The following is a 48323-nucleotide window of genomic DNA, read 5'->3' on the forward strand; positions in this document are numbered from 1 at the left end:
CGAATTTGCGGCGGCCAAGGCCGGGGTACGCGCTTTAGCGCAAGGCATGGCGCGAGAATTCGGCCCGCACGGTATTCATGTGGTGCACGCCATTATCGATGGTGTCATCGATGGCGAACGTGCCCGCAGCCAGTTTGCCAAGTTTGTGGAAGCCAAGGGCCAGGAAGGTTTAGTGCAAGCCTCCGCCATTGCCGAAACTTATTGGCAACTGCACCGGCAACATCCCAGCGCCTGGACCCATGAAATTGATCTGCGCCCCTTCAAGGAGGCTTTTTGATGACCACACCTGCTCCCGACTGGCGACTTGAAGGCCGCTATTTTGAAACCTGTAACTGCGAAACGGCCTGTCCCTGTATCTGGCTGCAACCGCCCAGCGAGGGCGAATGCAAACTGCTGGTGGCCTGGCATATCGAAAAAGGCCACTTAAACGACGTGCAGCTACACGACTTGAACGTCGTCCTGGCTTGCCATGCGCCTGACAACATGATCAAAGGCGGCTGGAGCGCCGGCCTATATATCGATGACCGGGCCGACCAGGCTCAAACCGCGGCCATACAGCAGATTTTTACCGGTCAGGCAGGCGGACACTTAAGCGTGTTGATAGGTTTGGTCGGCGAAGTGTGGGGCATCAAGCAGGTGGCGATAAGCTACCAGGAAGACGGCGATAGCCGCCGCATGGTGATACCCGGCATAGCCGAGGCGGAAATTCAAAACATACAAGGTATAACGGGCGGAGAGGCCATGATCCGCAATCCGCCTTTGTGCGTGGTCACCAGCCATCCGTCCGTGGTCGCCAAATCCAAACAGTTCAATTATCAGGATTACGGCCAGGACTGGGAGTTTTCCGAACGCAACGGTTACCATTCGGCGTTTACTTACCAACCTTAAAACATGCCTATCAAACTAGCGCTGCCGCTCGGCGGCGCCATTGCCGCCGCCTGGGGTTTCTTAATTTATCAAGCCTGGCAGATGACACATCTGGCCATGGCGGAAATGTGGATGCCGCCCAGCCGCTTATCGCAATGGTTGATGGGTGATTTTGCCTGGGTGTTCTGCATGTGGGCCGTCATGATGGCCGCCATGATGTTGCCGTCGATTTTGCCCATGCTCAGTGCCTTTAGCCGCTATTGCCAACGCGACACCAGCACCAGCCCTTGGCTCGGCTTGTGGTTCAGCGGCGGCTATTTAGCGGTCTGGATAGCTTTCAGTGTGATGTTAACCGCTTTGCAATGGCTGTTTCATGGCTTGCAATGGTTGTCGCCGATGATGGAAAACCGCCAGCCTTATCTGGCCGCGGCGATTTTATTGATGGCCGGGCTTTACCAATTTACCCCTTACAAAAATGCCTGTCTTCATCATTGCCGCACCCCACTGGGTTTTCTGTTGCATGCCTGGCGGCCCGGCGTACTTGGCGCATTCCGCATGGGTGTTCAACATGGCGCCACTTGCCTGGGCTGCTGTTGGGCACAAATGCTGATCATGTTTGCGGTGGGGGTGATGAACCTGACCGGCATGCTGCTGATTACCCTGCTGGTGTTTCTGGAAAAATGGCCGCCTATCGACAGCAAAAAACTCAGCATGCTCAGCGGCACATTGTTTTTGGTTTGGGGTGGTGTTTGGCTATTCTAATCCGCACGCGGGCTAAGCGCGGGACTATGGTTTCTTGCTAGCGCTAGCCCACTCCAAAGGTCTCTGATTCCCCAAGCAAATTCGACAATACCGAGAAATGTAAGTATCCAAGACCATAGCCCATATTCAGCACGAATAAAGATAGACGGTAAGCGTAACCATTCGGTAAGTACTGGAATTAACAGCGCAACATAGGCCCCGCCCACCATGCTCAAAACCAAATGAGTCATCCGCTCCATAGGACGAAAAACTCTTGTTTTATCTTCAACCACGAAATCCCAAGCGGTAACACCAATCTCAATAACAATTACGCCGAATAAGACCCAAGCCCAAATTCCATGCCACGTGAACCACGCTAATCCCAGAAATATCAGAGCATAGAATAATACTCGTAGCCCATGAATTTTTTGTTCTCGCCGCGTTTTACTTTGTTGCAAGCCACTCTTTCCATTCATGATTCCACAACACATCGATTCCTCCAAGCAAACCTTGAAATATCAATATGTAAATAACTATGTCCATTGGTTATCCTTAGTTATTTGCAACATTTCAAATGAATTTGTTAAACCTCATTGCTGCCCGGGGTTCTGTGAGGAAACGATATTTCCAACACCACGCAACCCACATCCGTGTTAAAAGGCCCATGCAATTCGCCTGGAGGCCGGCTGGCGTAATGGCCCGTTTCCAGCCAAACATCAAAAGCGTGGTCGTAAAGCCGGCCGCTGACAATGAATACTTCTTCGGGATACGGATGAGATTTGGCGTCGAATGCCGAGGTATCGGCAAGCGGCAAAAAGCGGGTCAATCTGGTGTATTCGCCAGTGCGATCATCGATACTCAGCGTCAGTTCCTCAACCATGCCTTCCAATCCTTGCACGGGCGACCAACGTTGGCCGTTTTCCGGATGTAAAGGGTTCCAGTATATTGCTGTTGATTTTGCCATGAGCCACAATTGAAAAATTCAGAAAAAAGCCATTATTACCCCGGCCATTAAATGCCGTTCGCCCCGAGTCTATCGAAGGGCCCACTCCATCCGGATTCGGCAAGCACCAGCCGAACGGAACACCTGCCATAACGAGGGCTGACTTAACAACCTGACGTCTCAGCCGACCAATTGCAACAACTGGAACAAGTAAGCCATATCTCGCGGCCAACTCGCTAGCCGGCACCACAATTTATTCATCATTCCAGCTCGGGCTGGAATCAAGCCTACGAAAGCAGCCTCGCGTTATCCATCCACGGGGGTTAACAATTCGGCGTCCGGGCCGGCACGGCATAAATAATACAGAGCGCTGCCGCGGCCGCAATAACATGCTTCATCGCATGCCCGCTCATGGCCCCCAATGCTGAAAAAATCTGGCTGTCGAAATGTTCGAGAAGCTTAGCCGCAACGTACAGCCCAAAAGCCGTAAGCAATAGCCGATTACTCAAATAACGCTCGGGAAACATAAACAGGATGAAGGGCATCAGCAGAACAGGCAGAAACTGCACCAGCAAATAAGGCCGCAGGTCGCCGCGGCCCAACGATTCCGTCCATGCCCAATAAAAAGCGGCGACAACGCCCCCGTAACCAACCACCACAACGCATAGCGTTTTTGGTTTGGCATGACCCGCTCGCCCAGCAGCAACGAAAATATCGCCATGAAAGCAACCGTCATCGGCAACCTGTCCCACAATAGCGTATCGTTTGTCGGATTGGCATGGTAATAGGCGGAGCCAATCCCAACCAGCAAAACACCCAGACACATGAGCCTATAACCCTCGGCACTTTCCCGTTGTGTAAGTCGCGCATAGCGAGACAAACCGAGACAGCCAGCCACCAAAAACGGCAGATTCGAAACCACGTTCCAGAAATTGCTAAACCCGCATAGCGGCCTTGCATCGGCAAAATGGTGATAGTTAGGATCCTGCGTAATCGGCTCGATAAATAACAACGACACCACGGCTACCAACGAAATCGAACCGAGTATGCCGATGCGTTTTTCCTGAGATAACATTCTGCCTCCAATCGCGCCGATCGATCGCTTAAATCGGTTTCATGCCATTCGGGGATGGAAATCGAATAGCGTCATTTGCACTGTTAGGGCCCACTTAAAATCCTTCTGTATGCGAAATGCCGCCTTCCTGCCAAAATCTAGGACCCACAACCTGATATCCGGTTGGAATCATATCGTAGTCGCCTAATATTCTAGGCAATAATTCAGGTAAAACCGACCATACCAGCACCACCAGAACTACACCCGCAAACAGCCGATGTATCAAATCGCTTAAGGGCCTTCTTGGCGACGGAACAACATTTTGCTGGTAAAAACCCAGCATCAACCCCAATACCACCGCCATCATCACCTGACTAAGCGGCATCACGATCACGCCGTCCACCAAGGAATAAAACCCCGAAGCTACCACGGTAAAAAACAGTACCACCGCTAACACTTGTTCCGACTCGGGCGCAGCCTTTAAGGTATTTGCATTAAAGCGTTTCAGCCACTGAAATAGGCCGTACCCCAGAAAGAATAAAATCAAACCGGTGGCCGGCAAGCCCCATTCGCAGGCCAATTGCACAAGGCTGTTATGCGGGTGCGCCGCCATGTTGTTGGGATACCAAGCATAGTGCATCGGCCCCACGCCCAGCAACGGATGCGATTCGATCATATGCCAGGCATGTGTCCATAGGTAAATTCGATCATGGGTTTGCGCCCTTAGAACTGTTTCGGTAACACTACCACCACCGGCATTCAGTTTCGGCAACCAAATAAACAGCAGTTGATAAGCCAAAAAACCGCAGCCAAAACACTTGAGCTGCAGTAACAAGAAAGGCCTTGCCAGCCGCCGATACCCCGCCAAGTGATGACCATACTCAGCAGCCAAGCCAGCAACACCCACCATGCGAATAAAAGGCCCAACGCCCAAGGCTTGTAATTGTTTTTAACGGAATCGGACTCCAATAACGGCAAACAAACCAAAGCAATAGTGGAGTCCATCAGTTGTTATGGTGGGCTTAATAACATTCAGCTTCCCCATTTAAGCGACTAACGATGGCCGGTGCGGTCTCGATCACCATGACTAATCCCAGGTCTTCCAACGCGAGCCACAGAAAACGCATGATATGCAGATAGAAATTGGCCATGTTTTCCATCGCGTCGTCACTCAAGCCACCATTCTAGATACCAACCAGTAACATCGTTAAACAGCAAGCCGGGATACACAGGGCATCCTGTCACATCGGATGCGGGCGCTTTTGTTGTCGAATGGCCTGTTCGGTGAGGGACCAATCAACTGATCGATCTGATTCAGAAAATGTCCTATAAGCGTACGGCGATTGACATAAAAACCTGAAAATCTCATCGACACCACCATGACAAATTCCATTCGACTTATTGAAATATTTTAATTTTACTAAAAAACGATCAAAATCATCAGACTTTACCGCGCAGACGCCTTCATATGTAAGGACTTTTAAAAAAACAAAAAAACCGCCCTAGGTTTCCCAGAAGGCGGTTTTTTATGTTTGTTCGAGACTCGTAAATCTATATCACGTATTTCAACTTACGAATTATACTTTAGGTTGAAATTTTGCCGGAAGGGTTGAAGCAGCGTTCACCGCCCAAGTAGCACTACCAGCATTAAACGTACCATCTATTAGAAGCGTGGTTCCCGCCAAAGGCGCTGGAACATTGGCGCCGGCAGCAGCAAAAGTAATCGTAATCCGAGCAGTTTGCGGATTTGCACCAGCAGCACTTGTTCCTGCCACGGTAACACTTGCGACCACGTTACCAGTTATCGTAGTATCTAATGCTACTCCAAGTGCATCTGCACCTGCTTGGTTTGCATTAGTTGCGGCGCTGATATCTCCCGTTGCTGCAGCCTCTGTAATAGCAGTTTTTACTGCTGACGATAAACCTACACCTTCAGAAACCTTAGCCCTAATAGTATAATCCTGATAAGCCGGAATCGCCACCGCCGCCAAGATACCGATGATCGCCACAACGATCATTAATTCGATCAAGGTAAAACCTTGTTGTGATTTTTGAATTTGCATATTCATAGTGAGTTTCCTCTGGTTGGTTGATGTATTGGTTAAAGACGAATCTACTAATGCAGCTGCCGTGCCAATCAAAACAAACCAAACAAAAAAAATAATATCTACAATAATTTCAATACCTTATAAATACAAAAACGACCAATGCACGTATTGTGAGCGTTTATCGAACTTTTAAGCTCTGCAAATTCACCCCTATAAACAACACTGTTTTGACCGCTACTGACAAAATTTGTCACCCGATAAATCTATCAATACCCTTTGCCACCATCCGCAACCATCAAGACGCGGTTATAATCATCAGCCATCAAATCATTAACCTTGTTTTGTCTATCATGCACCTGCCCCCCATCATCGTTTACGGCATCAAAAACTGCGACAGCGTCAAAAAAACTAAAACTTGGCTGGATAGCCGGAGTTTGCATTATCAATTCCATGACTATCGTATCGACGGCCTGGACCCGGCCTTGTTGCAACAGTTTGCCGACAAGCTCGGTATCGAAGCGATTCTGAATCAACGCAGCACCAGTTGGCGACAACTGGACGACTCGCATAAACGCGATTTAACCCCGGAAAAAGCCCTGCAACTCATGTTAGCTAACCCCACGCTGATCAAGCGCCCGATCATTGCCGTCGACGGCCAACTATTCGTCGGCTTTAACTCTGAACAATTGTCCGCGGCCCTATGAGCGAAACTCTTAACTTACTAAAAACCCTGATTCAGCGCGAGTCGGTCACCCCCAACGATGCCGGCTGCCAGGATATATTGGCTCAACGATTATCCTCATTGGGTTTCACGGATGAGCGCATGGATTTTGCCGACACCCAAAACCTTTGGCTACGGAGCGGGAAAAATCCGCCCTTGTTCGTATTCCTAGGCCATACCGACGTGGTGCCAACCGGGCCTTTGAGTGCATGGAATTCGCCGCCGTTCGAACCCACGATTCGCGATGGTAAACTTTATGGACGCGGCGCGGCCGACATGAAAGGCGGCATTGCGGCGTTTATCACCGCAGTTGAGCGTTTTATCGCTGACCATCCGCAACATAATGGCTCCATAGCTATTATGATGACCAGCGACGAGGAAGGCATTGCTACAAATGGTGTAGTTAAAGTCGTGGAGGTGTTGGAGCAACGCCGGGAAAAAATCGACTGGTGTTTGGTGGGCGAGCCGTCCAGCAGCCAACGCACGGGCGATGTAATCCGGGTGGGCCGGCGCGGTTCCCTGAACGGTAAACTGACCGTACACGGCATACAAGGCCATGTCGCTTATCCGGAACTGGCGGAGAATCCTATTCACAGCTTTGCTCCGGCTTTAATGGCATTAACCGCGGAAGTCTGGGACAACGGCAACGACTTCTTCCCGCCCACCCGCCTGCAGGTATCCAATATCAATAGCGGTACCGGCGCGGAAAACATCATCCCCGGCCAATTGGACGCACAATTTAATCTGCGTTTCTGTACCGAACTGGATGAAGCCACCATCAAAGCCCGCACCCAGGCCATTTTGGATAAATTCGGTTTTAAATACGATCTGCAATGGCGCTTGTCGGGCAACCCGTTTTTGACCTCGCAAGGCGAATTGATAGCAGCCACCCACGCCGCGATTAAATCCGTATGCGGCTACGAAACGCTGGACGACACCGGCGGCGGCACCTCGGACGGCCGCTTCATTGCCCCCACCGGCGCGCAGGTGATAGAAATGGGTCCGGTCAATGCCAGCATCCATAAAGTCAACGAGCATATCGATTTGGACGACTTGGAAACCTTGAGCCGGATTTACGAGCAAATTTTAGCGAATTTGTTGGCTTGATATTTTGCGAAATGCATACACCAAGTAGGCCGGAATAAGCGGTAGCGTTTCCGGCAAATGTGCCGCACCCGGAAACGCCTATCGGCTTATTCCGGCCTACCCAATGCCACCCAGTTAAATCAAACCGTGCTCGGCAAACGAATAAGGCTGGCCGTCGCCGACGATAAAGTGGTCCAACACTCGAATATCGAATAAAGCCAAGGCTTGTTTGAGTTTATCGGTAATTTGCCGGTCGGCCTGACTGGGTTCGTTAATACCGGAAGGATGATTATGGGCAAAGATTACCGCGGCGGCATGGTGGAACAAAGCCCGCTTCGCCACTTCCCGGGGGTAAACGCTGGCCCCGTCGATAGTGCCGCGAAACAACTCTTCCCACTGAATCACCCGATGCTGGTTATCCAAAAACAAACAGGCAAACACCTCGTAACTATAGCCACGCAGCTGCGCACTTAAATAAGCGCGGGTAATATCCGGACTGGTCAAGGCATTCCCGCGTTGTAAGCTTTCGGCGAAATGGCGCCTAGCCATTTCCATCACAGCCTGCAACTGCGCATATTTAGCATCGCCTAAACCATGGCTTTGACAAAAACGCTCATGTTCAGCGGCCAATAAGGCTTGCAGCGAGCCGTATTCGCTTAATAACTCGCGGGCCATATCCACTGCGGATTTACCCTGCGTGCCTACCCGTAGAAAAATGGCCAATAGCTCGGCATCGGTTAACGCTGAAGCACCGCGTTGCAGTAATTTTTCCCGTGGACGTTCATCGGCCGGCCAATCCTTGATGCTCATACGGCATCTCCTGGTGTTAAAAGCATTTTAAGCATAGAAGAATCGGGCTAAGTTTGCCATAATTCCCCTTATTCACGATTAAGAGATGCCATCATCAATAACCGAATTTTATTAGGCGTTTGCGGCGGTATTGCCGCATATAAATCCGCTGAACTGGTGCGCCTGCTGCGCAAACAAAATTGTCAGGTGCGGGTGGTCATGACTGCGTCCGCGCAACAATTTGTAACCCCCTTGACCTTTCAGGCCTTGAGCGGCAACCCGGTCCATACCGAACTTTTCGACGCTTCTCAGGAACAAGCCATGGGCCATATTCATCTGGCCCGTTGGGCGGATTTATTCTTGATAGCCCCCGCCAGCGCCAACACCTTGGCAAAAATGGCCCACGGTTTAGCCGACGATTTACTCTCGACACTTTATTTGGCCAGTGATTGCCCGGTGTCGGTAGCACCCGCCATGAATCAGGCCATGTGGCACAAAAAGGTCACTCAGATGAATATTCAGTCCTTAAAGCAGCACGGCGTAACCGTGATCGGCCCGGACAGCGGCGCCCAGGCCTGCGGCGAGCAAGGCTTCGGCCGCATGAAGGAACCGGGACATATTTGCGCGGAACTTTTTAGCCACGTCCGCCCTAAAACCATGCGGGGTATCAAATTATTGATTAGCGCTGGTCCAACCCGCGAACCGCTGGATCCGGTGCGTTATATCACCAACCGCAGCTCCGGCAAAATGGGTTATGCCATCGCGGTAGCCGCGCAACAAGCCGGGGCGGAAGTTACCCTGGTCAGCGGCCCGGTCAACATTGCGGCACCGGACAATATCCAGGTAATCAGGGTTGAAACCGCTCAACAAATGCTTGATGCGGTCATGAATCAAGCCCATCGGTGCGATATCTACATTGGTGCGGCGGCAGTGGCCGATTATCGCCCTGTCCGGATTCAAGACCACAAAATCAAAAAACAACAAGCGGACAATGTCATCGAGCTAACCCAAAACCCGGACATTATCGCCAACGTGGCCAGCTTGCCCAAAAAGCCCTTTGTAGTGGGCTTTGCCGCCGAAACCGATGATTTGGCAAACTATGCCAGCCAGAAGCTACATAGTAAAAATCTGGACATGATTGCCGCCAACTGGGTAGGACAAAGCGAAGGCGGTTTCGATAGCGACCACAATGCCTTGCAAGTATTTTGGCCGGGCGGCAGCCAACATTTTGCCATGACGGACAAACCCTTTCTGGCGCATCAGTTAATCAAACTTATCACCGAGAAATTTAATGAAAAAAATCCAGCTCAAAATTCTTGATCCTCGCCTCGGCCATGACATAGCGTTACCCAGCTATGCCACGCACGGTTCAGCGGGGCTGGATTTGCGAGCCTGTGTCGAGCAAGCCATAACCCTGCAACCCGGAGAATCGCTATTGATCCCTACAGGCATGGCCATTCACATCGAGGATCCGCATCTCGCCGCCGTTTTACTGCCCCGCTCGGGACTGGGACACAAACATGGTATTGTGCTGGGAAATCTTGTGGGCCTGATCGACTCGGATTATCAAGGCCAAATATTTGTATCCTGCTGGAATCGCGGCAACACCGCATTTACCATCGAAGTAGGCGAACGAATTGCACAAATGGTATTTGTGCCCGTGGTGCAAGCCGAATTTGAATGCGTGGCCGAATTCGATCAATCTCAGCGCGGTAGCGGCGGTTTTGGCCACAGCGGCCGCCATTAAGCCATAACGGAGAAACGGGCATGGGACGTATTTTCAGCATTATTGCTGCGATTTCGGCATTAATGGTGCTAATTGCGGGAGTCGGCACAAACTGGTTTTCAGCCGCTGACGCCAGAACTACCAAAAAGGCAGCCGCCACGCTGATTGCCAACAATCTGGCCGTCAATCTCGGCATGCAGCTGAACACCCTGCAGGCAACAGTGGATGGTTTGGCCCAAACCCCTGACGTAATAGCCGCTTTAAGCTCGGGCAATCCGGATGCAATTCGGGCGACAGAGGCAAATCTGCAAACCGTGGTACCTTACACCCTACGGCTACGCTTAATTCCGCCCAATATTAACGATTTGGATCAATCGCAAATGCCGCATATGGGATACGGCGATCTGGAAATGGTGCGGGCCACCTTAACCAGTAAGCCGCAACCGGTCATACAAGGCGATGCCGAGCACCGCCACCTGGCGATTACCAGCGCCGTCCGGAGCGGCCAGCAGGTCGCGGGCGTGATTTTGGCCAGCTTAAAGCCCGATTTATTGCAACAACTGGTTACTAAAATACCGTTCGACAACGGCCTGATCGAGTTAAAACAAGATCAACTGGTGTTAGCAACTATCGGCCAAACCGCCAATCGGGATGACGAGCCTATTTCCATCCCCATCAGTAATAGCCGTTGGCAACTAAACACCTGGGCAAATTTTGAAACCAGTTTGGCTGATATCGGCATTCTCACCGGTCTAATCGGTATTCCTGCCTTGCTGGCATGTTTGGCGTTTTTTATTGGCTACCGTAAATTCAGCGAATTTTTCCGCCACGATCAAAGCGGCATTTTAAACGCCGCCAAGGATATGCTGCAGGGCAAAACCATGGGCAGTTATCCAATGCAGCTTGATGAAATGCAACCCATTATTGCCGCCATGGTGCAATTTAAGCGTGTCATGGATCAGCAAGATTCACCGTTACTTGAAGATGATGAAAATAAGCCTTACGACTTTTTTGACGAATCTTTTGATATCGATTTTCTGGAAGAAACCAAGCCTGCCACGCCCGATGCCGTACAAACCGTACCCATCAGCACATCAGCGATACCCGTGGCGATGCCGGATATGGAAAAGGTATCTCAATACCCACCGAATAGCGATACAGCCCTGTTGGATGACGGTCTGGACGATTCTTTGTCCGATGCCGCTTCCGACATAGAAAGTTGGGACATGCCTTCCGCATCCGCTCAGGCAGAGGCCGGCCGGCCGGTCGATTTTGCCAACAAGACCCAATCTACGGATACATCGTTTTTCCGTACTGCTGAAATCCGGGGCAGCGTCGGCCACAATCTGGATGAAGAGATAATGGCGAATATTGGCCGCGCTTTTGCCAGTGAAGCCAGACAACTCGCCGTCAATACGATTGTAGTCGGCAGAGACGGCCGCAGCTCCAGCCCGGCATTCAGCGAGGCCTTAATCAAAGGTATCACCTCGGCCGGTTGTGATGTCTTGGATATTGGCCTGGTACCCACGCCGGTTTTATATTTTGTCAGCCACCATAGCGAGGGCCGAACCGGCTTAATGGTGACCGGCGGCCATTTCCCTGCGGATCAAAACGGCCTAAAAATCACATTGAATGGCGAACCGCTATCCGCTGAACATATGCAGAGCCTCAAGTCCCGTATCGCCCAACGGGACTTCGCTCAGGATTCAACCGGCGCCGTAGACCGCAACACATTATTCAGCAACGAATACATCGGCATCATTTCCGAAGACACCCACATTGTCCGCCCCATGACCATAGTCGTCGATAGTGGCAATGGCGCAACCGGCGAACTGGGCCCGATGCTGCTGAAAAGCATAGGTTGCGACGTGGTCGAACTTTATTGCGACATTGACGGCCGCTTCCCAAATCATCAACCCGACCCCGGCAATCCGGCCAACCTGGACGCCTTGATCAAGGCCGTGAAATTGAATAATGCCGATGCCGGCATCGCCTTTGACGGCGACGGCGACTGTATGACATTAGTCGATTCCAACGGGCGAATTATTTGGGCTGACCGGCTGATGATGTTGTTTGCCCGCGACGTGTTGGCGATCAAACCCGGCTCGGAAATTATTTACGATGCAGCCTGTTCCAGCCATTTACCGGAGCAAATCAAAAAGCGCGGCGGGTATCCGGTTTTATGTAAAAACGGTACAGCCTCGCTGCAAAACCGTTTGCGTGAAACCGGCGCCGCCCTGGCCGGCGACCTGAGCGGCCATTTCCTGTTCAACGACCGCTGGTTCGGTTTTAACGACGCGCTTTATGCGGCGGTACGCATCATCGAAATCCTTTCCGCCGACATGCGTTCCAGCAGCGAATTGTTTGACGATCTGCCGGACAGCCTAAACACGCCTGAATTGCACGTCATCCTCGCCGAAGGCGAAAACGTCCGATTTATGGAGCAATTAATTAGCCAGGCTCAGTTTCCTGACGGCGATATTATCACCACGGATGGTATGCGCGTCGAGTTCCCGGATGGCTGGGGGCTGGTTAGGGCCTCGGATTCCTCGGCTGATCTGATATTACGATTTGAGGCCAGCAGCCGCGAAGCCTTAAGCCGCATTCAGGCACAGTTTAAACTGTTGATATTAAAAATTAATCCCGCCATTTCTCTTCCCTTTTAATCCTTTACCACCATGAAAGAAAAAACCGCACATCAAATTGCCCACGTCCTGATCGAGGCTCTGCCTTATATTCAGAAATTTAAGGGCAAAACGGTAGTGATCAAATACGGCGGCAACGCCATGATAGACGAAACGCTCAAACACGGCTTCGCGCGCGACATTGTGATGATGAAACTGGTGGGCATCAATCCTATCGTCGTACACGGCGGCGGCCCGCAAATCGGCGATTTATTGAAAAGATTGGGCAAAACGTCCGAATTTATCGACGGCATGCGCGTCACCGACAGCGAAACCATGGATGTGGTGGAAATGGTACTGGGCGGCCTGGTCAACAAGGAAATCGTCAACATGATCAACATGCAGGGCGGCAAGGCCGTGGGTTTGACCGGTAAGGACGGCAATTTCATTCATGCCCGTAAAATCAGTATAACCAAGGCAGGCGCGAATCTGGACGATGCGCCCGAAATCATCGATTTGGGCCATGTCGGCGAAGTCAGCAGCATAGACCCGGCCGTGGTGGAAATGCTCGGCAACAGCGACTTCATCCCGGTGATTGCGCCGATTGGGGTCGGCAAGGACGGACACTCTTACAACATCAATGCCGACTTGGTCGCCGGCAAAGTTGCGGAAGTGCTCAAAGCCGAAAAACTGATGCTATTGACCAACATCCCCGGCATTTTGGATAAAGAAGGCAAACTGCTGACCGGCTTGACCTTAACGCGTATTGACGAATTGATCGCCGACGGCACCATCTCGGGCGGTATGATTCCTAAAACCCGTTGCGCCACGGATGCTTTGAAGGGCGGCGTCAATAGCGTTCATATCATCGACGGCCGCATCGAACACTCGGTATTGTTAGAGCTGTTTACCGATCAAGGCATTGGTACCTTGTTATTGAGACGCTAATTGCAGCTGAATATAGGTAGTAAAGCCTCGGCGTATGGCTCGGGCTTTGTCACTACTGCATAATTCCCTGCCCATGTTTGAATCCTTGCAACGCATGTCCAGAAAAATTTGCTGTATCCCGCCTTTTTCCAACCGCGATACCGATAGACTCAAGTCATCATCGTTGAATGGCGCGGCAGTCATGACGAGTTTTTCGTTTTCCACATCGCGTCCGGTAGTGGCGAAGTTATAAACGAATTCAGTGGCAATTTTCCATGCTTTATCGCACTGTCCGGCATCCAGGCACGTAAATAAACCCAATTCATTAACCGGATTATCCGTAGCCAACTGGGGTTGATTTTTCTGGTTTGTATTGTAAGGTTGCGTCAAAAACTCAAAACGGGCGATATCGGCTCTAAATTCTTTTTCCACGCTTTGCCGGTTTGACTCATGCCGCGCCATTTCCTGAACGTTTTGTTCAATTTGCTGCCGAGTGGAAGCAATTTCTTTCAACAGTTTTTCCGGTACTTTTTTTGCGTTTCGCTCCAGATTGGCCGCTTGCAGCTGTTGCTGCAGCAGCTGCTGTTCCATGCGCAGCCTGTTTCCTTCTATCATTTTTTTTTCGCCGTCCATCAGCGCCAGCTTGTTTTCCAAAGCCTTGTTCATATCTTCAAGGCTACGATAGGTCGATAACAACACCTTATCATCGGCAGCTTGCTTGGCAATGATCTTGTCTTGTTCTTTACGCAAGGCGTCCAGTCGTTTTTGTTGGGCTAGCTGCTCCGGCGTCTTGGCCTTTTCCACCACATCCAAAACCCGGGCATTTTCATTCATGGTCTCCCGTTTGTGCTGAATCTGATCAGGCGGCACCAGATCGGAAAAAAATACCCGGCCGTTTTCGTCTACCCAACGGTACATTTTTTTGGCATAGCTATCCTTTGCCCCGCATAACAACAAAGGCACAATAAAAATCAATGCTAGCAAACGGTACTTGAAGCGCATAGACACCAAACGTTAACTTAATAAACCCGCCAATTCCTGCAACGGTGGCAAAACCATCATTTTTGCCAATTGCAATAACACCAACGCAACCAGTGGGGACAAATCAATACTGCCTAAATCCGGCGTTAACCGGCGGCATACATTTAGCAACGGATCCGTCAAGCTATAGAGCAATGAAGATGCGCCGCTGTAGCTACCGGGTGCAAACCAGCTAAGAATTGCCCCGGCAAAAATGGCATAGACGAATATATCCAACGACATTTTTAATAAATCGGTGAATGACAATACTGTTAAACCCACGATATTAATGGTTACACCTTTTATCGCCAAAATGGCGAAGTTAGCCAAAATTTGCAGAACCAACGCTAAAACCAGCGACGAGGTATCGATTCGACCAACCGAAGGTATAAAACGCCGCATCACCTTTAAGGCAGGATGGGTAATTTTGACCAGAAATTGCGAGACCGGATTGTAAAAATCCGCCTGGGTCCACTGCAACAAAAACCGCAGCATCACCGCCAAAATGTAGAGTGAAAACAAGGTGTCAATCAAAAACACCACCGGATCGGTCATGTAATTAGAACCCATTAATCGGCTCCCAGTTGTTTGGACATTTCAATGGAACGATCTCTCGCTGCCAGCAAAGCTTTGCCCACTAAATCGGCAAAACCGTTTTGTTGAAAGGTTTCGATGGCTTTTTGAGTGGTGCCACCGGGTGACGTGACACGTTCCCGCAATTGGGTAGGCGATTCCGCCGATTCCAGCGCAATTTTAGCCGCGCCCAAAGCGGTTTGTTGAACCAACAAACGGGCCGTGCGTTCATTCAGCCCCATTTCAAGCGCTGTTTTTTCCATGGCTTCCATCATTAGGAAAAAATAGGCCGGACCGCTGCCCGATACCGCGGTTACCGCATCGAGCTCGCTTTCCTGCTCTACCCATAACGAGATGCCGACGGCACGTAAAATATTTTCGGCAAGATCTTTTTGCTCCTCATCGACATTAGCATTGGCATGCAGCGCAGTGGCACCGGTTAACACTAGGGCCGGGGTATTGGGCATGCATCGCACGATAGCGGTATCGCTTCCCAACCACAACGCCAAACTGGTTTGAGAAATTCCGGCGGCTATGGATACCACCAGAACATGTTTTTGTTTGACTAGCGGCGCTATCTGCAAGGCGACTTCCCGTAAAATTTGCGGTTTAACCGCCAGTACCACTACCCCCACTTCCTGCACGACTTTTAAATTATCGCTGGCTACGTTGACATTAAGATGATCGCGATGGGATTGCAAGGTAGCCGGCGCCGTATCCGATACCCAAATCTGTTGAGGCGAATGTCCGCTGGCGATTAAACCGCTCATCAAGCTGGTAGCCATATTCCCGCCACCGATAAAACCGATTGTTCTTGTTTTCATAACTGACTGTTTGTTGTGTATCCAAAAGATAGAAAAGTGAATTGCACGCATTCTACATGAGTATGGAGCCACTTTAACAAATCTCAAGACCCGACTTAATGTTCATATAAATGACGCAACCGCATCCCTGCCAGCCCCAATCCAAATGTATAAACCAACATAGCCATCATCACCTCAACCGCTAAATGTCCGCTCCGCTGCGCCCCCCCCCAAGCCAACCAGTTCTGCCCCTTGGCGGCATATTGCAAACACACCACCATCAACAGACAGGCGAAAACCACCCGTGCCAGAAACACACTCCATCCTTTACCGGGCCGGTAAACCTTTTGTTTTAATAAGGTAACCAGTAATAACCCGGCATTCAAATAAGCAGAAAGCGTCGTAGCTAAAGCTACTCCGGCATGCGCTAATGGCCACACCAGAACCAGATTCAACAATACATTACTAACAATGGCATACAAGCCGAACCGCACCGGTGTTTTTGCATCCAGCCGTGAAGTAAAACCAGGCACCAAAACCTTTATCAAGATAAACGCCAGCAGCCCCCATGCAAAAGCCATCAAACTCTTACTGGCCATTGCCACATCGTCCGCTCCGAATTCATTATATTGAAACAAGGTAGCTAGCAAAGGCTGCGCTAACAACACTAGCCCCAGTGTAGCCGGTAAACCGATTAGAAAAACCAGCTTCAATCCCCAATCCAGAGATTTAGAGAAAGCGACAAGATCCTGATTGGCATGATTTTTAGATAAGCTGGGCAAAATCACGCTCGATACCGCCACCCCTAAAATACCCAAGGGAAACTCCACCAACCGGTCCGAGTAGTAAAGCCAGGAAACACTGCCTGAGGCCAGAAATGAAGCCACTAAGGTATCGAATAGCAAATTGACCTGCACTACCGATACCCCAAAAATTGCCGGCAACATCAATTTAAGTACCCGCCTGACTCCGGCGTCTTGCCAGCCCCAGCGCAAACGAGGCAACAAACCTAATTGCACTAAAGCCGGAATTTGGAACAACGTTTGCACCACACCCGCCGCAAATACCCCCCAGGCCAAGGCTAAAATCGGTTCCGCAAACAGGGGCGCCAGCCACAGGGCCGCGACAATCATGCATACATTCAACAGCACGGGTGTAATGGCTGGCACCGCAAAACGACTGTGAGCGTTCAATATCGAGCCGGCAAAAGCAGTCAGCGATATAAACAACAGATAAGGAAAGGTAATCTGCAACAGATTAACGGCCAAGGCATATTGATTTCCCTGCCAAAGAAAGCCGGGCGCAAAAAATACTATCAACAACGGCGATGCCACTACACCAACCACGGTCAGCAAAACAAGCAAACCCGTCAAGGTGCCGGCGGTCTTTTCAATAAATAGTTTCAGCGCGCTTTGATCCGCATTTTGCTTATAATCGGATAATACCGGCACAAAGGCGTGGGCAAAAGCTCCCTCCGCAAACAGCCGCCGTAAAAAATTGGGAATTTTAAAGGCCACGAAAAACGCATCGGTGGCGGGGCTGACTCCGAATAAATTGGCAATCAACATGTCGCGAATAAACCCCATGACGCGCGAAATCAAGGTCATGCTGCCCACCACTGCGGTGGATTTGTAAAGCTGCTTGGTCAATGCGGGCCTCTTCCCTGATAAAACTGGATTTAAAACATTAAAGGGTTGACAATAATAGCATCCAAAAAGATAATGTATCGTTTCTAATTAACTCGATTGAACTGATACTTTATGGCTAATTCACCCCAAGCTAAAAAAAGAGCGCGTCAGGCAGAGAACAGCCGTATTCGCAATGCCGGACAACGCAGCAACCTGCGTACTTTTATTAAAAAAGTAATCGCTGCTGTAAGAGCCGGCGACAAAGACCAAGCGCAAGCGGCATTCAAATCTGCCGTGCCTATTATTGATTCTGCTGTCAACAAAGGCATTATTCACAAAAATAAAGCTGCTCGCAGCAAAAGCAGACTGAATACCCGATTGCGCAACATGGCTTAACCAAAGCCGGTCGTCATTCACAAAAAAGGCCGATGCCACAAGGGCATCGGCCTTTTTTATTGCCTATCGTTAGCGATTCGCCAAAGGCTTAACCGGCGTGACGTCCAAATCGAAACTAGTCTTGATACGTTTAGCCATAACTTTGGTTTCCTTCTTATTTTTGAATGGGCCCGCTACCACCTGAAACACCCCGTCTTTTTCAACGGTACGAGCCGGAATTTGCGGCCCCAGATGATTCAGCATAGCCGCTAATTTTTGAGCATCCGTTTCATTCGTAAAACTTTCCGTCACCACAGACCAATCGCTTTCAGTCAACTCATTGACAGCTGGTTGTCCGTAAAGCTGCCCGGGATGTTGAACCTTTAAGGCCTGAGCGGTTATAGCCGGCAAATCCTCCCCGTCTTGCAACACCGGAGTTGGAATACCATCCGCCCGATTTAAGACCTCATCGACGCGCGCCCAATCCACAACGGCATTTTTCTCGGCCGCCAATTTACTCAACTTGGCCCGCACGGCCTTTTGCAATTTCCTATCCTGCTTGCCCCATTTCTCCAACGGGCGATGCGCTTCCAGATACAGCATATCGTACCCCCATGCAGCCAGATAAGGCTGATGCACAATCTTCACGGGCGTTCCGACACTAACCTGTTCGAACAGCACTTCCACATCTTCGGGGTATAACTGCACACAACCATGACTAACCTGCATGCCTATTCCATATGGCTTGTTGGTGCCGTGAATCAAATAACCGGTAAAACCCAACGGCATGGCGTAATAACCCAACGGGTTATCCGGACCCGAGGGTATAACTTTAGGCAACGGATCTCCCAACAATTGATGCTCGCGATGAATCGACTCGGGCACCGTCCAGGACGGATTAGTCTTCTTAGCCACGATTTTCGTCATCCCCAACGGCGTATTCCATCCGTCGCGCCCAATCCCCACCGGAAAAGTCAACACCTTCTGCTGCTCTTTGGGATAGTAAAACATGCGCATATTGGCCAAATTCAACACCACCCCCTTACGGGACGCCTCGGGCAAGATAAATTGCAAAGGCAGTAATACCTGCTGATTTTCGGCCAAAGACCAAGGCTCTAAATGGGGATTGGCAATGGTAATATCCGTAAAACCCAGCCCAAAGTGGCGCGCCAAATCCGGCAGGGTGTCATCCTGCCGACTCTCTACGGTAGCCAGCGCTCCCACCACTTGCTCCTGACCGGCAATTGAAAAGGCATGACTTTCGACAAACTCGGCCTTGCCTGTTGTCACCAACAGCTCCGAATCCTTAATGAACGAAAAACTTTGACAACCGCTCAGCAAGACTGCAAACAGTGCCAAGCAAATGAAACGGCTCGTCAACTTCCTGATGCCGAGATAAAGAGTAGATTCAACAGATAAAGCCATAACTCAATATAAAACTAAATGAAACAAGTCTTTAAAATAGCTGCTTTTGACGGCCTTTGGGATATTTTAACTAAACTCTCATCTTCTAAAGCGGCAAGGCTTTTGAAATTCACCGTATCTATCCACTTTATTGATGCCTACCAGACACGCTTTACCCTTCATTAGCCACCGTTTAAGTGGTACGCTATTCCTAGCATTTTACCCAAGTAATTCCCCACTGACCCAACGGAGTCCAAACATGACCAGCATTGATAAGGCTGCTGTCGAACACATGCTCAAAACCTTTATTGACCCCAATGTCGCGACCGATTTGATATCGGCCAAATCGGTCAAAAACATTGCCATTGACGGCACCGATGTCAAGGTCACAATCGAACTGGGTTACCCGGCTAAAAGCTATATTCCGCTGCTAACCGCACAATTACAGCAAAAACTGACCACTCTGGCCGGAATCGGGACGGTCCAGCTGGACATAAGCGTCAATATCGTTGCCCACTCGGTACAGAAAACCTTAAAACCGTTACCCAACGTCAAAAACATCATCGCCGTTGCATCCGGCAAGGGCGGGGTCGGCAAATCGACCACTTCCGTGAATCTGGCGCTAGCATTGGCCGCCGAAGGGGCAGAAGTAGGCATCCTGGATGCAGACATATACGGCCCCAGCATTCCCACCATGCTCGGCCTATCCGGCCAACCTGAAACCCTAGACGGCAAATTCTTGCTGCCGAAAATTTCTTTTGGCGTCCAAACCATCTCGATCGGCTACCTAGTCGACCCGGACCAACCCATGATCTGGCGAGGCCCCATGGTAACCGGCGCACTGCAGCAATTATTGACGCAGACGCAGTGGTCCAACTTGGATTATTTAATAATCGATTTACCGCCCGGCACCGGCGACATTCAACTGACCTTGGCCCAGCAAATTCCCCTGAGTGGCGCCGTCATCGTCACTACCCCGCAAGATATTGCCTTGATCGACGCCCAACGTGGGTTAGGTATGTTTGAGAAAGTCAACGTACCCATCTTGGGCTTAGTGGAAAATATGAGTATTCATATTTGCAGCAATTGCGGACATGAGGAAGCGATTTTCGGCAAAGGTGGCGGCTTGGCCATGGCCGAGAAAAACAACATCGAGTTGCTTGGCTCGTTACCACTGGACATCAACATCCGCCAACAAGCCGACAGCGGGCGCCCCACGGTGGCCGCCGACCCGGATAGTCGCGCAGCGGAAATGTATAAAGCTATAGCTCGCAAAATGGCCGCTAAACTGGCCATGCGCGCCCGGGATTACAGCAGCAAATTCCCGAACATTGTGATTCAAAATACCTAGCCGGAATTGACGCAATCAACTCCCTTCATTATGGATAGCTGATACCGCTAATCATCCTTGGCGGTATCAGCTAAGACAGGCGCTCAAAAAGAGGTGGCTTTGAAAGCACCCGCCATTTTATACCCGCCATCCTTGACGGGCATACCCTGCCCGGTTCATCCCGAACCTAAGCAAACGCGGGTTTCGGTAAAGTCTCAAACCCAAAGACAAACCCTGGCCGCCTGACTTTCCAGCAAGGTCCGGTCAGCTTTCCGACCCCGCCTCAAGACGACCGTGGCAAAATAGCTGGCAAGTGCATCCAGCTCCATCCGCCCCCCTGCGCTGTGTTTATCGCTCGGGAGTCAGGCCGAATCAAAAACCTGTGTTTTCTCAATTCGGCGCCACACCTTCTATTTAAAGCACATATCGTGCCACCCCTTATTTCAGCACATCAATGCAGCCTAGAATCTTCTCTTCCCGACAAGAATCCAGGAAGCACGAGCATGATCAAAATGGCATTTTGAATTAAATGATCAGAATATAGCCATATGATTTATATCGATTTTTTAGCGCAACCAGCCGCGCACCGCCGCCGTTGCGGCCGCTAAAGAAAAATGAGTGAAAAACACACAGAAAAGGGCACGGTTGATTCAATCTACCGCTTACCTAGCTCGGGAGACGCCTAAAATCTATTTATAAACCAGGTTGTATGCCGCATTACCGAGGGAAATCCCACACTGTGTTTGCAAACTTCAGCAAAGCAAAGCCCCCATCGCTTCACTTATTTCCCATGACACCCCATCAAGATAGTCGCCGGCCAGCCGATTGACCAAAGTGAATTAATTCGATGCCATTATTGCCGAACGTTTCAGAGCGGACATTATTTGTGGAAAGTGATGACCTTACGCGTCTATCCGGCAAAGTCGCTTCAACTTACCCAAACAAGTAGCGTTAAAAATATAGCGGGACGGGACTTGAAAGCTCTGCAGCTGTATTTTGCGCTGCGTAGAGCTGATGGAGGATGATGAAAGGCTTGAAACTACTAAATTTGATCCCGCTCGCTTCCAAACAAAAGGCATAGCGGCGATCAGATCAGTACTAAATTATCCCGGTGAATCAATTCGTCGTCGTCGGCGTAGCCCAACAACGATTCAAACTCACTACTAGGCTTGCCGGCGATTTTAGCAGCATCTTCAGCGCCATAATTGATCAAGCCACGGGCAATTTCCACACCCTGCAGATCCCGGCAAGAAACCAAATCCCCACGCTTAAACCTACCTTGCACTGCTTTTACCCCTACGGCCAGCAAACTTTTGCCTGCTGTTTGCAGAATTTTGACCGCCCCGTCATCGAGTACGACACTACCCTTGCTTTGCAATTGCCCGGCCAGCCACTGTTTTCTAGCTGCCAGCGGCGCCAGATTGGGAATCAGATACGTACCCAACTGCTCGCCTTGAAACACCCGTCCGACCACATCCTCTATCTTGCCGGACACGATCACCGTGGCCGCTCCGGAACGTGCCGCCAAACGCGCGGCGCGCACTTTAGTGTACATACCGCCCCGCCCCAAACCACTGATACTCTCTCCAGCCACTTGATCCAATTGACTGTCGTTGACACTGATCTCGGAAATCAATTGCGCATCGGGATTGAGACTGGGATTGGCATCGTACAAGCCGGTTTGATCGGTAAGTATGATTAACAGATCGGCTTCCACCAGATTGGCCACCAAAGCCCCCAGGGTGTCGTTATCGCCGAAACGAATTTCTTCGGTGGCAACGGCATCGTTTTCATTAATAACCGGCACCACACCATAATCCAGCAAGGTCAGCAAGGTACTGCGCGCATTAAGATATCGCTGCCGGTCTGATAAATCGTCATGCGTCAGCAACACTTGCGCAGCCAGCAATTCATGCTGTTGGAATTCATTTTCAAACCGCCGGACCAAGCCCATTTGCCCAACCGAAGCCGCCGCCTGCAACTCGTGCAAGGTTTTCGGACGGGTTTTCAGCTTCAAGCGACTCATGCCCTCGGCCACCGAACCGGAAGACACCAGCACCACATCGACGCTACGCTGTCTCAGCATAGCCATCTGCGCCACCCATTCGGCTATAGCTTTGACATTAAGACCCCGCCCGCCGTCGGTTAGCAACGAGCTGCCTATCTTGATAACAATGCGTTGGGCTTGACGAAAATCACTCCGACTCACGGGATAGCTCCTGCTCCTGTTCTTTTTGCTGGGCTTTTTCCTGTTCCAAGAAATCCATAATGGCGTACATCAAGGCTTGCGTGCCCTGGCTCTTTAATGCGGATATCTTAAATACCGGGCCTTTCCAGCCCAATTCATCCACGATGGCCTGACAATGTTGATCAACTTCATCGTCCGGCAGGTTGTCTATTTTGTTTAGCACCAGCCAGCGGGGTTTGTTCGCAAGCTCATCACTCCACTTTTCCACTTCCTGAATGATTTTACGCGCCGAGCTCACTGGCGACTCATCGCTTTCATACGGGGCAATATCGAGGATATGCAGCAACAAACCGGTTCTGGACAAATGTTTTAAAAATTGTAAACCCAGCCCCGCGCCTTCGGCGGCACCTTCTATAACACCCGGAATATCGGCGATAACAAAACTGCGCAGATCATCGACACGGACCACACCCAGATTGGGGTGCAAGGTGGTGAACGGATAATCGGCCACTTTCGGGCGGGCTGAAGAAACCACCCTGATCAGGCTGGATTTACCGGCATTCGGCATACCCAACAAACCGACATCGGCGATGACCATCAATTCCAGATGCAACAAGCGGTGTTCGCCGGCCGAACCTTTACTGGTCTGCTGAGGTGCCCGGTTTATGCTGCTTTTGAAGCGCGTATTGCCGAGACCATGAAATCCGCCCTTGGCAACCAACAAACGCTGACCGGGCTTGGTCAAGTCGCCAATCTTTTCTCCGGTACTCGCCTCATACACGATAGTGCCAGGCGGCACGGCCACCAAACAATCTTCGCCTTTTTTGCCTGTGCAATCGCGGCTACCGCCGTTTTCACCGCGCTGGGCACGATGCACGGAATGATAGCGAAAATCCACCAGGGTATTGACGTTTTCGGTAGCCACCAAGTAGACGCTACCGCCGTCACCACCGTCACCGCCATTGGGACCGCCCAAAGGTATATATTTTTCCCGCCGAAATGAGGCTTTGCCATTTCCGCCATCGCCTGCCTCTACACGGATTTCCGCTTCGTCAACAAATCTCATAATTGTCCGGTATAAACAAAAAAGCCCCGCTGAAAAACGAGGCTTTTTGTATCGGTTGCGCCATAAGCACAGCCAAAAAATTTATGCTGCTGCAATACTGATGTATTTGCGGTTTTTGGGGCCTTTTTCTTCAAAAACCACGGTACCATCCATTGTAGCAAACAGGGTATGGTCTTTACCCATGCCTACGTTGTCGCCCGCATGGAATTTGGTGCCGCGTTGGCGAACCAAAATATTACCCGCTTTTACCACTTGACCACCAAAACGCTTAACGCCCAGCCGCTGAGCATTAGAGTCACGTCCGTTGCGGGTACTACCGCCTGCCTTCTTGTGAGCCATTTTCTAAACCTCGTGTGTTATGCAGAAATGCCAGTAATCTGGACTTCTGTGTAATATTGACGATGCCCCATTTGTTTCATGTGGTGCTTACGTCTTCTGAATTTAATGATTCTGATTTTTTTGTGTCGACCTTGTGAGACCACGGTCGCAGTGACTTTACTGCCCTGGACAAAAGGCTGACCGACTTTTACCGCATCGCCTGATTGAACCATAAGCACTTTGTCAAACTCTACGCTGTCGCCGGCGCCCAACTCAAGTTTTTCGATTTTTAAGGTAGTACCCTCTGCGACACGATACTGTTTACCACCTGTTTGAATTACCGCATACATCAGCGCAAGCTCCATCAAGCATATATCTGTTAAAAGTGAACAGCGGATTATATTTTCAAACAGGGGCGCCGTCAAACCTAAATTGCAGTTAATTTGACAAAACCACACAATTTCAGGAGCGGTACTATTGACACTACCCGGCATTATAAATAGCATCACGGCCAATTTATCCAAAGCCTTGCACTACCGAATGAAATTTTTGAAATTCTCATGACAGTCACGCACTTACGCTCCGATTCGGTAACCATTGATTTCGATTCGATCAAAAACCTGACTGCAGCCGAAACTCAGGCAGTCGACCAACTGATTCTCAACGAGCTGAGTTCCGACGTGGTTTTGATCAATCAGATCGGCCATTACATCATCGGCAACGGCGGCAAACGTCTACGCCCCATGCTGCTTTTACTGGCGGCCAAAGCTTTAGGTAAAGCCAATGAACACCATTTGATACTAGCCGCCGTAATTGAATTTATCCACACAGCCACTTTATTACATGATGACGTAGTGGACGAATCGGTCCTGCGCCGCGGCAAGGAATCCGCCAACGCGGTATGGGGCAATGCCGCCAGCGTGCTGGTCGGCGATTATCTTTATTCCAGCGCCTTTGAAATGATGGTGCGGACCAACAACATGCGGGTAATGGATATTCTATCCAAAACCACCACGGCCATTGCAGAAGGCGAAGTATTACAGCTATTAAATTGCAACAATCCGGACACCAGCGAACAAAAATACCTGGACGTGATTGCCCGCAAAACCGCCATTTTATTCAGCACGGCCACCCGTCTGGCTGCCGTTATTTCGAATGCCGACCCCGAGGCGGAAGATGCGCTGGCCATTTACGGCCAGCAACTGGGCGTGGCCTTCCAACTAATCGATGACGCATTGGATTACAAAGCCCGCAGCGAAGAGCTGGGCAAAAATCGGGGAGACGATCTGGCCGAAGGCAAACCCACTTTACCTTTGATCTACGCTATCGAGCACGGCACACCGGCACAAACCCAAATCGTCATCGACGCGATTCGCCACGGCTCCAGAGACGCATTTAATGAAGTTTATGAAGTGGTCAAAGCTACTAACGCCATCGAATACACCGAACAATGCGCCGATAGGGCGGCCGAACAAGCCATAACAGCCCTGCAATGCCTACCTGATTCCGACTATAAAGCTGCCCTGGAACAACTCGCGCACTTCTCGGTGCAGCGCGCCCATTAAACTATTCCGCCTCGTTCAGCACTCCACCCAACTGCTGAATGCTCTCATTCAAAAGCGCCAGTTTTTTTTCCAGCTTATCCAATAACTGCCGCATCATATCGGGCACTTGACCTTCGCCTCCCTCCAAAGCGGCGGAAAATCGCTGCTCCACGACACTGATCAGATCGTTATCCACTATATCATCCAACAACAACAAGGCCTCAGCTTTAACTATCTGCGCGGCAAAGCCGGCTTTATGCAACCGCTTCGCTCGCAATTCCAAATCCTTACATGCCCGCAACGCACTGCTTGCAAGCTCCTGCACAGACTCTAAAAGCACCAGATCCGCAGCTATCAGCAGCAAATCATTGGCCGCATCTTCCACTTCAGATAACGCAATTTTGAAACGCTTCTTTACCGATTTCATCGCATCGCTCGTCCAATTCGTTGTTAAAACACTCATGCCTGGCACATAAACAGCTGCTTTAGCGGCAAACAGTAAGCCATGATAAACATCAAATTCCTCACCTACAAAACCCATTGTTTTATAAGCTTTTTAATTATCTTACATACTAGGATTAACTTGCATTTACAGCGTCAATCATTTAACTTAATCGCCACCTTAAAAGGCTAGGGGTGCTTTCAATATCGGCAAGTCCGCCACGAAAGCTGAGAAAAACCCTTTGAACCTGACCCGGTTAATGCCGGCGTAGGAAAGCCCACTGTTTTTCCTGCGCTCGCTATTTTTTGTTATTTATACCTTCGGGTATTTTGGAGATATGCATGAGCGCTGTCCGCAATGAAATTACTACCGACACCGGCAGTAGCATAAGAATAGATTCCTACCCCGCATCGGAAAAAATCTATATCCCAGGCAGCCGGCCTGACATTCAAGTACCGATGCGTCAAATCAACCTGTCGGATACACCCGCTACTTTCGGTGCCGAGAAAAATCCGCCGATTTTCGTCTATGATACCTCCGGTGTGTATACCGACCCGAATGTCGATGTGAACCTGCATAAAGGCCTGGGTTCAATACGCGGCGCCTGGATAGACGAGCGCGGCGACACCGAATTACTCAGCGGCCCCACCTCCAAATACGGCCATGAACGCTTGCACGATCCCAAAACGGCCGATCTGCGTTTCGAACTGGCCCGTAACCCGCGCCGCGCCAAAGCCGGCCATAACGTCTCGCAAATGCATTATGCCCGCAACGGCATCATCACCCCGGAGATGGAATATATTGCCATCCGTGAAAATCAAAATCTGCAAGCGATGCGTGACCGTTACAAGGGTCAACACCCCGGCTTTTCTTACGGCGCCTCGATTCAATCGATGATTACCCCGGAATTCGTCCGCTCGGAAGTCGCCCGCGGCCGCGCCATCATCCCGGCCAATATCAATCACCCGGAACTGGAACCGATGATCATCGGTCGCAATTTTCTGGTCAAAATCAACGGTAACCTGGGCAACTCGGCCGTCACCTCTTCCATCGAGGAAGAAGTGGAAAAAATGCTGTGGGGCATCCGCTGGGGCGCCGACACCATCATGGACTTGTCCACCGGCAAGAACATCCACGAAACCCGCGAATGGATATTGCGCAACTCGCCGGTACCGATCGGCACCGTGCCGATTTACCAGGCGCTCGAAAAAGTCGATGGCAGGGCCGAAGAGCTGACCTGGGATATTTTCCGCGACACACTAATTGAGCAAGCCGAACAAGGGGTGGATTATTTCACCATTCATGCCGGCGTGCGCCTGCACCACGTACCGCTGACCGCAAAACGCCTGACCGGCATCGTCTCCCGCGGCGGCTCCATCATGGCTAAATGGTGTCTGGCGCATCACACCGAAAGTTTCCTGTATACAAATTTCGAGGAAATCTGCGAGATCATGAAAGCTTACGACGTGTCGTTTTCATTAGGCGACGGCTTGCGGCCAGGCTCGATTTACGACGCTAACGACGAAGCCCAATTCGGCGAACTGGAAACCTTGGGCGAACTGACCCAAGTCGCCTGGAAGCACGACGTGCAAACCATGATTGAAGGCCCAGGCCATGTGCCTCTGCAAATGATCAAGGTCAATATGGAAAAACAATTGGAAGATTGTTTCGAAGCGCCCTTCTATACTTTGGGCCCGCTGACCACCGACATCGCCCCCGGCTACGACCATATCACTTCCGCGATAGGTGCCGCCAACATCGGTTGGTACGGTTGCGCGATGCTGTGCTACGTGACCCAAAAAGAGCATTTGGGCCTGCCCAACAAGCAAGACGTCCGCGAAGGCATCGTCACTTACAAGATCGCCGCCCATGCCGCCGATTTGGCCAAAGGCCATCCCGGCGCGCAGATCCGCGACAACGCCATGTCCAAGGCGCGTTTCGAATTCCGCTGGGAAGACCAGTTCAATCTGGCGCTGGACCCGGAAAAAGCCCGCTCTTTCCACGACGAAACCTTGCCCAAGGATTCAGCTAAGGTCGCCCATTTCTGTTCGATGTGCGGCCCGCATTTCTGTTCGATGAAAATCAGCCAGGACGTACGTGATTACGCGGCGGAAAAAGGTTTACAGGAAGAAGAAGCGCTAAGACAAGGCATGGTTGAAAAGTCCGAGCAATTTTTGAAGGAAGGCGCGGCGATCTATCACGAAGTGTAGCCAAACGCCGCTTTAGTCCATAAGACAAAGAGGCTGGTTTTCAACCTTAAAAACCAGCCTCTTTACCCGCCTCCGACAAACGTTACTCGATTTTAAGCAATTCTTTACCGTCCGTGGAAAAACGGCAAATCCCAGCGACAAAATAACTGCAATCCTCCGACTGTTCAATAGTGGCCCCTTCGGGTAAAAGTTTAATAGTCAGACTGCAATAATGCGCCTCACCCTCGGCCCGCCTTTTCATTAACAACTCATCTTCGGCTACGGCTTTAGCCTCCCCGGAAATAGTTGCCGAACAAGCATTTTCACCAAACTCATCTGCGTTTGGTTCAAAATCCACATCCACGGTCACCGTGGTTTCATCTTCCACGGTGTTAATTTTTAAATGCTGGACATGATTGTCGTCCCTCAACAAATAATGATCCGTTGCCGCCAAGGCAGCTCCTGAAACCAGCATTGCAGCCATCAGGCACATTTTTATTTTCATAATCGCTCTCCTTTAAGCTCAACATTTAACGACAAAATCCCGCTGATCAAGTCGTATGACACATCAATCCAAACGGGATTGATCGAATCCCCATACTCTGCTTCCACTCCGCCGGAGTCAAGCCGAAACCCACACCAAACGCATGACAATTAAGGCAAATTAGCAAATTCCCGTGCAGCGATCATGAAAGAAAGGCGGTTTTATGACATAATCCGCGCTCATTTTTCATGCTGTTTTGTGTCCATGCCTAACCGAACAATCCTTGTTACCAGTGCTCTCCCTTACGCCAACGGCCCGATTCACTTAGGCCATTTGGTCGAATACATCCAAACCGACATCTGGGTGCGCTTCCAGAAAATGCGCGGCCACCAATGCCACTATGTATGCGCGGACGACACCCACGGCACCCCAATCATGTTGCGAGCCGACAGAGAAGGCATCACACCGGAACAATTGATTGCTCAAGTCGAACAGGAACACCGCGCCGATTTCGATGCTTTCGGCGTGGCTTTCGACCATTATCACAGCACTCATTCGGAAGAAAACAAAACCCTATCCAGCCTGATATACAAACGCTTGCGCGACGGCGGCCATATCAACAGTCGCAGCATTACCCAGGCATTTGATCCGGTTAAAAACATGTTCCTGCCGGATCGTTTCATCAAAGGCGATTGCCCGAAATGCGGCGCCGCCGATCAATATGGCGACAATTGCGAAGCCTGCGGCGCCACCTACTCGCCGATGGAACTGAAAAACGCGGTATCGGCCATTTCCGGCGAAAAACCCATAGAAAAGGATTCGCTGCATTACTTTTTTAATTTGGGCGATTTCAGCGACATGCTGAACGACTGGACCCGCGCCGGACATTTGCAGCCGGAAGTCAGCAATAAAATGGCGGAATGGCTGCAAAACGGCCTGCAGGAATGGGACATTTCCCGCGATGCCCCCTACTTCGGCTTCGAAATACCCGACGCGCCGGGCAAATATTTCTATGTCTGGCTAGATGCGCCTATCGGCTACATGGCCAGCTGCAAAGCTTTGTGCGACAAGCAAGGCTTCGATTTCGACAGTTACTGGCATAAAGACAGTGCAACCGAGCTATATCACTTCATCGGCAAGGACATCATCTATTTCCACGCGCTGTTCTGGCCGGCCATGCTACATGGCGCGGATTTCCGTACCCCCAGCGCCATTTTCGCCCACGGATTTTTGACCGTAAACGGCGAAAAAATGTCGAAATCCCGCGGCACCTTCATCAAAGCCCGTACTTATCTGGACCATCTGAACCCGGAATACTTGCGCTATTACTTTGCCGCCAAACTCAGCGCCGGCGTCGACGACATCGACTTGAGCTTCGACGACTTTACCCAACGCGTGAATGCCGACTTAGTCGGTAAAGTGGTCAATATCGGCAGCCGTTGCAGCGGCTTCATCAGCAAACGCTTTGAGGGCTTGTTGTCCAGCGAATGCGCAGAGCCGGACTTGTTCCAGCAATTTATCGATGCACAAAGCGATATTGCCGATCTTTATGAAAACCGCGAATTCGGTAAAGCCATGCGCGAAATCATGGCCCTGGCGGATAAAGCCAACCAATATATCGACGACAAAAAACCCTGGCTGATCGCCAAGGAAGAAGGCAGGGAATTGGAGCTGCAACAAGTCTGCAGCGTCGGCTTAAATTTATTCCGTATCCTGATCGCCTATCTGAAGCCAGTGATTCCAACGCTGGCGGCCAATGCCGAACAATTCCTGAATCTACCGCCGCAAGCTTGGCCAAGCGATGCCCAGCCTTTGCTGATGCACAAAATCAATCCATTTACCCCGCTGATGACCCGCGTCGATCCTGAAAAAATCGCCGCCATCGTGGAAGCCTCCAAGGAAAACCTGCAGCCGACCCCGCAGCCGGTTGCCAAGCGTTTCGATGCCGTCGCCGAGCCGATCGAAATCGACGACTTCGCCAAAATCGATCTGCGCATTGCCAAAATCATCAACGCGGAACACGTGGAAGGCGCCGAGAAACTGCTGCATTTAACCGTCGATATCGGCGACGAAACCCGCAGCATCTTCGCCGGCATCAAATCGGCGTACGCCCCGGAAGACCTGATCGGCAAACTGACTGTAGTGGTCGCCAACCTGAAACCGCGCAAAATGCGTTTCGGATTATCGGAAGGCATGGTGCTGGCTGCGGGACCGGGTGGCAAGGACTTGTGGGTGTTATCGCCCGACGCCGGCGCCCAGCCCGGCATGCGAGTAAAGTAAAGCCCTCATGACCGCGCCACTCGCCGAGCAAATCGACGCCCTGCTGCCGCAAACCCAATGCCGCAAATGCGGCTTTGCCGGCTGCAAGCCGTACGCTGAAGCCATCGCCCAAGGTAGCGCGGATATTAACCAATGCCCGCCCGGTGGCGAATCCGGCATTTTCAAGCTTTCAACATTGCTGGGCGTTGCCGCCAAACCGCTCGACCCCGCCTTCGGTATCGAGCGCCCCAGACTGGTTGCGGTTATTAATGAAGTGGACTGCATAGGCTGCACCAAGTGCCTGCCGCCCTGCCCGACCGACGCGATTTTGGGCAGCGCCAAGCACATGCACACCGTCATAGAGGCGGAATGCACCGGCTGCGAATTATGCGTAGCACCCTGTCCCGTCAATTGCATCAGCATGCAGCCCGCCGTCGACCCAGACTGGACCACCGAAAATGCCAACCACGGCAGACGCCGCTTTCAAGCCAAAAATCGTCGCTTAACTCAACAGGAAGCTGAAAAAGCCGAACGCTTAAACCGGCAAAAGCAATTACTCGCCAAAATTAAAAGCGCAAAAACGTCACTTTAATCGGCATCGGCAATGACTTAACGCCTAATTAGCTTTATAATGCCGCTCCTAATCATACGATACGCGCCCGTAGCTCAGCTGGATAGAGCGCAGCCCTCCGGAGGCTGAGGCCAGAGGTTCGAATCCTCTCGGGCGCGCCATTTCTATACTCACCCCATATTGTATTCTTGGCTCTGTGCCACGCTCTTAAAATCACTGAACATACATCGGCGCAAATTGACATTTACCCTCAATTGTCAATTTAGCTTCAGAAAGTACTTTAAATGGATTGACTATAAGCGCTTGGGGACAAGTCATCATGTATTAGCGTTCGCTCGTATCGTATTCTTTGGAACTTGACCCATTGCTATCTATCGCCCAATCAAACACAAATGTTTAGACGTCGGAAAGTGACAGAAACGATGCACTGAATTCAAACAGTAATCCCTAATAGCTGCTGAGATTCGAATTTACAGGGTTTCAAATGACCAACGTCTCTGGCCGACCCAAACCAGCCACCGATCTGAATAATGGCTGATCGTCTGGTTTCTGTCCGATAGCGGCCTTAGAAATGTCTAACAAAATTCAGTTTGCTGCAACTTGCAACCATAGGCAATTTTTAAACCCGTAAGCTTATAGCCTTTTCGAGCAACGCCAATTGAGCCGGCAGGCAAATCGACTTTAGGTCGTATTTTTCCACTATCGTCTGCCGGGCATTTTGTCTTATTTCAGCGAATCCGCCGTTTCCGGCTTCCAATGTGGTAATCACGCGCTCCGCTATTTCGGACGGCGAAAAGATGTCGACGAAAAATCCGTTTTCGCCGTCTCGGATAACCTCCTCGACAGGCGCCGTTTTGGAAGCGACTACCAAACAGCCGGCGGACATCGCTTCCAGCATCGACCACGATAGCACGAATGGATAAGTCAAATAGACGTGGACGCGGGAAATTTGCACGATTTTCACGAAGTTGGGGTAAGGCACTTTGCCAAGAAAATGCACGCGATTCAGGTCCAGCGAACCGCCGACTTCATTTAACAATTGCTGCCGGTAGGTTTACCCCTGTGGAAGGCGTTTACCGTAACTGACGTCGTCCCCGCCGACGATCAATATTCTGGCCTTCGGCCGTTTATCCAGGATGGCCGGCAAGATGCAGGCGTGCTTCTGCATCGGGGATGACGGTCCGCGTATCGATGCCCTCGTGTACTACATGCAGCATGTCGCGGTACCTCTCGGGGTAGAGAGACTTCTGCCAGTCGGTAGGACATGGGCCGATGTCCGCCGCATTGAGTGCTAATAGATTCCCCAGGTTTTGGGTGCGCAGCCTGGGGCCGGTATCGAATAACTTCGGCTCGTCCGGGGCGAAGCCTACGTCGGCGCCTTGAGCCCGGTAGAAAAATTCAAAGTAACCCAATAGCGGCACATAGGGAAAGACGTCTTTCAAATACCAAATCTCTCCCCAGCCATTGTGGCCGACGATCACGTAGGGCGTGAAACCGGACTGTTTTAGGTTCAACGCGATACGCGCGACCGTCTGGGCATTCAGCAAGCCCGCTTCGGTGCCCTGCAGATAATGATGCATGTTCCGGGTAACCAGCCGATGAGGCTGGTAAACCAATTTACGGACGCCCGGTAATTCCGCATCCCGGCGTTGGGTAATGAACACCACTTGATTGCCGGGAATCGAACCTAGGTGCTGCGCTAAGTGCAAGTATTGGCCGGGGAAGTTTTGATGGACGAACAGGATTTTCATGGATGCGCGGTGTGCGTCAATGCAGTTGATTGGAATTTTGTAAGGAGTTAGAGAATATTCCGGCTTGGATTGAATGCGCGGTGCATTGTATACCTTTTGCAGTTCAACTTTCGGTGTATTCGTTCACCTAGAGCTTTGGGAGATAGTGTGCTGAAAGTGGAAATGCCGGCTATCCTTTCGGGCTGTTTAACGGATAGGCGTGCGGCATTTTCTAGCGACAAACATACGCTGTCAAGGTTTTGTCATATTTTAAAGCTATGATGTGGTTCACAATGAAGTTTTGTGTTTTGGGAACTTATGCACAAAAGCATGCGGCAATGGTAACTGGAAGTGCAATTGGAAAACTTTGAAAATCGTATGGGATGCGTACTCTATCTGGCTATTCGGCGCAATGTACATTGGTTATTGCGCCTTGTGGCCGTCGAAAAAAATTAGCCTAGGTTATCAAGAACAAAGAATATATATTCGCCTAATTATATGGTAAATGGATTGCCGGAAACACTATATCAAATTAATAAATCCGGTAAGAGGTCGTTAATTTTATTAGATCAACTCGATGATAATTGGGGTTGTAACGAGTGCTTATTACGTTACATTGAAGTTTGTTGGTATTTATTTTTATGCAAATAATCAACAGGAAGATAAGTCATGAAATATAGTGAGGAAACTTCTCAATGGATTGGTAGTGAAAAATAAAACAATCAATAAGCCGATATGTTAGGCCATTCCTAGATTGCTATCACTGAAGCTTATGAAGCAAGAAAAAAATACAAAAGAATTTAAAATATTTTGCATTGTCATGGGTTTTTTTTTAGTGGCCGTTGGTGTTTATCAAATAATAAACATTAAGGAATACAAGCCAAATTTTGACGACCGATGGGGGACGATCACGTACCTTATATACAGTATATTTGGGCCATATGGCGAGCCGTGTGGCTCAGTGTTATTTGGAGTTTACTTGTTTTACGTTGCTTTTCTTAAGTCAATTAAAAAATAGGAGTGTTTTTCGTGCCTGCTATGTCCACTGTTAATTTTATTATTACCCGGTCAGGAGTTATTATTACAACAGTCAACAGGGTCAGGCCTTACAATTGACATTCATGACTTTCTCTTCTCAAGTTGTTTCACGGCGCGACTCACAGTTGCATAGCTGACACCAAAATGCTCGCCAACTTGAGCAAGCGTAAAATGGCCGCTTAAATATGCCCGCGCCATACCTTCATTGCGACTATCATAACGCTCGAAATAATGACTCAATGAATTAGCAGGGGCCTGTTTTTGTTTCCTAGGGATATCTTTGAGTGATTGTTCAGGGTCAATCTTACCCTGCACTTCATCGATAAAGGCATCGGCTCCCAAATAAATCTGGTTTTTTAATTGCTGCCGGGTGATGGCTGTTTTTTTCCAAGGCCGTAGGGCGGATAAGCAAAGCGTCATCCGCCGCCTTGGGTAATCCTCTCAATGCATGACGCTATCGCTTATGCATCCTACGACTGCGGACAACCATATGGCGGCAAACGAACATTTAGAAGTCATTGAAATTACTTCATCAAGCGACAGATTTTGGCCGAAACTGCCATCCATAAAGCCAATCGGAATAGCCTCAATAATTTTTGACGACTTTGAAAAAGCCAAGCATAGACTAGGTTTTTTGTGGTTCCCATTAAAGTCTGCCACCGTGAATAGGCTTCCAATGGGCTGTTGGCTGTACTGATTGTATCGAGCGTGCAATGCAAGGTATCGACAACCAGCTAACCGCAGCGCGACTCGCAGCATCAGGCCTGTCCAACTGCCAAATCACTCGGAGCTCAGCAGACGTTTGGCGCTCCGAAATGCTTCCGAACTTCCCGTGGGTACCCTCGGTATATTTCCGATAGTTTGTTCCAATGCCTGTATCCGGTATACATCCATTAAATGTGCCGTGTCCCCAGGAGGCAAGCGCTTTGCAACATCCAACATGGCTCGCGGGTCGTAACCCGAGGCGCGAAGTATACCCAGAGCGATTTGATCTGCTTGCTGTTCCTTGACCGGATCGATTTTTTGCATCACGGAACCGAGATCCACATCGTATTGTTTCGTGTCCGGGGTAGAAAAGATATCGAACAAGCCACGCGATGCGCCGCTACGGAATTCTTGACAGAAATGTCCGGCCAATTCATGAGCAAGCTCATGAGCCAAGATCGCCGCCAGTTCGGCTTCGTCCTGTGCGAAGTTTACCGCGCCTTCGTTGACGAAAATATTGCCGGCGCCTATCGAAAATGCATTCGGTGCCAGATTGCGGACCAAGGTAAAGCGCCAGGGAATGGCGCGTGCTGCGCTACCGTAATGCTGGGCCAGTTGCAGACCCAGCGATTGCACATATTGACTAACTTCGTCATTGCCAGGTCTGAGCGGCCAATCGCGGACGATGCGCTGACGCAGCTTCATCGCCCTTTGCATTTCTCCAGGGCATAAGCCTTCTGCGCCCGCCGCGCCGATCAATAGGGTGAACAGCGCGCAGACAAGCAAGAGTCGCGGTAAAGCCGATGCCCCGGCTCTAACGACTGACGACGAAAGTCGATTCGTCTGTATCATAACTGCTTCCCGCCAGAACCTTGTGTTCGATCACATAGGTGCCCGGCTCGGCATTGGTTGGTATCGGTACCGTGGCGTCGGCATTCCAACCGCCAGCCGTTCTTAGATTGTTTTGCGGCGGCAACTCAGCCAGCGTGTTGCCATCTTTCTTCAATATCCAACTTTCCGATACTTGCGTGGACGTCATATTGGCCGGCAGCTGGACGGAATAATCCGTGAACAGCAAGACCGAATCGCCCGGCTTCACCATTTTTGGGTTCGATGTGCCCTTGTTTATTTTGATTTGGGTGGCATTCACGGATTTCGTCAAGCCGTAAACTTGTTGATCTTCCTGGACCGAACGCACCTGCGAGGCCTGATACTGACTGACTTTGACCGCGCCCCATCCGGTCACTGCACCCACCGCGGCACCGATCGCAGCGCCCTTAGCACATCCGCCGGCATTGCCGCCGGCTAGAAAGCCGGTCAAACAACCTAATGCCGCGCCACCGACCATGCCGGCCCCGGCGCCCATCAGTTGATCGTTACCCTGTTGGGTGGCGCAACCGCCGCTGATTAATACCGGCAATATCGCCGCCGCTACGAGTTTTCTTCGCATATAGGTTTTATTCATGGGGTCACTCCATTTATCAATTTGGGGCGCCGACGACGGGCGACTGGTTATTTTCGAAATAAGGCGTTGCACTACCCGGCGGCAATGCTGGAATGGTTTGATTCAACTGTTGAATAAATTGTTGAAGCTGCGGCACCGGCGGCGGTTGGATGGCTTCAAATTTAGCGTTCTCATAAGTCAGCTTGCCGCTGCCGGTTGGATACTCTAATCCCAGCTTGAAGCTGTGTTCCTCGCCGTCCACCGGCACGTAGGAGCGGAACGTGACCACATAATCGCTTTGCACGATATTCTGTATATCTTCGACAACCCGCTGCATCTTGTTCATGGTTTCACCGATCAAATAGTAGACCCCGAAGGAGTTTTTGGAAAGGGATTCAAGGTTGGTGAAATATTTTTGGCTGAGTTTGGAATACGCCAACGAATACACCGGAATCGGTATGCCCATATTGGTGATGCGTGCGTTGAGTTCTTCGCGGGATAAGGCGCTGCCTTCGTCTAACCCATCGGAAAACACCACGATGGAGCACGAAGCAACATAGTTCTCGGGACCTAACGAGATGGCGCCTTGAGAGGTCATACCGCACATTTGCATGGCAGCGCCTACACTGTCGTATAGTCGGGTTTTTTTGCCGTCGGCACGCACGTCCAACAGGCGCCGACCCAATGCCCCTGGATCGCGTTCGAATTGAGAGACGATGTCGTAACCTTCCTTGGTATCGCGTATGGACAAAATCGCCACTTCGTCTTGAGGACGCTTGCTATCAATATAGCGGGCGGCGGCTGTCAACGAAGCCTCGAACGGAGGACCAGCCATGGAACGACTGGCATCCAGGACCAGCACGGTACGCGTCGCTTCCGGCCTTTGCCTGAGCGTTTGGATGAAAGACTGTCTTTTCATCGGATCGTAGGATTGACCTTTCACCATCAGACCGATGTTCATGTCGTTGAGATTAATCAGCGGATGCATGCTTTGATCGAAGGTGCGGAAATAGACTTGTACGTAAGGATAGAGGGCATAGTTGACTTTATAAATCTTTAAACCGTACCCTCCGGACATACCGATACTGCCCAGATCGGCGTTAGCGGTATTCGAAATGGTCGGTAAGGCAAACACTGCCCACAAAAGTGGAACCGTTAATGAACGGGATAGCCATTTAGGCCATGGTAGCAACCAGCGTGTTGACATTGTTAACTCTCCGTTTGAGGTAAAAGACGATACGTTCGAATCCCCGGTTAATCGGTTTTGCGCGCGCCGCCAGGGATAATGACCCAAGCCGGTTTAGAACTACCCGAAGGCTTGGGATTGCTCTGCACGACCGGCGCTTTAACCACCGGCTTGGGCCTGGGCTTTGGTTTGGACACAGGCTTAACCGGTTCGGGTTCTACAAAAGTTGACGTCGGCTCGGGTTCGGGTAACGGCTCTATCACACGACTTTTCAACAACTCCTGGGCCGATTCGGTTTCCCGAGGAGGTTGTGCCGCGGGCGCGGCGACCGGCGTTTGGGCAGGGGTTGCCATGGGAAGTTCGGGGCTTACCGGTATTTGAGCGGGCGTCGGAGGAACTTGCTGGGTAACCTCTGGCGTCGGCGTTTGTGTTGGTAGAACGTTTTGAGTTGCGGCTGGCGGTACAGGCTCCACCGGCTCGGATGTCTTGGCATAATAGTAGTATCCGGCAGTGACGATAGCCGCCAGAATGATAGTGAGACCTATCAGCGACAAGAGCAATGATGTTTGCGAACCCGGTCGAGAAACAGCTACCGACTCGGCTTCCTTATATGCGGCGCCGGCGGTGGCGCGTCCGGTAGGAAGCTTGAGGCCGGTCGGTCTGCCGGACACGTTTTCGGTACTGCGATCCATCGCCACGGTACGTTGCGTCCATTCTTCACTGGCAATAGGCCGGGATTGCTCCATCGCGTCGACGCCGCTCAAGGCGAGCAAAAATTCCTTCACCGATTGCTGGCGTTCATTCATATTCAGATTCAACGATTTGACGATCGCATCTTCTACCTGCGGCGGCAGATCGGAAACCAGTTGGGAAGGCGGTGTCAGAGCGACGCCGGCGATCCGTTCGTGAGCCGGTGTCGGATTCTGACCGGTCAATAAGGCGTAAAATGTTGCCCCCAACGCATAAACATCGGCACGCGCATCGGTGCCCGTGCCCATAACCTGTTCGGGTGGACTAAAGCCGACAGTCACCGCCATGGCCAGGGTGCGGGTTCGACCATCTTCCGCGGCTTCCTTGGCAATACCAAAGTCGATCAGCATGATACGATCGTCCTCGTTCAGCAGGATGTTATCCGGCTTAAGATCTCTGTGGACAATCGGCGGGTTTTGACCGTGCAGATAGATCAACACATCGCAAAGCTGGCGCATCCACGGGAAAAGTTTTTCCTGGGGTAGGCGCCGATCGGGATACTGCTTGCGTTCGCTGCCTAAGGTCCGACTACCGCCGAATTTCAACACCAGGTAAACCATGTCGTTCACGGTTTTGCGGTCTATGATGTCGGGAATGCCCGGATGGTCGAGCTTGCTTAATAGCGACGTTTCGTATTCGTCGAACATCGGCAAAGGCACTTCCTTCAGCGCCCTGCGCTTACCGCTCAATTGTAGATCGTCCGCCAGATAGGCTGCTCCGAAGCCGCCCTTGCCCAATACCGATTTGATTTGATAGCGGTCGAGAACCACCTCTCCCGTTGCGCGCAGCCAACCGAAGATACCGCGGATCGTACCATTGGGGGCGAAATCCACGTGGGCCAGTTCCAGCCGGCATTGACTGCAGCGATAGCCGCGCTTTTGCAATTGTTCCAACACATTGTCGGTTCCGCAAGCCGGGCAGACATGCGCCTGCGCTTCCGCGCGCGGTGCAACCATAGTTTTATCGTCGTCGGAAGTCATGTTATCGGATGAATCCATATTCATTGTTTTCGGTCTTTCAATTTTAGTCCCAATACCGCTAAGCCCAGGAATACGCCACCCAACACGGCGGTCATAGTCAGATCCTTGCCGAATGCGCCGCTGATAGGGATGATAAGCTGGCCGCTCGGGTCGCGAATCGCCAGGCTGTCGGCACTAAGCGTGGTTTTCATCGCATCCAGAGCCCAGAACGAAATCACGCTGCTCTTGGCGACCCACTGGGAGGCCTCGCCGAGGTGTACGACAGCATTGGATAACACCATCTGCGGTATCAATAAAATCGGCGCCATCGCCACTGCCTTGTCGTTGCTGTCGACGAAGGCGCTGACCGCCAAGCCCATGCAAGTCGCAGCCAATCCGGACAGAAATAGCGTGACCAAACGTTCCAGGAAATTTCCCGGCAAAGTTATCATACTCATCACAATGCCGAGCAAAAAGATACATTGAATCAGGCACAGCGCCGATAACGGCAATAATTTGCTGATCAGATATGGGGCAATGCCTAAATTGACCGAACGCTCTCGCAAATAAATCGGCAATTCCTTAACCAGCTCGCGGGCAGCGTTTAGCGTACCGAACCAAATAGCAGACAACACCAGAATAAAGGCGATCTGGCTTTCCGCTGTCGCTCGCGCCAGACCAAGCCCCTCGGTATCGAATACCAAGCCGATCACAATGGCAATCAACGGCGCTTGCAGCAACAAAATCGAAAGGTTTTTCTTGTCGGCGAGAATCAGGTCGAAGTAGCGACGAATCAGGGTTGCCGTCTGCCGCATGTCGAACCACGATCGGCGCGGCCTCAGTAATTGCAGCCCTAGCGAAGAGTGATCGGCTTGCTGGCCAGCGGCTTCGCGGTTCATACGCTCCAGCACGTAATGGTTGTAAATACCGGATGAACGGTAGCGCTGCGCCCAGAAGTCCGCAGAATTGCTTTCCAATAATTCGTAAACATCTGACAATCGGTTTACGCCAAAGTAGCCGGTTGCTTCGGCGGGCGGGCCGAAATAAACCAGTTTCCCTCGGTGCAGCAAAATAACCTGATGACAAACGTCGATATTTTCCAGGGTATGAGTGACGCAGATGACGGTTTTTTGATCCGCGGCCAGGTCGGCGAACAAGTGCATCATGCGCTTGTCGGTGCCGGCGTCCAAGCCGCTGGTAACTTCGTCCAGGTAAAGAATATTCGGGTTGGCAACCAATTCCACCGCCAGGCTGACGCGCTTGAGCTGGCCGCCGCTCAAGGGAGCTGGTGTGTCTATGGGTAAATCCGCCTTCTCCGTTAATTCCACTTTTTCCAGCACGCGCGCGATGTATTCCTCGGCCTCCTCCGTCGCAGTATCCGGCGGCAGACGAAGCCTTGCGGTGTATTGCAGTGCCCTACGGATGCTGATTTTTCGATGTACGATGTCTTGTTGCGGTACGTAGCCGATGGCTGAGCGGAAGCTGTCCAAGCATGCGTAAAGATCGGTGCCGTTATAAAGTATGGTGCCGCCGGTCGCGGGGCGGCGGGCGTTCAGTGCGTCTAAAAGGGTCGACTTGCCGGAACCGCTGGTACCGAAGATGGCGACAAACTCCCCCGGCTCGATGACAAGGTTGATATCATCCAGAAGACGTTTGATTTGGTGACTGGAACGGTCGGCGACTTCCTTGTAAAGTCCGCGTACTTCGATACCAACCCTGCCCGAGGTATCGACCGGCTCCAATGCCTCGCCGGTGAATAAATAGGTGAACGATGCGATGGCGACACGGTCGCCCTGCTGCAAAAACATTCTATCTGTCAGTCGCCGTCCGTTGACGAAAGTACCATTGGTACTGTTCAAATCTTCAAGTTCCACCCCTTTTTGTCCGCAGTAAAGTTTGGCATGTTCGCGGGAGACGAGCGGGGAAGAAATATACAGATCGCAGCCTGGATGGCGGCCGATGGTTAAAATGGCGGATTTGGCAGCGGCTTGCGAAGAAGGACTCGACGCCGCGGCATGCGGTTCCGAAAAACTGATCTGGAACAGGCTGGAACCGAGGGACAGCCAGTCGCCGTTTTTCAACGGGGTCGCTGCGTTAATAGAGGTACCGTTGATGGCAACGGCGGATTGAGCTATCGGTTCCAGGTGTAAACCGGTCGGCAACAGCTGTAGTAGCGCATGCTGCTGCAGGATATCCTGTCCTTGCAAGACAATTTCGTTACCGTCACTGTTACCTAATACATACCGTTTTCCTTGCTTCAAGCTGATGATTTTTCGTTCGCGATTATAAGAGGTACGTAACTCTATAGTTTGTTGTTTGAACACCGAACGTTCCTATTTTTAGCGTTTTTGATCGAAGTTCGGCCAAGGTTTAAAGCTCAGCGTTAGCAAGAATTAATCGAGAGAAACCTATGTTGATCGGCGTTGTTTTAGCTATCGAGGATTGTAAGTGAGCGGTGCTAATATTTCTGGTTGTTGCTCTATACAATCGGAAATGGACTCGAAATCGCTAACAGCGCATGGCAATTAACATTGGGCCTGGGCCGAATGTAGCATTAATTTTAGATTAAGAGCAATGGGCTTGGTCTATTTTCTATTCGGAAGATTGGCCAATTTAGGAGCCGCCGAGATTCGATTTGCTGATGCTTGCTTTTACAACAGCGAGAAAGTGATGGATGGGTTTTATTTGGCTGCGCGGCATATCTGAGGTGAGCACTAGAAAGAACACCCCTGAAAGGCCATGATGAGCAAACCCGATCAGCTATTTTTATTCTGGAATCGGAACTTCATCCGGGCATCTAGGTCGTATTGGTGGAGATAGTAAAATGTCGGTGTATCTGTAGCGTTATGATGCAGTTGCACCGACATTTTTTTTACTTTAAATTCATTTCCCGTCAAATTGACAGGGTTTCTCGGTATTTCAGCTTTTGGTCCGGCACATGTTCAAAATCTACAAACGAACCATCCATATCGGTACAACAGGACATCCTCAACGGCTTAAATATAAAGTCGAACAAAACTCAGGTTCCAGTGTTCCGAATATCTTAACGATTCCGGCAGCGATTGCAGGCGCGGTGTTAGGCATTTTGGCCTTTTCGGTGTTTTTTGCCGTTCTGTTAATTCCACTGGGCATTGTTGGATTTAGGGCATGGCGTCTAATGAGAACGGTACAGCAACAAACCGGTCCTCAATCAGATGCCGGAAGCCTTACTGCCGAATACACCGTTATTTCCGATAAAGATAAACACTAAAGTTTTTTAAGGTATTAATAGCTCCCACAGCCCAAGCCTAAAGCGTATTAAGCCAAACCCGCTTGCCCAGTTGGCATACAGAGCTTAATTGCCGGATTCTGGATTGTCGGCTTTATCCGATCTCAATCGTTCTTGCTTATCTTTTTTAAACTCGTAATTAACGAAAAACAAGCCGCCCAACAAGCTCAGCAGCATCACGATTTCTAGGATTTCTCGCATCATTTCAATCACCGTACATATAAGAAAACGGCCAACGGCCTTAAGGTGGAGGTGTTAATGATTTCTGCTTGGATGCCCCGTCCGAAACGAGCCTCACACCGTCAACTCCCTCTTTCAAAGGCTACCGAGTGAAAATGTTTAGTCAATTACCGGGGAATTTTAGCGACGAGCACCCAACATGCCGCACGCCCTGTCTGCGACAATTTGTCACATTTTTTCTGGACAGATGAATTTTTATCCCATAGAATGCATCCACCTTGACTTAGGTCAATACGCCTCGCAAGAGCGTATCTTTGAGGAGGGAGGTAAGCGACCGTGAATACGGTACAACAATAATAAAAGCGCAAGCTATTAACCTGCTGTCTTTGATGGCGGGCGTCCACAAAAAACATAAAAATCACCGGACGAAGCCCACTTAATGTGGGCTTTTTTATGCCTGCGGTATCCCCATTTATTAATCGGATGACCAAAAATCCCCTCCCGCATCCGCACAGATGCTGGTCGCAGAGTGTTCCATTGATGAACGCATCAGCACGCCAATCACTTCGCGCGCTCGCCCGCACCAAGATCCAGGCACAAAAAAAGCCCCTAGCGTGAGCAACGCTAAGGGCTATGGAGTTTGCAGTCCGGGAGAGGTCTGCTTGGACTAACGGAGGTTACACATCAAGCTTTAGCACGAGCGGGTCTTGCAAAATCGAAGTGACTGGATAACGCTGCGGCACCGACCAACAGAGTGGACATCACAACCTGAGCGGTCATAGGGTCTTGATGCAGATTTTCGGATGTATTCATCGTCGTCGCCTAAAAAGTATCCAGTCATGTTTAAGTTCGACTTCACTATAAACCCATTCATAAAATACACAATAGAGCAATAAATGGATGGTTTGTTTTGTTTTTTGAAACAATGCAGCAGCATTTTTTCAGCTACACTGTCTGGATTGGCGGTTTTGTGGTGTACCTTTAACATACGAAGGCGTAAGCTTTAGCTATTCCCCATCGGAGGGCAGTGTCATGAGCCACCATCTGAATTTACTCCGCGCCCTGTTTCAAGATCCGCTCAGCGGGAACGTACATTGGCGGGAAATCGAATCTCTCCTGCATCATTTGGGCGCAAAGATTGAACCCAGCCATGGGGCTCGATTCCACGTGCTACTCAATACGGTCGATGTGGTGCTGCATCACCCGCATCAAAGCGGCGTACTGAGCAAGCAAGAGCTCAAACATATCCGGGAATTTTTAAGTCGCGCCGGAGTTAGCCCGAGTCAATACGAAGCGGAACGCAAAAAAGACCCAGTAGCCGACTAAAAAAAATCCGGCATGATGGCCGGATTTTGAGGAGGATGTTATTGCAATGAACTGAAAATCTCTGCAATGACCATATACTATCAGCATTCCCTTATATTTAAAATGTGGCACATTGCCGCAGTGGCTGCAGTCTGGTCAAGGCAACTCTACTCCCGATGCTGTTCCGCTGCTATCATGCAACCATCACTGCCTTTTCTGGAGACTATCGCATGTCTGCTTTTATGTACGCCGTTACTGTCCCGCCTATTCTGCGCAGTCTTGCCAACTTGCGGGCTATTTTAAAAAAAGCAATTGCCCATGCTGAGCAGAAAAAAATTGACCCATCCGTACTGGTCAATGCGAGGTTATATCCGGATATGTACCCTTTATCGCGCCAAGTACAAATTGCCACCGATGTTGCCAAAGGCGCTGCTGCACGACTGGCCGGGCAAGAACCGCTCAAGTACCAAGATACCGAATCGACCCTTGCGGAACTCATTGCACGAATAGACAAAACCGTCGCGCTATTGGAATCGTTAACAGCGGAGCAAATTAACGGCTCGGCAGACAAAACCATTTTGTTACCCAGACACGATAGAACCTCCGAATTCAAAGGCCTGGACTATTTGACGGACTTCGTATTACCGAATATCTATTTTCACGTCGCCACGGCTTACGCCATTTTGCGACATAACGGGGTTGAATTGGGTAAGCAGGATTTCTTGGGTAACATCTAATTCTTTACCCCACTACTGTTCGTCGGTTTGAATCGGCGGGTTAACCCGCGAGAGCTATTCAACTGGCCAATAACCCTAAAGTTGCATTCAGGTTGGCCTGTGCAGTGCTACAGTTAACCTTAAAATTGAAACTGTAGTTTCCCTTGAATGCATTTTAATACAACCATGACAATGAACCGTTATCAAAAGCCATCATCGCAAACGCAAGAGGACGCCTTAAAAATAGCCAAAAGCATTCAACGCCCCGCTCAAACCAAAGAGCAAACCAAGTTGATTGCCCAAGGCATCCAACAAGGCATAGACCTGTACAAAAAACAACAAAAAGAAAAAGCCAGGGAGTTAAATAAAAAACTCAAAAAGATAGCCCATCAAAAGCCACAATCGACTGCAGCGGATGATCAGGAAATAGAAACACACATCGTGTATCGGCAACACTGGTTGCCTTGGACATTATTACTGCTTACTTGGCTGGGTATGGGGATTTATGTTCTGACCCTTAAAGGTTAAAGAGTATGGACATGCGTTTAAGTGAGCCCAAAATGCGCGATATCATGCATTTTGGGCCAAAAACATAAACCGATTATTTCACGATTTCCGCAGCAGCCGCTTTTAATTTGGCTTCATCGCCTTGAATGGGTTTCATCATAGGATTTTGAGAACTTTTAGCCCCGGCTACTAAAGCGTCGGCGGTTTTAAACTTACTTTTCAAGGCATCAACGCCTGGAGCGACCGAGCCATTGTGGCAACCTTTACAAGTATCCGCTGCGCCGGCGAATGATAGGGATGGCATCAAGGTAACTAAAGCCAATGCAGTCATTGCTAATAGAGTTTTTTTCATTTTAAATCCCCTTGGTTTTATAGTAATTATTAATTTTCGAGATAATGATTGAATATTTTTTCGATGACGTTTTGAATGTTCAAGCCATTAAATACAGACGATTTAAATCGTCTGTGAAAAAATTTCTATCACAGCCGAAATTTCAATGCAAATTGTTTAAAACCTTCCAGGAAAATCAATACGTTTCGATAAGGCCGAAATGGCGCCCACCCCATTAATTTACCGATAATGCATCTGTATTGAGGTTGTTTATTAGCCGAGTGCGATAAAGCAACGTTGCTTCGACAGATCAATGAAAATCCCTTGATTTGGCCGCCAGCTCGCCTATCCAGTCGCTCCAGTCCTCCAATTTGCCGGCGATTAGATGCAGAACGCCGTCTTGCTGCTGCACGATGCCGGATACGCCCAGCAAACGGGCTTTCAATAAAGGTTTGCGTTGCGCCAGCGCGGTTTTCGGCCAGACGATCAGATTGACTTGACCGGTTTCATCCTCCAATGTCACAAAGGTGACACCAGCGGCGGTCATGGGCCGCTGTCGACAAATCACCAGACCAGCCACCTGGGCAATGCTACCGTTACGGCGCTGCCAAAGGGCTTTGGCGGTGACAAAGCCACGCCCCTGCAAACGTTGACGCAGCAAGGCCAACGGATGGTCGCGTAAAGTCAAACCGATACTGGCATAGTCGGCCAGAGTGTCTTGCAGCGGCAGCGGTACCTTCAGCAATGGCAGCGCTTCGGCCATACGCGGCACACCGAACACCGGCGCGGGGGCCTCAATCCCCGCTGCCGCCCAAAAGGCCTGGTGGCGATTACCGCCCAGCGCTTTTAAAGCATCGGCGGCGGCCAGCGCTTCCAAATTGCGTTTGTCCAGCTCGGCTCGTTCGGCCAGATCGGCGATGCTTTCGAAGGCCCGCACCGCGCGGGTGGCGGTGATGCGTAACCCAGCCTGCTCCGCCAAACCTTTGACCTGATTAAAACCCAAGCGCAAGGCAGGCGGGAACACCTCGTGCTCCAAGCGACAATTCCAATCACTATGCCGGACATCCACCGGCCGCACCTCGACGCCATGCCGACCAGCATCCTGCACCAATTGCGCCGGCGCATAAAAACCCATCGGCTGGCTATTCAACAGCCCGCAACAAAACGCCGCCGGATGGTGGCATTTCAGCCAAGACGATACATAGGCCAACAAAGCAAAGCTGGCCGAATGCGACTCCGGAAAACCGTAATCGCCGAAACCGCGAATTTGTTGAAAGATGCGCTGAGCGAAATCGTCCGGGTAGCCGCGCGCGCGCATGCCGGCCAGCAGCTTCTGTTCGAAGGGTTCCAGGCCGCCCTTGCGTTTCCAGGCCGCCATGGCCCTCCGCAGTTCGTCGGCTTCGCCGGCGGTAAAACCGGCGGCGACCATGGCGATCTGCATCACCTGTTCCTGAAAAATCGGAATGCCCAGGGTGCGTTCCAGCACCTGCTTGACCTCGGGACTGGGATAATCGATAGCTTCCAGACCATTGCGGCGGGCCAGATAGGGATGCACCATTTCGCCCTGAATCGGGCCGGGACGGACGATGGCGATTTCGATGACCAAGTCGTAATAATTGGCCGGCTTCAGGCGCGGCAGCATACTCATCTGGGCGCGCGATTCCACCTGAAACACGCCGATGCTGTCGGCTTGTTGCAGCATCCGGTACACCGCCGGGTCTTCGGCGGGAATATCGGCCAAGCGCCAGATCCGTCCCGTGTAAACACTCAGATAGCTTAAGGTTTTGCGAATCGCGCTGAGCATACCCAACGCCAGCACATCCACCTTCAGCAAACCCATAGCTTCCAGATCGTCTTTTTCCCATTGAATCACGGTGCGTTCGGCCATGGTAGCGTTCTCGACCGGCACCAGCCGCGACAGCTCGTCGCGGGCGATCACAAAGCCGCCGACATGTTGCGACAGATGGCGCGGAAAGCCCTTGATCTGCTCGATCAAGCCATTGAGCCGGCGGATGATCGGGCTATCGGGATCGAAACCGCAATCGCGCAAGGCTTCCGGCATTAGTTTGTAGCCGTCCCAGCGGTCGACATTGCCGGCCAGCCGATCGAGCTGGGCCGGGTTCAAGCCCAGGGCCTTGCCGACGTCGCGCACCGCGCTGCGACTGCGATAGGTGATAACCGTCGCCGCCAGCGCGGCGCGATGACGACCGTATTTGCGGTAGATGTACTGAATCACTTCCTCGCGCCGCTCATGCTCGAAATCGACGTCGATATCCGGCGGCTCGTTGCGCTCGCGTGACAGGAAGCGTTCAAACAGCAAGTTCATTCGCCCCGGATCGACCTCGGTAATACCCAGGCAATAGCACACCGCCGAATTAGCCGCCGAGCCGCGACCCTGGCACAAAATGGCTTGGCTTTTGGCAAAAGCCACAATGTCGTGCACGGTCAGAAAATACGGTTCGTAAGCCAGTTCTGCAATCAAGG

50 protein-coding genes, 1 tRNA gene, 1 pseudogene and 1 riboswitch are annotated in these 48323 nt (G+C 50.8%); of the genes and pseudogenes, 21 read left to right on the forward strand and 31 right to left on the reverse strand.

Annotated features, from left to right (window positions below):
- The 3 genes and pseudogenes from M0R33_RS20100 to M0R33_RS20110 all read left to right on the forward strand — a co-directional run.
- Window positions 1-277, forward strand: a pseudogene (locus M0R33_RS20100) (glucose 1-dehydrogenase); the annotation flags it as partial.
- A complete protein-coding gene (locus tag M0R33_RS20105; protein WP_292573570.1) occupies window positions 277-888 on the forward strand; it encodes a DUF1326 domain-containing protein in 612 nt (203 codons plus the stop codon). The pseudogene M0R33_RS20100 and the gene M0R33_RS20105, both read left to right, overlap by 1 nt.
- 3 nt (window positions 889-891) lie before the next feature.
- Entirely contained in the window at window positions 892-1629 is a 738-nt protein-coding gene (locus tag M0R33_RS20110; protein WP_292573571.1) for a DUF2182 domain-containing protein, read from the forward strand.
- On the opposite strand, the gene M0R33_RS20115 is transcribed toward M0R33_RS20110, so the two are convergent.
- The 7 genes from M0R33_RS20115 to M0R33_RS20145 form a co-directional block, all read right to left on the reverse strand.
- Complete coding sequence (locus M0R33_RS20115) at window positions 1626-2066, reverse strand: hypothetical protein (protein WP_292573572.1); 441 nt, start codon at window positions 2064-2066, stop codon at window positions 1626-1628. The two genes, M0R33_RS20110 and M0R33_RS20115, sit on opposite strands and share 4 nt — an antisense overlap.
- Window positions 2067-2191: 125 nt before the next feature.
- Entirely contained in the window at window positions 2192-2572 is a 381-nt protein-coding gene (locus M0R33_RS20120; protein ID WP_292573573.1) for a cupin domain-containing protein, read from the reverse strand.
- Between the two features lie 302 nt (window positions 2573-2874).
- The gene (locus M0R33_RS20125) at window positions 2875-3126 is read right to left on the reverse strand and encodes a hypothetical protein (protein ID WP_292573574.1); all 252 of its coding nucleotides are present in this window, start codon (window positions 3124-3126) and stop codon (window positions 2875-2877) included.
- Entirely contained in the window at window positions 3096-3626 is a 531-nt protein-coding gene (locus M0R33_RS20130) for a ceramidase domain-containing protein (protein ID WP_292573575.1), read from the reverse strand. Before M0R33_RS20130 ends, M0R33_RS20125 begins: the two co-directional genes overlap by 31 nt.
- A gap of 94 nt (window positions 3627-3720) precedes the next feature.
- A complete protein-coding gene (locus M0R33_RS20135) occupies window positions 3721-4539 on the reverse strand; it encodes an O-antigen ligase family protein (RefSeq protein WP_292573576.1) in 819 nt (272 codons plus the stop codon).
- Between the two features lie 88 nt (window positions 4540-4627).
- Window positions 4628-4780 carry a hypothetical protein gene (locus tag M0R33_RS20140; protein ID WP_292573577.1) on the reverse strand — a complete coding sequence of 51 codons (153 nt, stop codon included), beginning with the start codon at window positions 4778-4780 and terminating at the stop codon, window positions 4628-4630.
- A 402-nt stretch (window positions 4781-5182) separates the two neighbouring features.
- The gene (locus M0R33_RS20145) at window positions 5183-5674 is read right to left on the reverse strand and encodes a pilin (protein WP_292573578.1); all 492 of its coding nucleotides are present in this window, start codon (window positions 5672-5674) and stop codon (window positions 5183-5185) included.
- Window positions 5675-6003: 329 nt separating this feature from the next.
- On the opposite strand from M0R33_RS20145, the gene M0R33_RS20150 reads away from it, so the two are divergent.
- Together M0R33_RS20150 and dapE are read left to right on the forward strand one after the other, a co-directional pair.
- Entirely contained in the window at window positions 6004-6357 is a 354-nt protein-coding gene (locus M0R33_RS20150; protein ID WP_292573651.1) for an ArsC family reductase, read from the forward strand.
- The gene (gene dapE / locus M0R33_RS20155) at window positions 6354-7481 is read left to right on the forward strand and encodes a succinyl-diaminopimelate desuccinylase (RefSeq protein ID WP_292573579.1); all 1128 of its coding nucleotides are present in this window, start codon (window positions 6354-6356) and stop codon (window positions 7479-7481) included. The genes M0R33_RS20150 and dapE overlap by 4 nt, the downstream gene beginning before the upstream one ends.
- A gap of 114 nt (window positions 7482-7595) precedes the next feature.
- Here dapE and radC read toward each other — a convergent pair whose 3' ends face one another.
- Window positions 7596-8270, reverse strand: coding sequence for a DNA repair protein RadC (gene radC / locus M0R33_RS20160; RefSeq protein ID WP_292573581.1), 675 nt, complete (start codon window positions 8268-8270; stop codon window positions 7596-7598).
- A 90-nt stretch (window positions 8271-8360) separates the two neighbouring features.
- Here radC and coaBC point away from each other — a divergent pair, with 90 nt between their 5' ends.
- Genes coaBC through argB form a run of 4 tightly spaced genes read left to right on the forward strand, consistent with a single transcriptional unit; the run spans window position 8361 to window position 13547 of the window.
- Window positions 8361-9569: a bifunctional phosphopantothenoylcysteine decarboxylase/phosphopantothenate--cysteine ligase CoaBC gene (gene coaBC, locus M0R33_RS20165; protein ID WP_292573653.1), complete on the forward strand. Its 1209-nt coding sequence runs from the start codon at window positions 8361-8363 to the stop codon at window positions 9567-9569.
- On the forward strand, window positions 9541-9996 hold the full coding sequence (dut, locus tag M0R33_RS20170) for a dUTP diphosphatase (RefSeq protein ID WP_292573583.1): 456 nt from the start codon (window positions 9541-9543) through the stop codon (window positions 9994-9996). Before coaBC ends, dut begins: the two co-directional genes overlap by 29 nt.
- A 20-nt stretch (window positions 9997-10016) precedes the next feature.
- Window positions 10017-12641 (forward strand): phosphomannomutase/phosphoglucomutase, encoded by a 2625-nt coding sequence (locus M0R33_RS20175; protein ID WP_292573585.1) that lies wholly within the window; start codon window positions 10017-10019, stop codon window positions 12639-12641.
- A gap of 12 nt (window positions 12642-12653) precedes the next feature.
- On the forward strand, window positions 12654-13547 hold the full coding sequence (gene argB / locus M0R33_RS20180; RefSeq protein ID WP_292573587.1) for an acetylglutamate kinase: 894 nt from the start codon (window positions 12654-12656) through the stop codon (window positions 13545-13547).
- Here the strand turns inward: argB and M0R33_RS20185 are convergent.
- The 4 genes from M0R33_RS20185 to murJ form a co-directional block, all read right to left on the reverse strand.
- On the reverse strand, window positions 13533-14528 hold the full coding sequence (locus M0R33_RS20185; RefSeq protein ID WP_292573589.1) for a DUF4124 domain-containing protein: 996 nt from the start codon (window positions 14526-14528) through the stop codon (window positions 13533-13535). The genes argB and M0R33_RS20185 overlap by 15 nt on opposite strands.
- Window positions 14529-14540: 12 nt before the next feature.
- Window positions 14541-15116 carry a YggT family protein gene (locus M0R33_RS20190; protein WP_292573591.1) on the reverse strand — a complete coding sequence of 192 codons (576 nt, stop codon included), beginning with the start codon at window positions 15114-15116 and terminating at the stop codon, window positions 14541-14543.
- Window positions 15116-15943, reverse strand: a complete 828-nt coding sequence (gene proC / locus M0R33_RS20195) for a pyrroline-5-carboxylate reductase (protein ID WP_292573593.1) — start codon at window positions 15941-15943, stop codon at window positions 15116-15118. The genes M0R33_RS20190 and proC overlap by 1 nt, the downstream gene beginning before the upstream one ends.
- A 95-nt stretch (window positions 15944-16038) precedes the next feature.
- A complete protein-coding gene (gene murJ / locus M0R33_RS20200; RefSeq protein WP_292573595.1) occupies window positions 16039-17571 on the reverse strand; it encodes a murein biosynthesis integral membrane protein MurJ in 1533 nt (510 codons plus the stop codon).
- Between the two features lie 111 nt (window positions 17572-17682).
- Here murJ and rpsT point away from each other — a divergent pair, with 111 nt between their 5' ends.
- A complete protein-coding gene (gene rpsT / locus M0R33_RS20205; protein ID WP_292573597.1) occupies window positions 17683-17946 on the forward strand; it encodes a 30S ribosomal protein S20 in 264 nt (87 codons plus the stop codon).
- A gap of 69 nt (window positions 17947-18015) precedes the next feature.
- Here rpsT and M0R33_RS20210 read toward each other — a convergent pair whose 3' ends face one another.
- On the reverse strand, window positions 18016-19350 hold the full coding sequence (locus M0R33_RS20210; protein WP_292573599.1) for a L,D-transpeptidase family protein: 1335 nt from the start codon (window positions 19348-19350) through the stop codon (window positions 18016-18018).
- 18 nt (window positions 19351-19368) lie between these two features.
- Here M0R33_RS20210 and M0R33_RS20215 point away from each other — a divergent pair, with 18 nt between their 5' ends.
- Both M0R33_RS20215 and apbC read left to right on the forward strand, forming a co-directional pair.
- Complete coding sequence (locus tag M0R33_RS20215; RefSeq protein ID WP_292573602.1) at window positions 19369-19515, forward strand: hypothetical protein; 147 nt, start codon at window positions 19369-19371, stop codon at window positions 19513-19515.
- Between the two features lie 73 nt (window positions 19516-19588).
- Window positions 19589-20680 (forward strand): iron-sulfur cluster carrier protein ApbC, encoded by a 1092-nt coding sequence (gene apbC, locus M0R33_RS20220; protein ID WP_292573604.1) that lies wholly within the window; start codon window positions 19589-19591, stop codon window positions 20678-20680.
- A 1066-nt stretch (window positions 20681-21746) separates the two neighbouring features.
- Here the strand turns inward: apbC and proB are convergent.
- The 4 genes from proB to rplU all read right to left on the reverse strand — a co-directional run bounded on the left by proB (window position 21747) and on the right by rplU (window position 24581).
- A complete protein-coding gene (gene proB / locus M0R33_RS20225; RefSeq protein WP_292573606.1) occupies window positions 21747-22868 on the reverse strand; it encodes a glutamate 5-kinase in 1122 nt (373 codons plus the stop codon).
- Entirely contained in the window at window positions 22855-23913 is a 1059-nt protein-coding gene (gene cgtA / locus M0R33_RS20230; RefSeq protein ID WP_292573608.1) for an Obg family GTPase CgtA, read from the reverse strand. Before cgtA ends, proB begins: the two co-directional genes overlap by 14 nt.
- Window positions 23914-23994: 81 nt before the next feature.
- On the reverse strand, window positions 23995-24252 hold the full coding sequence (gene rpmA, locus M0R33_RS20235) for a 50S ribosomal protein L27 (RefSeq protein ID WP_292573610.1): 258 nt from the start codon (window positions 24250-24252) through the stop codon (window positions 23995-23997).
- A gap of 17 nt (window positions 24253-24269) precedes the next feature.
- Window positions 24270-24581, reverse strand: a complete 312-nt coding sequence (rplU, locus tag M0R33_RS20240; RefSeq protein WP_292573655.1) for a 50S ribosomal protein L21 — start codon at window positions 24579-24581, stop codon at window positions 24270-24272.
- 210 nt (window positions 24582-24791) lie between these two features.
- Between rplU and ispB the strand changes: the two genes are divergently transcribed.
- Window positions 24792-25796: an octaprenyl diphosphate synthase gene (gene ispB, locus M0R33_RS20245; protein WP_292573612.1), complete on the forward strand. Its 1005-nt coding sequence runs from the start codon at window positions 24792-24794 to the stop codon at window positions 25794-25796.
- Between the two features lies 1 nt (window position 25797).
- Here ispB and M0R33_RS20250 read toward each other — a convergent pair whose 3' ends face one another.
- Window positions 25798-26202, reverse strand: a complete 405-nt coding sequence (locus M0R33_RS20250; protein ID WP_292573614.1) for a hypothetical protein — start codon at window positions 26200-26202, stop codon at window positions 25798-25800.
- A 195-nt stretch (window positions 26203-26397) separates the two neighbouring features.
- Window positions 26398-26508: riboswitch (TPP riboswitch) on the forward strand.
- A gap of 50 nt (window positions 26509-26558) precedes the next feature.
- Between M0R33_RS20250 and thiC the strand changes: the two genes are divergently transcribed.
- On the forward strand, window positions 26559-28427 hold the full coding sequence (thiC, locus tag M0R33_RS20255; protein WP_292573616.1) for a phosphomethylpyrimidine synthase ThiC: 1869 nt from the start codon (window positions 26559-26561) through the stop codon (window positions 28425-28427).
- An 82-nt stretch (window positions 28428-28509) separates the two neighbouring features.
- On the opposite strand, the gene M0R33_RS20260 is transcribed toward thiC, so the two are convergent.
- Entirely contained in the window at window positions 28510-28911 is a 402-nt protein-coding gene (locus M0R33_RS20260) for a hypothetical protein (protein ID WP_292573618.1), read from the reverse strand.
- A gap of 243 nt (window positions 28912-29154) precedes the next feature.
- Between M0R33_RS20260 and metG the strand changes: the two genes are divergently transcribed.
- The 3 genes from metG to M0R33_RS20275 all read left to right on the forward strand — a co-directional run bounded on the left by metG (window position 29155) and on the right by M0R33_RS20275 (window position 31881).
- The gene (metG, locus tag M0R33_RS20265; RefSeq protein ID WP_292573620.1) at window positions 29155-31170 is read left to right on the forward strand and encodes a methionine--tRNA ligase; all 2016 of its coding nucleotides are present in this window, start codon (window positions 29155-29157) and stop codon (window positions 31168-31170) included.
- A gap of 7 nt (window positions 31171-31177) precedes the next feature.
- Window positions 31178-31741: an RnfABCDGE type electron transport complex subunit B gene (locus tag M0R33_RS20270; protein WP_292573621.1), complete on the forward strand. Its 564-nt coding sequence runs from the start codon at window positions 31178-31180 to the stop codon at window positions 31739-31741.
- A 63-nt stretch (window positions 31742-31804) separates the two neighbouring features.
- A tRNA-Arg gene (locus M0R33_RS20275) sits at window positions 31805-31881 on the forward strand.
- Window positions 31882-32339: 458 nt separating this feature from the next.
- Here the strand turns inward: M0R33_RS20275 and M0R33_RS20280 are convergent.
- The 8 genes from M0R33_RS20280 to M0R33_RS20315 form a co-directional block, all read right to left on the reverse strand.
- Window positions 32340-32759, reverse strand: coding sequence for a glycosyltransferase (locus M0R33_RS20280; RefSeq protein ID WP_292573623.1), 420 nt, complete (start codon window positions 32757-32759; stop codon window positions 32340-32342).
- Window positions 32760-32847: 88 nt separating this feature from the next.
- A complete protein-coding gene (locus M0R33_RS20285; protein WP_292573625.1) occupies window positions 32848-33471 on the reverse strand; it encodes a hypothetical protein in 624 nt (207 codons plus the stop codon).
- A gap of 1098 nt (window positions 33472-34569) precedes the next feature.
- Entirely contained in the window at window positions 34570-34908 is a 339-nt protein-coding gene (locus M0R33_RS20290; protein ID WP_292573627.1) for a LysR family transcriptional regulator, read from the reverse strand.
- A gap of 360 nt (window positions 34909-35268) precedes the next feature.
- Window positions 35269-36045, reverse strand: coding sequence for a M48 family metallopeptidase (locus M0R33_RS20295; protein WP_292573628.1), 777 nt, complete (start codon window positions 36043-36045; stop codon window positions 35269-35271).
- Window positions 36008-36658 (reverse strand): hypothetical protein, encoded by a 651-nt coding sequence (locus M0R33_RS20300; RefSeq protein ID WP_292573630.1) that lies wholly within the window; start codon window positions 36656-36658, stop codon window positions 36008-36010. The genes M0R33_RS20295 and M0R33_RS20300 overlap by 38 nt, the downstream gene beginning before the upstream one ends.
- A gap of 16 nt (window positions 36659-36674) precedes the next feature.
- The gene (locus tag M0R33_RS20305; RefSeq protein ID WP_292573632.1) at window positions 36675-37844 is read right to left on the reverse strand and encodes a VWA domain-containing protein; all 1170 of its coding nucleotides are present in this window, start codon (window positions 37842-37844) and stop codon (window positions 36675-36677) included.
- A gap of 47 nt (window positions 37845-37891) precedes the next feature.
- On the reverse strand, window positions 37892-39571 hold the full coding sequence (locus M0R33_RS20310) for a protein kinase (RefSeq protein ID WP_292573634.1): 1680 nt from the start codon (window positions 39569-39571) through the stop codon (window positions 37892-37894).
- A 2-nt stretch (window positions 39572-39573) separates the two neighbouring features.
- Window positions 39574-41856 (reverse strand): ATP-binding cassette domain-containing protein, encoded by a 2283-nt coding sequence (locus tag M0R33_RS20315; protein ID WP_292573636.1) that lies wholly within the window; start codon window positions 41854-41856, stop codon window positions 39574-39576.
- A 614-nt stretch (window positions 41857-42470) separates the two neighbouring features.
- On the opposite strand from M0R33_RS20315, the gene M0R33_RS20320 reads away from it, so the two are divergent.
- Entirely contained in the window at window positions 42471-42782 is a 312-nt protein-coding gene (locus M0R33_RS20320) for a hypothetical protein (RefSeq protein WP_292573638.1), read from the forward strand.
- 84 nt (window positions 42783-42866) lie between these two features.
- On the opposite strand, the gene M0R33_RS20325 is transcribed toward M0R33_RS20320, so the two are convergent.
- The gene (locus tag M0R33_RS20325) at window positions 42867-43004 is read right to left on the reverse strand and encodes a hypothetical protein (RefSeq protein ID WP_292573639.1); all 138 of its coding nucleotides are present in this window, start codon (window positions 43002-43004) and stop codon (window positions 42867-42869) included.
- Window positions 43005-43664: 660 nt separating this feature from the next.
- The gene (locus M0R33_RS20330; RefSeq protein WP_292573641.1) at window positions 43665-43793 is read right to left on the reverse strand and encodes a hypothetical protein; all 129 of its coding nucleotides are present in this window, start codon (window positions 43791-43793) and stop codon (window positions 43665-43667) included.
- Between the two features lie 219 nt (window positions 43794-44012).
- Between M0R33_RS20330 and M0R33_RS20335 the strand changes: the two genes are divergently transcribed.
- The 3 genes from M0R33_RS20335 (at window position 44013) to M0R33_RS20345 (ending at window position 45529) form a co-directional block, all read left to right on the forward strand.
- Window positions 44013-44306, forward strand: a complete 294-nt coding sequence (locus M0R33_RS20335) for a type II toxin-antitoxin system HicA family toxin (RefSeq protein WP_292573642.1) — start codon at window positions 44013-44015, stop codon at window positions 44304-44306.
- Window positions 44307-44515: 209 nt separating this feature from the next.
- Window positions 44516-45022, forward strand: coding sequence for a DUF1993 domain-containing protein (locus M0R33_RS20340; protein WP_292573644.1), 507 nt, complete (start codon window positions 44516-44518; stop codon window positions 45020-45022).
- Between the two features lie 165 nt (window positions 45023-45187).
- Window positions 45188-45529, forward strand: a complete 342-nt coding sequence (locus tag M0R33_RS20345; RefSeq protein ID WP_292573646.1) for a DUF2956 domain-containing protein — start codon at window positions 45188-45190, stop codon at window positions 45527-45529.
- Between the two features lie 73 nt (window positions 45530-45602).
- On the opposite strand, the gene M0R33_RS20350 is transcribed toward M0R33_RS20345, so the two are convergent.
- Complete coding sequence (locus tag M0R33_RS20350; RefSeq protein ID WP_292573648.1) at window positions 45603-45860, reverse strand: hypothetical protein; 258 nt, start codon at window positions 45858-45860, stop codon at window positions 45603-45605.
- A gap of 289 nt (window positions 45861-46149) precedes the next feature.
- Window positions 46150-48323 (reverse strand): error-prone DNA polymerase (locus M0R33_RS20355; protein ID WP_292573649.1); only part of this gene is annotated, 2174 nt, incomplete at its 5' end.

The sequence above is a fragment of the Methylomonas sp. genome, from assembly GCF_023228165.1.
GTDB lineage: Bacteria > Pseudomonadota > Gammaproteobacteria > Methylococcales > Methylomonadaceae > Methylomonas.

Bases quoted from the DNA above. Each gene is read 5' to 3' on its own strand.
- M0R33_RS20105 (WP_292573570.1), top strand. From the start codon at position 277: ATGACCACACCTGCTCCCGACTGGCGACTTGAAGGCCGCTATTTTGAA.
- M0R33_RS20110 (WP_292573571.1), top strand. From the start codon at position 892: ATGCCTATCAAACTAGCGCTGCCGCTCGGCGGCGCCATTGCCGCCGCC.
- M0R33_RS20120 (WP_292573573.1), bottom strand. From the start codon at position 2,572: ATGGCAAAATCAACAGCAATATACTGGAACCCTTTACATCCGGAAAAC.
- M0R33_RS20130 (WP_292573575.1), bottom strand. From the start codon at position 3,626: ATGTTATCTCAGGAAAAACGCATCGGCATACTCGGTTCGATTTCGTTG.
- M0R33_RS20145 (WP_292573578.1), bottom strand. From the start codon at position 5,674: ATGAATATGCAAATTCAAAAATCACAACAAGGTTTTACCTTGATCGAA.
- M0R33_RS20150 (WP_292573651.1), top strand. From the start codon at position 6,004: ATGCACCTGCCCCCCATCATCGTTTACGGCATCAAAAACTGCGACAGC.
- dapE (WP_292573579.1), top strand. From the start codon at position 6,354: ATGAGCGAAACTCTTAACTTACTAAAAACCCTGATTCAGCGCGAGTCG.
- radC (WP_292573581.1), bottom strand. From the start codon at position 8,270: ATGAGCATCAAGGATTGGCCGGCCGATGAACGTCCACGGGAAAAATTA.
- dut (WP_292573583.1), top strand. From the start codon at position 9,541: ATGAAAAAAATCCAGCTCAAAATTCTTGATCCTCGCCTCGGCCATGAC.
- M0R33_RS20175 (WP_292573585.1), top strand. From the start codon at position 10,017: ATGGGACGTATTTTCAGCATTATTGCTGCGATTTCGGCATTAATGGTG.
- argB (WP_292573587.1), top strand. From the start codon at position 12,654: ATGAAAGAAAAAACCGCACATCAAATTGCCCACGTCCTGATCGAGGCT.
- M0R33_RS20185 (WP_292573589.1), bottom strand. From the start codon at position 14,528: ATGCGCTTCAAGTACCGTTTGCTAGCATTGATTTTTATTGTGCCTTTG.
- M0R33_RS20190 (WP_292573591.1), bottom strand. From the start codon at position 15,116: ATGGGTTCTAATTACATGACCGATCCGGTGGTGTTTTTGATTGACACC.
- proC (WP_292573593.1), bottom strand. From the start codon at position 15,943: ATGAAAACAAGAACAATCGGTTTTATCGGTGGCGGGAATATGGCTACC.
- rpsT (WP_292573597.1), top strand. From the start codon at position 17,683: ATGGCTAATTCACCCCAAGCTAAAAAAAGAGCGCGTCAGGCAGAGAAC.
- M0R33_RS20210 (WP_292573599.1), bottom strand. From the start codon at position 19,350: ATGGCTTTATCTGTTGAATCTACTCTTTATCTCGGCATCAGGAAGTTG.
- M0R33_RS20215 (WP_292573602.1), top strand. From the start codon at position 19,369: ATGAAACAAGTCTTTAAAATAGCTGCTTTTGACGGCCTTTGGGATATT.
- apbC (WP_292573604.1), top strand. From the start codon at position 19,589: ATGACCAGCATTGATAAGGCTGCTGTCGAACACATGCTCAAAACCTTT.
- cgtA (WP_292573608.1), bottom strand. From the start codon at position 23,913: ATGAGATTTGTTGACGAAGCGGAAATCCGTGTAGAGGCAGGCGATGGC.
- rpmA (WP_292573610.1), bottom strand. From the start codon at position 24,252: ATGGCTCACAAGAAGGCAGGCGGTAGTACCCGCAACGGACGTGACTCT.
- rplU (WP_292573655.1), bottom strand. From the start codon at position 24,581: ATGTATGCGGTAATTCAAACAGGTGGTAAACAGTATCGTGTCGCAGAG.
- ispB (WP_292573612.1), top strand. From the start codon at position 24,792: ATGACAGTCACGCACTTACGCTCCGATTCGGTAACCATTGATTTCGAT.
- M0R33_RS20250 (WP_292573614.1), bottom strand. From the start codon at position 26,202: ATGAAATCGGTAAAGAAGCGTTTCAAAATTGCGTTATCTGAAGTGGAA.
- thiC (WP_292573616.1), top strand. From the start codon at position 26,559: ATGAGCGCTGTCCGCAATGAAATTACTACCGACACCGGCAGTAGCATA.
- M0R33_RS20260 (WP_292573618.1), bottom strand. From the start codon at position 28,911: ATGAAAATAAAAATGTGCCTGATGGCTGCAATGCTGGTTTCAGGAGCT.
- metG (WP_292573620.1), top strand. From the start codon at position 29,155: ATGCCTAACCGAACAATCCTTGTTACCAGTGCTCTCCCTTACGCCAAC.
- M0R33_RS20270 (WP_292573621.1), top strand. From the start codon at position 31,178: ATGACCGCGCCACTCGCCGAGCAAATCGACGCCCTGCTGCCGCAAACC.
- M0R33_RS20285 (WP_292573625.1), bottom strand. From the start codon at position 33,471: ATGAAAATCCTGTTCGTCCATCAAAACTTCCCCGGCCAATACTTGCAC.
- M0R33_RS20290 (WP_292573627.1), bottom strand. From the start codon at position 34,908: ATGACGCTTTGCTTATCCGCCCTACGGCCTTGGAAAAAAACAGCCATC.
- M0R33_RS20295 (WP_292573628.1), bottom strand. From the start codon at position 36,045: ATGATACAGACGAATCGACTTTCGTCGTCAGTCGTTAGAGCCGGGGCA.
- M0R33_RS20300 (WP_292573630.1), bottom strand. From the start codon at position 36,658: ATGAATAAAACCTATATGCGAAGAAAACTCGTAGCGGCGGCGATATTG.
- M0R33_RS20305 (WP_292573632.1), bottom strand. From the start codon at position 37,844: ATGTCAACACGCTGGTTGCTACCATGGCCTAAATGGCTATCCCGTTCA.
- M0R33_RS20310 (WP_292573634.1), bottom strand. From the start codon at position 39,571: ATGGATTCATCCGATAACATGACTTCCGACGACGATAAAACTATGGTT.
- M0R33_RS20320 (WP_292573638.1), top strand. From the start codon at position 42,471: ATGTTCAAAATCTACAAACGAACCATCCATATCGGTACAACAGGACAT.
- M0R33_RS20325 (WP_292573639.1), bottom strand. From the start codon at position 43,004: ATGATGCGAGAAATCCTAGAAATCGTGATGCTGCTGAGCTTGTTGGGC.
- M0R33_RS20330 (WP_292573641.1), bottom strand. From the start codon at position 43,793: ATGAATACATCCGAAAATCTGCATCAAGACCCTATGACCGCTCAGGTT.
- M0R33_RS20335 (WP_292573642.1), top strand. From the start codon at position 44,013: ATGAGCCACCATCTGAATTTACTCCGCGCCCTGTTTCAAGATCCGCTC.
- M0R33_RS20340 (WP_292573644.1), top strand. From the start codon at position 44,516: ATGTCTGCTTTTATGTACGCCGTTACTGTCCCGCCTATTCTGCGCAGT.
- M0R33_RS20345 (WP_292573646.1), top strand. From the start codon at position 45,188: ATGACAATGAACCGTTATCAAAAGCCATCATCGCAAACGCAAGAGGAC.
- M0R33_RS20350 (WP_292573648.1), bottom strand. From the start codon at position 45,860: ATGAAAAAAACTCTATTAGCAATGACTGCATTGGCTTTAGTTACCTTG.